The sequence below is a fragment of the Pseudolactococcus laudensis genome (assembly GCF_013449735.1).
In the GTDB taxonomy this organism is placed as follows: Bacteria; Bacillota; Bacilli; order Lactobacillales; family Streptococcaceae; genus Pseudolactococcus; species Pseudolactococcus laudensis.
The window spans coordinates 1-57,671 of the sequence record NZ_JACBNY010000002.1; the positions used below are offsets into that span (position 1 = coordinate 1).

The following is a 57,671-nucleotide window of genomic DNA, read 5'->3' on the forward strand; positions in this document are numbered from 1 at the left end:
CTGTCTAAAATAAGAATAAACAGTCAAGTGGCGTCTGTAACATAAAGAAAAACACAGTAGACTATGCTTAGTTTTCTGTGTTTTTTTCTAATTTCATTTAGAGGTGAATTAATTGGTAGTTATTAGAGGTGCCCTAAAGAGCAGTTACTTATTTTTCCGACTCGTTTAATGTTACTGGTGTGCTCCCAATGTCTATAAAAATTAGCGATTGCTGCACCGTGAGAAACTATTAGTATGTTGTCACCTGAACTATTTTTTGCAATCTCAGATATGGCACTAACAATTCTTTTTGTTAAGTCTTGTTGAGATTCCCCGCCAAATTGAACAAAGAAATCGTTGTAAGGTAGGGGAGGATTCAGGTGTTCCCCTTCTCCTTCATAAGAGCCAAAATGCCATTCTCGTAACTCTTTTAGACGTTTATAAGGAATATCCGTCAATATTTCAAGTGTATCGCTAGCTCTTTCAGAAGTTGAGGCATAAGCATCGTCAAATTGAATCTCTAGTTCTTTTAAGTGGTCACGTGCCGCTATGGCTTGTTGAATGCCAGTAGTGGTAAGTGGAGAATCGCAAAAACCTTGTATTTTATGCTGTACGTTAAATAGCGTTTGTCCGTGTCTAGCTAAATAGATATTTTGCATCTATCTTCCTCCGATATAAGATGAGTAGCATTATAGGTTATTTTCAGCATTGATCATATGTGTGTCGTAATTATCAATTTTCCATTCCAAGTAATCTCTAGCCTTAATCGTTTCATCAATTTTATCATTTAATTTTTCGATTGCCTCGGCAAGAATAGCTTTTCTCGCTAGCACTGTGGATGAATCATTTTCAAATACGAGAGACACATAATCTTTTAACAGTTCAATACCTAATCCTGCCTGTCTCATTGTTTTGGCAAAAATAATCTGATTGATATTTCGTTCGTTAAATTTCCGAATACCATTCAAACGTTTAATTGGCATAATAAGACCGATTTTTTCGTAATATCGAATGGTATCAATTGATACACCAGTCATTTCAGATGCTTTCTTAATATTCAAGTCTATCCCCTCTTCATATCAGGCTTGTCTTTAATAATTCTGCCCATAAACCATTCTACCATTTTGGGGTCTTTATGATCGAAAAATGCGGATGCTTTTTGATCAAGTGAGTGGATAGTCTGCATATCTTCATCACTTAATTCAAAGTCAAAAATATTGAAATTTTCTAACATACGATTTGGATTGGTTGATTTGGCAAGAACGACAACATCGCGTTGGATTAACCAGCGTAAAACAACTTGCCCGACAGATTTACCATATTTAGCACCAATGTTAGATAGGATTGGGTCTGTAAATAAATTGTTTCGGCCTTCTGCAAATGGCGCCCATGCCTCTGGCTGAATATTGTATTTATGGTGCCAGTCTAAATCTTCTACGCGTTGATGCCACGGATTGATTTCAATTTGGTTGATTTGTGGTAGACCGACATCGTTCATTTGGGCAAATTCAATCAGCTTGCCTGAATCAAAATTTGAAACGCCTATAGACTTAATTTTGCCATTATGTTGTGCTTTTCCTAAGGCACGATAAGCACCATAAATATCCCCATATGGTTGATGGAGTAAAAACAAATCAATATAGTCAAGTCCAAGTCTATCAAGAGAGCCTTCAATTGCTTGTGCAGCAGTCTGCTCGTTGAACACATTATTTACGAATAATTTAGTTGTAATAAGCAATTCTTTTCGCGTTACAATACCGTCATCAATAGCGCGCTTAATACCTTGTCCGGTTTCAGTTTCATTATGATATGAAATAGCTGTATCAATCAAACGATAGCCCACTTTTATAGCCTCATATACAGATTTAGCAGTTTCTTCATTTGGAATTTGGTAAACACCAAATCCGAGTTGAGGCATTTTTTCTCCATTGTTTAGCGTTATTTCTTTCATTTTTAGATCCTTCCTTTCTGACTATTTTTAGTTTAACACCTTGAGTGCACTCTAGGTCAAGCAAAAATGTTTCAAAATTATAAGACAAGATGATAAGATGTCTCTAAAGAGTTTGGCATCTCAATTTATGTTATAATTATGTCATAGCATTTTATAAAGTTGCAAGCAATTCAGTGTGTTAGATGGCATTTTTCATACGTTCAAAATTGTTTGGCTTAACAATAAAAGATAAGAAGTTCAATTAAAGGAGAAATATGTCAAAGTATGGTTTTTTAGATGTGTTAGACAAGGCTTTAGCAAAAGATTTTACATACGATTACGAAATTAACTGGGATAAGAAAAACCATGTGGTGGAGATTTTTTATCTATTAGATGTTGAGAATCCAGGCGTTGCTGTTACGGATACAGAAGATGATACACAGGCCTCAAGTGAGAATATTTCATTTGAAGATGCGGTTGTCTTTTATAATCCAGAAAAATCTAAAATTGCAGTTGAAGAGTATCTGGCTAGTTTTCCTTATGAGCCTAAAAAAGGCTTGTCACAAGAATTTGTGACATATTTTGTAGCGTTTTTGCAAGAAACAGCAGACAATGAATTAGATGCATTGACCGACTTTTTAAGTTCTGATGCTGCAGAATTTGCAGGAACATTTGATTTAGAAAGCTTTGAAAAAGGCCGCGCATCTTTAGTAGAGAAAACATTCTTTGCGTATCCGAGATATTAATATTAGGAGAAGATGATTGATGAAAAAAATAACAGGTTTATTGGCTATTTTGTTAGTAGTCATTATCACGATAACAGCTTGTGGTGGTAAAAAGTCGGAATCTAAAAAAACATCAAGTTCTTCAAAAACTAAGGTGAGTAAGACTGTCTCAAAAACGAGCCAATCTTCGGAAACGACTGGCAGTGAGATTACATCATCTGCATCAGAGTCAACATCAACTCCAGAACATTTACATGGAGAAGCTGAAGAAAGTCAGTGGTCTCAGCAGTCTAGTGAGGCTGCCAAAGTGATGACTGTTGCAGAGGCAAGACAAACTTTGCGTGAGCTGAATATCAACGATGGTAATTTTTCAAATGCCGATATCAACAAGTATATCTTGGAAGCGAAAGCAGCAGGTCAAGAATTTGGGCCTTATATGGTCGCACAAGGCTTTGATGCCTTAAACTAAAGAGCGAGTTATCGCTTTTTTGTGTCAATCAATACTGACTAATCAATTAATAAAAAATATCACTTAAACGACTTGAAGAAATGAGTAAAAACAATGAATAACTGGAATGAATTATCAGTCAAGGTTTCACGTGAAACCGAAGATGCTGTCAGCAATATTTTAATCGATGCTGGCGCACAAGGCGTTGCCATTGAAGACACGCAGGATTATCTAGATAATCTGGACAAATTTGGGGAAATTTTACCTGAAATTGAGCAGCTAGAAACGGTTATCATCAAAGCCTACTATCCAGAAAACCTTTCAATTATTGAGATTGCGGAAAGTGTCAAAGCACAGATTTCAGGTCTTCTTGCCTTTGATCTCAATCCTGGGGACTTTACTGTCACCACACAAAGTCTAGCTGAAAATGACTGGTCAGATAGTTGGAAACAGTACTTCTTACCGACTAGGATTTCCCACGGCCTAACCATTGTTCCGTCTTGGACAGATTACGCACCAGCATCTGCCGATGAAAAAATCATCCGCTTGGATCCGGGCATGGCTTTTGGGACAGGGACGCACCCAACGACCAAACTCTCTTTGTTTGCCTTGGAGCAGACCTTGCGGGGTGGTGAGACTTTGCTAGATGTTGGCACTGGTTCAGGCGTTTTGTCTATCGCTGCGCATCTCCTAGGGGCTCAAAACATCCATGCTTTCGATCTGGATGATGTGGCGGTGAAAGTTGCCGAAGAAAATATCCAGCTCAATCCTGATATGACGAACATCATCGTCAAACCAGGAGACTTACTCCAAAACGTGACGATTAAAGCGCATGTCATCGTTGCTAATATCCTAGCTGACATTCTCATGAACGTCATTGACGATGCTTACAACCTCCTATATGACGGTGGATTTCTGATTATGAGCGGTATTATTGATAGTAAATCCCAGATGATTCTGGATAAATGTCATGCGGCTGGTTTCGCCCTTGTGACGCGGATGCAGCAGGGCGAGTGGCACTGTGTTATTTTACAGAAAGCAGACGACGACGCTAGTGTTATCGGAGGATAAGCGCAGATGCAACAGTATTTTTTGAACCAAAACTGCCCAGAGATCGGCGCTACTTTTAGTCTTGAGAAAGCAGATAGCCACCACCTCTTCACCGTCATGCGTGCGCAGGCGGAAGAAAAAGTTCAGGTCGTCTTTTCCGATCAAACCCTCACTTTGGCTGAGGTTAATGGTGATCAGGCGACTTTGACCCTGCTCGAAACTTTAGCAAGAACAGTAGAGCTACCCTTAGGCGTGACGATTGCTGTGGGACTTCCTAAAAGCGATAAATTAGAGTTTATCACGCAGAAAACGACTGAACTCGGGGCGCAAGCCATTCTAGCCTACCCAGCGCAATGGTCAGTGACCAAACTTGATGCTAAGAAGGCCGCAAAAAAACAAGAGCGACTACAAAAAATAGCCAAGAGTGCAGCGGAACAGTCCAAGCGTCTGATGATTCCTAAGACAGAGATTTTGGGCAATCTCAAAGCCTTGACTGACCTGTTTGATCAATATGATCAAGTTCTGATTGCTTATGAAGAATCAGCTAAAGCAGGTGAAACAGCAGCCTTTGTTGACAGATTATCACAGTTGCAGTCAGGTCAAAACCTGCTTGTTATTTTTGGTCCCGAAGGTGGCTTATCACCAGAGGAGATAGAAACTTTCACACAACTCGGAGCTGTTAAAATCGGTCTGGGGCCGCGGATTATGCGTGCGGAGACAGCACCCTTGTATGTCTTATCTGCTATTTCTTTTTATACGGAATTAATGAAATAAACACATTTAGGATAGTATCTGCTATTCTAAATGTGTTTTTAATTTCACAAATATTTGAAAACGCATACATATAATGATATGATTTAAGTTAAGAAAATTAGTTTATTGTTTGGGGGACTGATTAATAGGGAGTTGTAATTATGAATTTTAGGGAACTAGGGACGCTTTATAAGAAAGTACGTCAGTCACGAGGATATAGTATTAACGATGTTACAAGTGATTATTTGAATAAAAGTCAAATATCGAAGTTTGAAAACGGTAATTCGATGCTTTTGTTAGATGGTTTTATGCATGCTGTTGACGGGCTTAATATGACGATGAGCGAATTTTTCTTGTCTGTTGGGAATTTTGAGGCGGGTAGTTCACATATAAGTGGGGAAAAGTTACGAGATTTAATAAATAGTCAAGATGTAGACGGACTAAAAAAGTTGATAGTCCAAAAACCACGAACAAATGATAAAAACATTTTTAATATCAAAGTCAAATGCGCCATTCGAGAATTATCAGGGGAAAATTTTCTGACAGATGAAGATTGCCAGTTTGTTGATAAATATCTGACTGACTGTGAAGAATGGACGATGTTTGAAACCAATGTTTTTAGCATGTGTTTAGAAGCCTTAGATACGGATTTGGCTTATCAATTAGGATTACAATTAATCGAAAAAAATAATTTTTATAAAATATTGCCTTATAATGCTCAAATCGTCAAAAGGACGCTTGTGAATGTCTATGTTTACATGATACTTCGTGGACGTTTCGTGTATGCAGGTAAACTTGAAAAGAAAATTGATCGTCTCATAAACTCAAGTGATACAGATGAAAAAATTGTTATTCAGATTTTTAAGAAGTTTTCAAAATATCGGCAAGAAGAAAATTTAGAACTTTTATCGGAGATTGTTAGAGATATTCAGAATTTAAAGGACTTAGGAGCGCAAGGACTAGCGGAAAGGTTCGAAATTTTCTTGTTTAATGATAAATAAAAAATTGCAACAAAGTCGAAAATAAAACCTTGTTGCAATCTTTTGTTAGCTACCCCAGTTTCCTAAAAGCCCACGAAGAAAATCGAACATAAGTGTACCTCCTAATTTGATAGGTTTATTTTACCAAATTTTAAAGGGGCGAAACAGAGAGTTTCTAACTAGCAACACTCTATTGATAGAAAGTGTTGCTAGTTAGAAACTTTGCGCAGAGGTGTATTTAGTTTGATACAATTGCTTTGTAAGTTTAGTTCGAACGATTTACGAGAAATTGAACAAGAATGACATTTAAATTTTTGTTGGAAAGGAGGGAAGTAATGATTAAAAAAATGAAGAAGAATGGCTTATTGCTTGCGATTGTTATAACTTTGTTTGGTTTAGGTGCAAAAAGTGTTGTATCAGCCTATCAAATAGCCACAGTTGCGAATACTCGGCACGAAGTCTGGTATGTTTACGGTGGTTCAAAAACGACTTATACATATCGGCAATTAACTTTCAGAAGTAATTTTAGTTTCTATGTCTCAGCACCTGTACGTCGTGACGAAGGCATAAATCCAGGTTACCTTTATACGTATCGCTATACAGTTAATTAAAAAACTAACGTAGGGGCTATGCTTGTAGTCTCTATGTTTCATTTGATAGGATAAAACATGACATTATTTTACTTTGAACTCAAACGATTCATAAAAAATCCCAAAAATAAAATTTGTTTAGCACTGCTCGCCCTTATTTTTTTTGGATTGTTTGTCATGGAGCAAACAACTTTTAAGCAAAAGTTTTCAGAAGTAAATTTAGTTATGACTAGAGAAAACTTGCAACAAACAAAACATTGGGTAGAGAATTTGCAAAACCAAGCCAAATTAAATCCAGATGATAAAGAGACAGCTCAAGCTTTATTGGTTGCTCAAGAAAATGTCAAAATTTTCTCAAGTCAACTTTCAGCTCTAGAGAAGAAAGATTTTGATAAGTTTGCTGAGTTAAATAATCAACAGAATAGCGCGCAGCTAAAGCTAATACCTCAAAAAGATTCAGATGAATATAGAAGTCTAGTATCGAATATCAAGTATTACGAAGCCGTGAAAGCAGTCAATGGTAAAATGAGTGCTACTACAAACGATACGAGTGAATCGGCATTTAAAGTTGGTTATTCAGCGGTCGCTTGGTTATCATCAACAGCTATCTTTGTTTTAATCACAGTCTTAATCGCAGATACTGTCAGCAGTGAGATTGAAAGTTCACAAATCAGATTTTACCAATTAATAGGCGGTCGTAAATTTAAACATCTACTGTTAAAATTAGGGGTTCCGATACTCAGTGTCCTCTCAGTAACTTTTATCAGCTTTTTTTGTCAGTACTTGATAAAAGGTGCGATGAATAGTTTTGGCACATGGCGGTACCCCTACTTGATGGCAGATGGGACAATTCAACCAATCTGGCAAGTTAGTCTCAAAGCAGTGTTAGTATTCGTCGTTGCACTCATTTTTATCGGTAGTTTGGGACAACTCCTAGCGCTCATTTTCAAGAAAAGTTTGGTTGTGATTGGTTTGATAGTTGTTTGCTTGACTGGATTTCTGACTTTGGCGCAAGAAGAATGGTTTCAGTTGATTAAAAAATTTCTGCCTTTTGAGTATTTGGGCTATGGTCAGATTATTAACGATGCTAAAATTTTGCCCAACAATGCTTTGATAATCGGTCTCATTTATTTAGTGAGTTTGAGCCTTCTTTTTATCGTTACTTCAGGCTATCTTTATCAACATTACCATTATCGGAAAGTAGGGAGATCATGACAAGACTACGCGTTGAAAAATTGACAACAGACATTTTTGAGAATTTAAGTTTTGACATTTCCGGTCCGGGTTTGTACGGTTTAATTGGACGTAATGGCATTGGGAAGAGTACGTTATTTAGCCTTTTAAATGGTGAAGTTAAGCTATCTAAAGGTAATTTTTCAGTTGGTAAAGTGTGTTATGTGCCTAGCCTAGATATATTTGATAAATATTTAGCTGCTAACGATTATCTAAAGCTATTGTCCCCAAAGGAGCAAACTGAGTTTCATAAAAATTTAGAAATTATGGGTGGCGCAGATTTTTTGACTCAAAAAATAGGGAAATACTCTCTAGGAATGAAAGAGTTGTTTACTTTTGTATATGTTTTGTCTATTCGGAGTGATGTTTTGATTTTAGATGAATTACTTGATGGTCTTGATGAACAAAGACGTTTTACAGCCTATGCTTTGTTAAGGCAATGTCGTAAGGAAAAATTAATTTTGTTGACCTCACATAACCTATCTGAAGTTTTTGACGCGACTGACCGTGTTTATATTTTAGAAAAGACAAGTTTGAAGGTGATTGGTGATTTGGCAACAGCCCAGGCGCAGATTTCACTTTAATTATAGTGGAGGTTTCAAAAGAATAAGCGATTAAAGTCATAAGCCTTTTCTTATCTTCAAAAAGTGTTGCTAGTTAGCAACTTTTCGATGTCATTTTTGAATAATTTGTTAAAAGTAGGGATCGCTAGATGAGACTAGAATTTCAAAAAATAATATTGGGAACAAAAAAGTTAGGATAGCATCGTGTCAAAGAAATTTAAATTTTTTATGCTTTATAAGCTATTTTCATCACTTATATTTACAAGGGGGATATTTTTATTATTTTTGTTGCAAGAAAAAAATATGACATTTTTAGAAGTTGCAACATATCAAGCCATATTTTTTGTTTCAACAACGTTATTTGAAATACCAACTGGTGTAATTGGTGATAAATTTGGTAAGGTTAATAGTTTATTAATTGGCAGTATCTTATTAACTTTGCTAGTTTTGATGATGAATATTTTAATTCCACCAGGAATTGTCTTTTCAGATGAGATAAATGGATCAGATGTACCTGCAGCAAGTTCTGAACTTCCCAAAGATCAAGCAAATGCTTCAGACACAACATCTGATGCTTCAACAAGTTCTGAACTTCCCAAAGATCAATCGAATGCTTCAGACACAACATCTGATGCTTCAACAAATCCTGATCTTTCTAAGAATCAGACTAATGTTTCTGATGCCCCGAGTACTTCTGAAGACGCATCAGATAAGAAAGGTGATGCTATTCAAAATAATACAGATGCTTCAGCAAGTAATGGAGAAGAGACAATCATTTCTAGGGTAACCTATAATGCCAATGCTGGGAGAAATTCTGGGGTTGTAAAAAATGATCAGATTGCACTAAATGGTTCATACACTATTGGAACGATCGGAACTGGTACTGGTGAACTACACTTTACTGCACCTGATCCATCTAAACAAATTTTTAACGGTTGGAATACAGACCCTAATGGTAGTGGAGATAGTTATTCAGCTGGGCAAGTAGTCTCTTCATGGCCATATAGTACTGATACGATTTTATATGCGCAGTGGGCTGATGCAACAAATGTATCCTACAATTTGAATGGCGCAACTGGTCAATCAGCGCCTACTAGTCAATTTGGAGAAGTCGGTTCTCAAGTTACGATTCCTAAGATTCCGGAAAATCTTGTTTTTAAGGGGAATACGACTTCAGCCGGTGTATGGAATAGTAAAGCAGATGGTACAGGAACTGATTATGTTCCTAACACTTCTTATACTTTAACATCTAGCAATATAACACTGTACTTAAAAATAGTTGCCAGTCCTGCGGATGCTAATGCGACACTTACTTTTGATCTTAATGGTGGTGATACTTCTGATACAGATTTAAAAAATGGTGTAAAGACTGATGTGGCTAACGATTATAAGGTAAATTTACCATCTCAAGTGCCGATTAAAAGTGGTTATACTTTTAAAGGATGGACTATTAACAGTAAAACGTACCAGCCTTCAGGAGAGTTTACATTAATTTACTCAACCATAGCTAAAGCTATTTGGATGCCTATCCAAACAATTTCTTTTGAAAACGGTTTGCTGGAAGGCTCTACAGATTTGGTAACAGGTATGCCAGATGGTACGTTTGTAGAGGCTAATGGTAATCTCTATAATATTCCTGATAATGTACCTGAAAGAAAAGTTACTGATGGTAGTAGTGTTCAATATAAGTTCCTGTATTGGCGTTTAAATGATAAAGTAAACGTTTTTCCTGGAGGTCAGTGGAGAACAAATACAGTTGTTTCAACATCACACTTTGTAGCAGTATGGTCGTCGTTTGATCTTAACTCACAATGGACTTTATCTTTCAATACAGATGGTGCAACAGGAGGAAGTGCCCCTTATGAATATACTTATGTCGATAAAGGAAAGCCGTTTATAATTCCTGGACGCGGCTCACTAACTAAATCTGGTGCCTCTTTTGTTGGGTGGTCAGATGGTGAAACGACTTATTCTGAAGGGGATGCCTTTACACCAACAAAAAACACAACATTATCTGCTGTATGGTCTCAAGATGAGACACAAGGGACTGTTAAATTCGTGACACAATCTAAAGCAGGTAGTAACCCAACTTCTCAGACTGGGGAAACTGGTACAGTCATTACCTTACCAGATGCGCCTCAAAATAATACAGCTCCAGAAGATGGCTATATCTTCTGGGGATGGGCAAAAAATAAAAATGCAACAATACCAGATTATTACGCCAATAAATCGTATACCTTATCTAAAGGAGTGACAACACTTTATGGTGTCTGGACGGGTTCTCTTACGAATTATTGGACACAAATTAAAGTCAATGTAAATGGGGCAGATGGAAGTCTTCCTTCATGAATAACTTCAAATAATTTTTATAGTTTAGATAGTGAAACTGCTATTCATGTATTCGAAGTTCCAGAAATAACTAAGACAGGTTATAACTTAATAGGGTGGGATTACTCTAAAGATGATCAAACTTATCAAGTTACTGACAAGTTTGAACTTGGAAATATGGCTACAACGAGAAACCCTGGGACACTAACTGCAAAGTGGGAACCTATTACGTATAAAGTTTCCTACGATAAAGGAGATGCAACTAGTGGTGCCATACCTACTCAAGATACAGCTATCGTTGGGTATAAAAAAGCTTATACGCTCTTAGGAAATTTAGGCTACTTATCTAAAGTTGGTTTTACCTTTGTTGGATGGACTGATGGAACGGAAACGTACACACCAGGACAAAATATGGCACCTACGACGGATATCGTATTAAAACCTGTATGGAAAATAATTCCTACAACTTCTGGTGGTGGAAATACCAATAATGTCAACATCATGTATGTAGCTTTGGAAAGTGGTGTTACAGGAGAAGTACCAGATTCCGTCAGTATTCCTGGAGATTACACGACTAGTTATAGAGTTGCCTATCCCAAATCTGATTTTTCTTATCCAGGATATGAGTTTTTAGGTTGGTATTTATTAGATGCAAAAGGAAATGAAGTGGACTATTCTCCGGGCTCAACCTTTATAGTAGGCAATAACGATTTAATTTTCTACGCAAAATGGAGAAGTAAACAAGATGTTCCTAAAGATTCTTATGCCATTTCATTTAATGGTAATGGTAATACCTCAGGTCTAGTTCCAAATACCCAGTATGTGAAAAGTGGCGGAAGTGCAACCTTACCTGGTAATAATACATTAGAAAATAAACAATTTAAAGATAACAATGCGTCTACTGGCGCAATTAACACAAATGATTATATTTTTGTAGGTTGGAGTAAAAATAAAAATGCGACAGCCGATGATGCAGATGTCCTTCAAAAGGGAGCATCTATATCTCCAACTTCTAATGAAGTCTACTATGCAATTTGGGACTTAGAGAAAAAAGATATAACATTAACTTTTAATGGCAATGGAAATACTGGTGGCACTGTTCCAGCTAAAGTCACTAGGATGCGTTATACAGAAGAGAAAATTGATAGTCTAAACTTAGGTGCGACTCTCACAAAAACTGTCGTTATTTCTGGAGAACTGGTCACATACCATTTTGGTGGTTGGAATACTCAAGAAGACGGCAAAGGGATTGACTATCGTTCTGGCTCTACTTTTAACTTTCCTAAAAATACAACCCTTTATGCCAAATGGATACCAACAAAGTCAAATTCTTTAGCTAGAATTCTTTATCTTGGTAATGGCAATACCTCAGGAGATTCCATTCGTTTTGATGATACAAATAGTGTTGAGTATACGATAAAAGATGCGGGCAATATGCTTAAAGATGGCTATATGTTTACTGGATGGAATACGCGTTCGGATGGAACAGGGACTAGTTATAATATTGGCAGCTCTATTGTGACAGCGGATCATCCGAGCCTAACTTTATATGCCCAATGGGTAAAAGTTGAGAGTGGTATAAATGTTATTTACAATGGAAATGGGAATACCTCAGGTACTTTACCCGATGCTTTTAATGGTCCAAAAGGCTCAAACGTTACACTAGCAAGCACATCAGATGTTTCATCGCGAGGACTTAAAAAGACAGGTTATATGTTTGCTGGATGGTCTAAAACGGTTTCTGGACAAGGCGTACAGTATGTTGCTGGCCAATCCTATACATTTAATGAAAACACTATTCTATATGCAATATGGGCAGAAGATGCCGCTTATGTAGCTACACCATCTAACATTACTTATCACCCTAATTATACGAATGCAGATGGCATCTATAATGTTAAGGGATTTGTAGATAAATCAATGCCTGTTGATGGTACTACTGTTCTTCATGGACATAAAGTTGTTAAAAATGAAGAAAATGGTGGCGCTTATCTAGGTAAAAGTTATGCATTAGTTTCCTATTCTGTTACAGATCTTCCTAGTAGAAAAAATTATGCTTTTTCTGGATGGTCAACTAATCCTCAAGCGACGACACCAATGTATACAGCTCAACAAGTTATTAGTTTAAATACGACCAACTTAGATTTATATGCGGTATGGACGCCAGGAAATTATCAAATTGAATTTGATAAAAATGCTTCTGATGTGACGGGAACAATGGTTAAGCAAACAGTCAACTATGATGAGACCCAAAAATTAAATATAAATAAATATAAACGTGCTGGCTATAGTTTCATGGGTTGGAATACTAAGTCAGACGGGTCGGGAATTTCCTATGCTGATGAGCAGAGTATCTCAAACTTAGCAGATGCGTATGAAACTGAAACATTATATGCGCAATGGGCAAAAACTGAATATTATAGCATATTGTTTGATTTGAATGCAGGGTCTGACCGTACTGCTAAGACTAAACAAAAGACAATCCCTAATTTAGAAATTGGTACTAAGTATAGTCTTTCTAGCGGTATTAAAACGGCTTCTCGTGCTGGTTATAAATTTAACGGTTGGTATACTACAGCTGATGGTACGATTGAAATGCCAGAATCACTAGTCATCCCCAAAAGTAATACGACATATTACGCCAATTGGACAGCTAACAACTATACAGTATCCTATGATAAAAACACTGGATCTGGAACAATGGCTGATCAAAATTTCACTTACGATGTCGCTAAAAACTTATCTCAAAATAATTTTGGAAAAGATGGATACGTCTTCACAGGATGGAACACTTCTGCAGACGGTAGCGGAATAGCTTATAGCAACAGTCAATCTGTATCAAACTTGACAACCGCATCAGGAGGGAAAGTCACTCTGTATGCGCAATGGCAAGCAAAATCAGAGTTTGGAGATTCTAATTCGAAAACAACAGATCCAACTGACATGTTACCAACAACAGGGGAACTTGTTTCTAATTACATCACAATTTTGGGTGTGATAATCTTAGTTTCAATTGCTTATGTAGGATTTAAACGAAATAAAAAGTATAAATAATGATGATTTTAAATTTATCAATTAAAATCTGAAATCAAAAAAATTTCGTTGCATCGTATTTATAAAAAATCATTTGAGCTTTTGCTTAGATGATTTTTTGTATTGTGGCAACAATTTTAAAGCAATACCATGACAAGCCTTTTTCTTATCCTCAAAAAGTGTTAAAATAGTACTAATTATCATCGTTTTAGGAAAGGATTGAGTTTCGGCGGAGGGTTACACTCAATAGTTAAATGAGTATATCTCTAGGTTGACTCAAAAATAAACAATATGGCAAGTGAACCAAATCTCACCGGCGCTGAAGTTGTCGCCCTAACAGAGCGTTATATGGGTGAGCGCGATATTATTCTAGTAAAAAAAGCATTAGTTTATGCGACCAATGCGCATAAAGAACAATATCGTCAATCGGGCGAACCTTATATCATTCATCCGATTCAAGTGGCTGGGATTTTAGCCAAATTGAAACTTGATGCCGTCACCGTCGCTTGTGGCTTTTTACATGATGTCGTTGAAGACACCGAAAGCACACTAGATGATTTAGAGGCGGAATTCGGCCCTGAAGTCCGGATTATCACAGATGGCGTGACCAAACTCGGTAAAGTTGAGTATAAGTCTCATGAGGAACAACTAGCAGAAAACCACCGCAAGATGCTCATGGCCATGTCTAAAGATATGCGCGTGATTTTGGTTAAATTGGCTGACCGGTTGCATAATATGCGGACGCTCAAACATCTTCGCCCTGACAAACAAAAACGCATTTCTAGAGAAACGATGGCAATTTATGCACCATTAGCTCATAGACTTGGGATTTCTAGAATCAAGTGGGAACTGGAAGATTTATCTTTCCGCTACCTTGATGAAATTGAGTTTTACCGCATTAGAGGTTTAATGAAGGAAAAACGTGCGGATAGAGAACGTTTGGTTGAAGAAGTCACATCAAAACTTAAAGACTACACTGAAAAAGCAGGCGTCATCGGCGAAATCTACGGTCGTCCTAAACACATTTACAGCATCTACCGTAAAATGCACGACAAGAAAAAACGTTTTGACGAGCTTTACGACCTGATTGCTGTTCGCTGCATCCTAGAGACCACAAGTGACGTCTACACGACGCTTGGCTACATCCACGACCTCTGGAAACCAATGCCTGGACGCTTTAAAGATTACATCGCAAACCCCAAAGCTAATGGCTACCAATCTGTTCACACAACAGTTTATGGTCCTAAAGGCCCTATGGAGTTCCAAATTCGGACGCGGGAAATGCATGAGATCGCCGAGTATGGTGTGGCCGCCCACTGGGCTTACAAAGCAGGGCGTAAGGACAAAGTCTCTGCTAATGAAATCACGCAAAATCTTAACTGGATTCATGAACTTGTCGAATTACAAGACGAGTCAAATGATGCCCAAGATTTTGTCAAAGCTGTTCAAGAAGATATTTTGTCTGAAAAAATTTATGTCTTCACACCAGCTGGCGCCGTTCAAGAACTACCAGCAGGGTCAGGACCGATTGATTTTGCCTATGCCATTCATACCCAAGTCGGTGATAAAGCAGTTGGTGCCAAAGTCAATGGCCGGATGACACCACTCACACATGTGCTAAAAACAGGTGATGTGGTCGAAATTGTGACTAATAAAACGTCGTTTGGTCCAAGCCGTGACTGGATTAAGCTCGTTAAAACCAACAAAGCACGTAATAAAATCAAGCAATTCTTCAAGAATCAAGATAAAGAATTGTCGATTAACAAAGGTCGTGATATGTTGCAGGAGTATCTGCAAGAACATGGCTTTGTGGCTAACCAATATCTGGATAAAAAACACCTTGAGCCGTTATGTGACCGCCTCAATTTCAGAGACCCAGAGTCACTCTATGCCTCTATCGGATTCGGTGAAACGGGTGTTGTGACCGTTTTTAATAAATTAACTGAAAATGAACGTCGTGAAATCGAGCGCGAAAAAGCCCGTAAAGAGGCAGAAGAGCTGATGAGCGGCGAGGTTAAGACCAAGGCCGATGTCATGAAGATTCGCCATGATGGTGGGGTCAATGTTGCTGGCATCGATAGCCTGCTGATTCGTATGAGCAAGTGCTGTAATCCAGTCCCTGGCGACGATATTGTGGGTTATATTACCAAAGGTCGTGGCGTTTCTATTCACCGTAGCGACTGTCAAAACGTGAAGAGCCAAGAAGATTATGAGAATCGTTTGATTGCAGTTGAGTGGGAAGAGCAAACTGGCAATAAAGACTATGTGGCGAATATTGATATTTTTGGCTTTAACCGCACAGGTATCGCCAATGATGTGATGCAAGTCTTGTCTAATACCACTAAAAAGTTGATTTCAATCAATGCGCAGCCAACTAAAGATTTGAAAATGGCGAATATCCATGTGCAGCTTGGTATTAAAAACTTGTCAGAACTGACGACCGTTGTCGATAAGATAAAAATGGTACCAGATGTTTATAGTGTCAAACGCACAAATGGTTAAGGTAGGCATAACTCTAAAAAAATCAAAAAAAAGTTAATTTATTATTAGCATTTACTTATAAAATAAGATATAATTAACAGTGTGGTAATGAGCTCATTACGAATGGTGAGGATTCTTTCCCCCTTTGAACCTCACCAAATTCCCTTTTTTACCATAAAACACCTTGATGGACGCATCGAGGTGTTTTTATTTTTTCTGATAAGTATTAGGCATCCTGGTTATTTCTTGCTCGACTATCCAATTAGTCGTATTGGCATATCCGATTTTGCCTTAAACATGATAGAATAGAAGGTATGAAAATCGTGATTCAGCGTGTCAAACGCGCAAGCTGCAGTATCAATCAAAACATTGTTTCAGAAATTCAACAAGGGTTGTTACTTCTGGTTGGGATAGAGGATGCGGATACAGAACAAGATGTCGTCTATGCGGTCAGAAAAATTGCCAATATGCGAATTTTCTCGGATGAGCAAGGCAAGATGAACCTGTCTGTTAAAGATATTCCTGATGGTGCTATTTTGTCAATCTCACAGTTTACTTTATTTGCAGAAACAAAAAAAGGCAATCGGCCAAGTTTTATTAAAGCTGGAAAGCCTGAATATGCCAAAGCTTTATATGAAAAATTTAATCAAGCTATGGCTGCTGAGATTCAAACAGCAGTAGGTATTTTTGGTGCGGATATGCAAATTTCTCTTGAAAATGACGGACCTGTTACACTTATATTAGAGACTAAAGATGGGCGCGGTATATAAGATAAGTTATATTTTGCTTTGCTTTTTTCAAGGCTACAAATGACTTTGATTAGCATAATATCGCTTTTTTTGTGATTTAAAAATGAATACAGAAAAATTGTTGACAATTATCAGATAATTTTGTATACTTATGACGTACTGAATTTTCAGAATATTATGATGCTTTATGAATCAGGAATATATAACAAGGAGAAAACAATATGATACTTAAATCTTTAGGAATAATCGCAGCAGCTGGTTTAGCTGCTTTAACACTTACAGCCTGTGGTGCAGCACCTGGAGCTGGCTCAGCAGCATCAAAAGGCACAGAAATTGGCAAGACCTTTAAATTAGGTTATGACCTTGAATTGTCTGGTGGCGTAGCTGCTTACGGTAATGCTGGTAAAAATGGTGCAAATCTAGCAGTTGATGAAATCAACAAAGCAGGTGGTATTGACGGAAAACAAATCACAGTTGTTTCAAAAGATAACAAGTCTGATAATGCTGAAGCTGCAACTGTTGTCTCTAACCTTATTAATAATGATAAAGTCAATGCTGTTATCGGCTCGATGACATCAGGTGCCGTTAAATCAATGACACCTAACATTACTAAGGGTGCAGTACCATTGGTGACACCTGCAGGAACTGACGATACACTGACAGTTACTAATGGTGAGGTCAATGAGTATATCTTCCGTTCAACTTTCCAAGATAGCTACCAAGGTAAAGTGCTTGCTAACTATACAACGAATGAACTCAAGGCTAAAAAAGTGGTACTCTACTATGATAACTCATCTGACTATGCCAAAGGTATTGCTAAATCATTTGAGAAAACCTATGATGGTAAAATCGTCGATAAAGTCTCTTTCCAATCTGGGGATAAAGATTTCCAAGCAACTCTATCTAAGATTAAAGGTGAAGATTTTGATGCGATTGTCATGCCAGGCTATTACAATGAAACTGGTTTGATTACCAAACAAGCGCGTGAACTTGGTATTGAGCAACCAATTCTTGGTGGTGATGGCTTTGCTGACCCAACCTTCATTACACTAGCTGGTGATGCGGCAGCGACTAATGTTTATTACGTGTCAGGTTACTCAGCTAAAGCGCTGGCTACTGATACAACGACGAAATTTATCGCAGCCTACCAAGCTAAATATAAATCTGAGCCTTCAATGTTTGACGCACTTTCTTACGATGCGGTTTACATGGTGAAACAAGCAGCCGAAGATATAAAAGCTAAAACATCAGTGGATGTTAAGGATGGCCTTGCGAAGCTCAAAAACTTTAAAGGTGCGACTGGTGAAATTACAGTCGATAAAGACCACAACCCAGTCAAAGAAGCAGTTGTAATCAAACTTGAAAATGGTAAAGAAGCGTCTGCAACACTTGTTAAACCAGACTAATCACTAAATGTGGCAAAGTCACAAAGTCTTACGGCTTTGTGATTTGTGCGTTACAATGGGAGAAAAAATGAAAAAAATTGCAATATTAGGACTTGCTGCTGCATCGCTCTTGGCGTTAGCGGCTTGTGGAAGTGCCCCTGGTGCCTCAAAAAATGGTTCAGAAAAAGGAAATGCCATTGGAAAAACTTTTAAAATTGGTTTAAATATGGAATTGTCAGGTGCTTATGCAGCGCCAGGGAATGCTGAAAAAAATGCCATTCAATTAGCAGCAGATGAAATCAATGCCGATGGTGGTATCAATGGCAAAAAGGTTCAATTGGTCGTGAAAGATAATAAGACTGATAATGGTGAGGTTGCAACTGTTGCCTCTAATCTGACCAATAATGACAAGGTTGCTGCAATCATTGGGCCTATGTCTTCTGGTGGGACGCTAGCTGCGACACCAAATGTGACCAAAGCACAAGTGCCCTTGATTACACCGACAGGTACCAATGATAGTTTAACGGTTAAAAATGATAAGGTACAGCCTTATATTTTCCGGACGATTTTCCCAGATGCTTTCCAAGGTAAAGTTATCGCAAATTATACTGAAAAAACATTAAAAGCGGAGAAAGTTCTTGTTTATTATGACAATTCGTCAGACTATGCGCGTGGTATTTTAGGGACTTTTAAAGATAACTATAAAGGTGAAATTGTTGATACTTTAAGTTTTCAAGGTGGTGACAAGGATTTCCAAGCTGCTTTAACGAAGGTGAAAAATAAGTCCTTTGATGCGATTGTATTGATTGGCTACTATGCTGAAGGTGGTTTAATTACAAAACAAGCTCGTGAAATGGGCTTGAATCAACCGATTGTTGGTGGAGACGGTATCTCTGACCCAACCTATACAGAGTTAGCAGGCAGTGCTGCAACTGATGTGTATTATGTTGCTGGCTTTTCTACAAAAGCACCCTTTAATGATAAAACAACAGCATTTATCAAGGCCTACAAAGCGGCTTACAATGAGGAACCTTCTGCCTTTGCGGCTTGCGCCTATGATGCGGTTTACATGATTAAGCAAGCGGCAGAAGAGGGGAAAGTTAAGAATTCTGCAGAATTGGCTGAGGCTCTAGCCAAAGTTAAGGGATTAGTTGGTGTGACGGGTACGATTGATATTGATAAAAATCATAATCCTGTTAAGTCAGCTGTCATGGTTAAATTAGAGGATGGCAAAGAAGCGTCAGCTGAGATTGTCAAGTAATATCGACTGAAATCTTATCTTTCATGAGAGATTAGAGGGTTAAACCTTCTAAAACACGAACATTTAAAGCTAAATTTAAACGTTTTTTTGATAAGAACAGAAATTTGCTTGACAACTTTCTGAAAATTGATAAAATGATATATAAAATTAACGCTGAAGGTTTAAAGCTAGGCCAACCCTTTAGTTTATTAGGAGAAGAACATGAAAAAAATGTCAAAAGTTTTCGTCAGTTTAACAGCTGTGGTAGCAGTTTTCATACTGGCGTCTTGTAGTGCAGCACCGGGTGCGGCAACTAATACGACAGGTAACCGAATTGGGAAGACTTTTAAATTGGGGTATGACATTGAAATGACTGGTGCCGTGGCAGCTTATGGGAAGGCTGGCGAGCGTGGCGCAGATATGGCTGTCTCTGAAATTAATGCAACTGGTGGTATTAACGGCAAAAAAGTAGAAGTCATCAAGAAAGACAACAAGTCTGATAATGCAGAGTCTGCGACTGTTGCTGCCAACCTGATGTCCAATGACCTAGTTAATGCCGTTATTGGTACCAATGCTTCATCGCAAACCAAGGCTATGATTCCAAATGCTAACAAATTTGCAGTGCCTATTGTTGCGCCAACTTCAACCAATGATGAGTTGACGCATCAAGGTAACAAAGTCGAAAAATACGTTTTCCGTGCCATTTTTCCAGATTCATTCCAAGGTAAAGTTATTTCCGATTTTGTTACGGATTCATTGAAATCAGATAGTGTTGCAGTATATTATGATAACTCGTCAGACTATGCAAAAGGTCTCTACCAAAACTTCAAAGATAATTACAAGGGTCAGATAGTAGATGTTGCGACTTATCAAGCTGGGGACAAAGATTTTCAAGCGCAGTTATCTAAATTATCGAAGGAAAAATTTGGGACCTTGCTTGTCCTAGGTTACTATCAAGAAGCAGGGATTTTAGTTAAACAGGCGCGTGAGTTGGATATTAACGTACCAGTCATTGGTGGCGATGTCCTTGCAGACCCAACCTTCTCGAAACTCGCAGGACCTGATGCAGCCAACGACATCTATTTTGTTTCTGGTTTCTCAAGCTTGAAACCTGCTAACGACAAGACAGAAGCTTTTATCAAACATTACAAAGCTAAGTATGGTGAAGAACCGTCTGCTTATGCTGCTTGCGCCTATGATGCTGTGATGATGGTAAAGGCCGCAGCGACTGCTGAAAACGCTAAAACATCAGTAGATGTTGTCGATGGCCTTGCTAAACTCAAAAACTTCGAGGGTGTAACAGGCAATATTACGGTCAATAAAAACCATGACCCAGTTAAATCAGCCTACTTGGTTAAACTTGAAAAAGGAAAAGAAGTCTCAGCTGAGATTGTCAATCCTTAAAAAAGCGAATTGCATAATCTAGATAAAATAAGGTTCCAATCTGAAACATCAGATTGGAACCTTATTTTTTATACACAGTATATGATGAGCCTATTTGTAATTTCTTAGCTCAGTCTCTAAGCGTTTGAGAAAGAGATCTAGCTCACCTTTATGCCATTCTGTATAAAACAAAGAGGTCGAAAAAAAGGGAACATCTCGAAATTTTTCTTCAGGTATCCAGTTAGAAATGATACCATCAGGTATTCTTCCGTTCAGTTGTTCAGAAGTATAGATAACAATAGGAAATGACGTGCTATTGATAATTTGAGTAATAAGTGCCTGTCGATGAAGTGAGGAGATGCTACTTTGTACGAGGAGTTTCATTGGTGGATGATGTTTGGCTGCAATAACTCGTAATAATATTGTATAGTAATCATGTAAACTAGGAAATTTTTGAATAAGTTTTTTGATTTCACCATTGTCATTGCAGAGGTCGTTAATAAATTTCTGTATAAGCTTTGAAATATTACCGCCGTTTGTATTATATCTATCAATCATCTCTTCTAAGTTAAAAGTTTTAGCGCGCCCTGTAAAAATGGCAGCTTCCTTATTAAAAAGGGATAAATTGTAGTTTAAGTAAGTGATTTCGTATTGTTCTAATGATAAACGAGATTTTTCTTGAAATTTTGTCACAAAATATTGAACAGTAGGAGAATTACAAGGTGTAACTTGATGTTCATATTTCTTACACTCTTCAAATGTTAGTATGTTTGCACGACAAAATAGAAAATATAAGTAACGACTTTCTTTTCTTTTTGTTTTGTTTGCAGGTCAGGACAGTCGCTTAAAAAATCAAGTGCATCTATTCTTTGGAAAAAATCATCATATGTAATGAAAGGCGAATCCTGTAAAATAAATTGCTTTTCTGAGGTAATAAAGTAACCAGATTTGCAAGCAACTTGGAAAATATAGAACCCTAATTTTATTTTTGATAGCGTAACGTATGTTATATCGGGTATAATTTCCAGTAATAGCGTTGTAATTTGGTCAAGTTTAGGACAGGGTCCGGTAATTTTATCCAGATTTAATCCCCAAAGTAGGTTGTAATACAAAAAACGTATTTGATGCTCTTCACCTTGAAGAGGTCTATTTTGAAGAAAACTAATTTTGCATTGATACGGTTTTAGAAAGTGATTGATTTGTTTGATATGAAGTGAGGCATTAGATTTGCTAAGTGCTAAATCAAGATATAAATCTGTAAAAGTGATTTGTGGATTCTCAAAAATACTCATGATAATCTGATATTTAATTGAGGTTTGCGTAAAGTGATGATATAAGTCGAAAATATTAAAGTTCGTGTCCATTATCATTTTGAGCTTACCTTTATGAAGTGTAAATGTCTCTAAATTTTTCTGGTCACAGTAGTCTAATAAGATATCTAGATAAGTTTTGATTGTTTTTTTAGTGATACTAAGTTTATCTTCAAATTCGCTAAAAGAGATCTCTCTTGTAGGCTGTTTACTAACTTGATTTATAATTTCCAAAATACTCTTGTAATTCTTATCTAATAGAAACGTTTCTAAGTTTTGCATGTAAAATATCCCCTAGTTAATTCGATTAATATTAGTAGTATATAAAAAATATAAGAAATAGAAAATAAAATACAATAGAAACCAAAAAAATTATGTTCGATGCATCTGATAATCCAGTAAGGTAAAGGTTTTTTAACTGTCTTATTTTTTTACCTTATTTTGGAAATAATGAGGACGAATAGTATTGAGAAAGATGATATTCTAATATACATACACAAGAAAGGAGGTAATTTGGGTGAAAAAGACAATTTTGATTGTGCTATCTTTTGTGTTGTTGAGCGGTACTTTGCTTGTTCATGCGGATACAGTCAGTAAAGAATCAACTGAGTCTGGCATAGAGTTTACACAAAAGAAATTAATAGGTACACCACGTGATCCAAGAGACCCGAGTCAACCATTTCAAGGAAAATACGGTATAATACAAACTTTTGAAGATGATAATGAGCAAAATCATTCGCAAGCGACTCAAAAGAATCCTAAACTTCTAAGTTGGAATGAGGAGACAGATTTCGGTTTGGCACATGTACCTGCAGATCTGTCCTTTGGTGTGATTGGTGATGCGCAGGGCGTTTCAGTTTATCGCTCTAAAGGGAATGCCGCGTTTTACGAAGATGACAATTATTTTTTACAAATGATGGATAATCGAGATACACCATCTACTGGTTGGCACATCAGTGTTCAATTGCAAGATAAGATTTCTTCTGTTAGTGGTTCTCACAAAGTAGAAGGTGCAATGCTTTGGTTTCCGAAAGGTGAATCAAGAAATGAGTTGAATCAGGATAGTGCGGCAGTCGATACAACGAATTTTGAGACTTTTTCTGGTTACGTAACAGATATGACGCCGCTAGAAGTTTGGCGTACAAAAGGAAGTGCAGAAAAACGTGGTAAGGCAGTTTCGTCTTATATGTGGGCTGCAAATGAAATGGAATTACATATTCCTGATAATGCAGAACTGTTGAATGAGAGATATTCATTTAGTATGCTTTGGACAGCTGCTGTATCACCGGAAATGTAATGACTAACTTTTAGATAATATGTGAGTTATTTATAGGGATTTAAAAATAGGAAGGTATTTAGAAGATACTTAAACATGAAAAATATTAAATTACTTTCAGCATTATCATTAATGATGCTTATAACATCTGCGACAAGCGGTGTTGTTAGTGCTGACCCGCTTACCGATCGCTCGACGGCAGGTAGTATTGAATTTGACAACGATACGGCGACAATCGTAACACCGACTGATCCAGAAAATCCTGGTTCAGTATTACCAGTGATACCAACTGATCCAAGTTATCCAGGTGAAGTTATCACAGGCCCTAGTGGCGGTCTTTTCTTAGCGATTGTTCCTAAAAACTTTAATTTTGGTAGCCATAAAATCGGAGCTGCTGATATTTTTTCTGGTGGCATTTTGACTTTTGACCAAGAAGCGAGTTTTGACGATAGGGCTTACTCACAAGCAGTAGAAGTTCATGATGGTCGAATTGATAAACACGATTGGACGCTTTCAGCACAGTTATCAGCATTTGATTCCGGTAAATTAGCTGGATCAACGATTACAATAGATAACGCAAAAACAGTTTCTCAATTTCCAAACCAAGACCCTTTATTGATTCAAGGTGCTCAAACTGAAATCACACAAACTAGTTCTGTTGATTTCTTAAAATCAAATCCAAAAGCAAAAGGAGATACTTCCGCGGTGTGGTCAGATGCCTCGGACGTAAAGATCCATGTTCCAGCAGATAAAATTACTAAGGGCGTACATAACGCAACTGTTGACTGGACTTTAATCGCAGGGGCTAACTAATCTTTCACTAGTTAGCTTATCCAAAATAAAACTATTATAGAGAATAAAAAGAGGGATTACAATTTATGAAACACATGAAACTATTTTCAGCATCAGCTTTAGCAGTGACATTATTTTCGGCATCATCAGCCTAAACAGCTGTTTCTGCCAAACAACATGACACATCATCAAGTGTTGTTTTAGCAGCAGATACTGGTGTTGGTGGTACAGTTATCTTACCAACTCTACCCAACAACTTGGGAACTCACTTGCCAGATACCATTTATCCAAGTGGTAAGAAACCAGATGTAACTAATCCAGCACTTGTCCTTAATCAACCAGTTGCGACTAATGCGGACTATCCCAATGAAGTTATTCCAGGTTATGCTGGTGAGTTATATTTTTCTCTAATTCCAAAACAATTTGATTTTGGTACACATAAAGTAAGTGCTGCTGATCAACAATCAGGTGTTGCCTATGTTCAAGAATCAGCTGCACCATTTACTGGTAATCAAGCAGTAGAAGTTCACGATGGTCGCGTCTCTTCCGGTGATGATTGGCACGTAGAAGCGGAGTTAGGTACTTTGCAAAATCTTACAGGTGCAACAATCACTTTTAGTAATACACAGGTAGGCAATCAATACAGTGGTACAATAGCTTTGGGTAATGGTCATACTGGTACAGCTTTCACATTGACTGAAGGTGCAGGGGCTAAAAACTTTTTGAGCGCTGGAACAAAATCTTCTAAAGGCGACACTGCTGCTTACTGGAATAATCTAACAGATTTGAAAATCTCAATCCCAGCGGACTCATTGAAAGTTGGTGCTCATACTGCAGATGTCACATGGACACTAACAAATACACCAGAAGTCTAAGCGATCAAAATTAAAAAAATAAGTTAAACAACAAGACATTAAAAATTGGAGAAAATAAACGTGAAAAATATCAAATTATTGAGTACATTAGCCCTTTCAGCAAGCCTATTATCAGTTGGATCAGTTGCTGTTTCAGCAGCAGTTATTAATGCAACAGGTACAGCGACAGAAACATCTGTTGGATCAGCTAGTTTTGTTACAGATAATACAACTATCGTTACCCCTCAAGTTCCTGGTGGGAAAGGTCCTGATACACTACCGCCTGGTCCAGAAAATCCAGATACAGTAGACCCAAATGTTAAAGCGAGTGATTTAGCCTTATATGCTCATCCAACCGAGTTTAACTTTGGTGTAACAAAAATTTCTGCAGCTGACAAACAAAAAAGTACAGTAGTATTGACGCAAAAAAAATGGGCGACTGTTAACAATAATGCTGATGGAACTGATACAACAGATCCAGCCAAATTGCATCAACGTGATTTTCAAAGTTTACGTCTTCAGGATGGTCGTGTAAATCCAAAAGATTGGACAATTTCTGCAGAGGCGTCAACATTTAAAGATGGTGCAAAAACATTGACTGGCGCTAGTATCAATATTGCCAGTGCAACTGATTATACATCTGATCCCAAAGGTAAAGTATCAGCATTAAAAGATTTTAAAATTGAAGCTGATGGCAAAACTGTAACTTCAGATATTTTAAAAGCTGATCCAGAAGCGCGTTTCACTTCAGACTTGAGTTGGAATACCGACAAAGTAACATTAGAATTTTCGGGTGCTGTCATTGATACAGTTAGTCCTTCTTATTCTGTTACTTCTTGTTCTATTTATATTGTCAAGAAAACGTCGCAAAAAGGAAGAAGAGAAATGATGTATCCTAGTTTTAAAGAAAAATATAAGGAGAATACAGTGAAAAAAACTGTTAAGTATCTGTTGTTGTCACTTCTAACGTTCACTTCTATTGGTTCATTTCATGTTTCTGCTGAAACATATGGCGATTTTAAAGTAGAAAAAGCAGTCTCAGTGCCAGCCCCGACACCCGCTCCCAGTGGTGGAAGCGGTGTTGTTTCGGCAAGCAACCTACCTATGACAGGGGAACAAGTGGCTGCTTGGGGGGTGCTTGTAGGTTTGTTACTGCTTGCAGTTGCCCTTCTCTTATTTGTTATTAAGAAAAGAAGAGAACAAGAAAAGTCACAAACTTGTACCTAATGTTAAGGCATTCAATTTTAAGTCAAACTTAGGCTAGGTCTGTTGATTAGACAATCGAAAATAGTAATGGGGAGGATATGGATATGACGATCTCAAAATATAAAAAAGAAACAGTAGAAAAATGTTATTTGGAACTAGTGATTGTGACATTTTTGTCATTACTACCGATAATTGCAGTTATAGCAAGAGGTTTAATCTTAACTTTTGGATTGAAAAAATAATCAGAATTCTATTGCGGCAAGATAAGTTGCAAAAAGAAATTTTACTATCAGATGCTTTGCTAAGTTGATTGATAACATTTTTACAAATGTTTATGTTTTTTATTTAGTAGCACAGCTTTCAGGTAAAGCAGTTTCATTATACAATGCTTTGTTTTTTTACCATAGTTTGGGGGATAATGAAGGAATTGGCTGTTATAAAAGATGATAGGATATAAACAGACATTATCTTTATATTAGATAAAGGAAAATATTAATGGTGAAAAAATTTAAACATGATACAAAAGAAACAAACTACCGTATATGGAAGTCAGGAAAAATGTGGCTTTATGCCAGTGTTGCTTTAGCTAGTATAGCAGGCGGTGCAGCACTAGAAGCACAAGGAATAACATCTAAAGTCTTATCTTATGTAAAAAAAGATTTAGGAAATGATGTTGTAGAGGCATTGGCAAGTACGCCTAGTCTCTTAAACCGTGGCGATGTCTTGCCGTCAGATTTTTATGCAACGGTAGCAGATTTCTCGGTTCCTTCGACAGTTGGGACAGACTTTGCTAATAATGCGACAAAATCAGTCAGTGGTTCGATTAATCCAAGGTTTGAAGGCTCAACTTATGTGATTCCCTCTGCTGATAATTCAAATGCGATTGCGGGCTTTAACCAGCCACTTGATCCAACAAAAGATTTTTCTATATCAGCTGAAATTACGGTGCCGGATGCACGAGTTGCAGCAGCAGGTATCTATATTTCGGATGTACCCTCAGAAGATATTGTGAAAAAATTAGGGACAGATTCTGGTAATTACCCAGGTTATTCTGGCTCACTTATAGACAAAAAAGAAGCTTACGATGGTCATTATATGCTCTTTTCTGGTTTTCATAATTCAGGTGGGTATGTGGCTATTTTGGCTAGTGGTACTGCCTATACACCAATGACAAAGGGAGATAGTCCATATGGTAATTCAAAATATATAGATGATGACTATGTTCTTCTAGGTGGTGGTACAGAAGGAAAAAATGTCAAGGTTTGGGCAACCATTAATTACAGCGCTACGACAGGGATTGCAACTGTCATCTACCGACACAATTCGACTACTGGCTATACAGCGACGAATAGTGCAAATAATGGTTATACTAAGACTAATAAAACAGCAACCGTACAATTTAAGATTAGTCAGTCTTCGCCAGTTTATCTAGGTATTGTTGGTAACGGAGATAAAAATGATTCAAAGGGTGATTATACAAGTCGCTCGACTGTGACTTCTGTGACAGGGACTTATTTGACAAAAGAGCGTTATGTCGAATTTAAAGATGATGCCAGTAATCCTTTACTTGCGCCATCTAAAGTTTTAATGCCACGAGGTGGACGTCTAGGGATTGGGAATAACGATCTCAAAACACCTTATTACTTCGATAAACCAGATGTGCCACAAGGTTATACTTATCTCGAAACGCTAAACCCAAGTGTTGGTGATGATAAAAATGTTGTTGTTAAATATCAGCGTGATGTTCAAACTGGTTTAGTTGAACGCGTAAACAATTTAACTGGTCAGAAGATGGATCCAAGTAAAAATATTGTGATTAAGGGTGCGACAAATCAAGATTTATCTGTTAATGTGCCCAAGATATCTGGGTATTACTATGTTAATCAGATCTTAGGAGATGCGACAAGCCCGATCTACGCAGCCGATGGGGCAACAGTTGACTTTAAACTGAAGATGGATGATACACCAAACGGGACAGCCACAACTGATAGTCAGGAACAGATAATTGAAACGTATATGATGCCTTCTGTACAGGAGCGTATTTTAACAGTCAATAAGCCTGACGGGACAGTCCTGACTGAGAAACAAATGTCAACAACTGATACAGATTTCAGTCCTATTGGAGGTCAGTATGTTATCCCTGGTTACCGTGCAGTTGTTGATAGTAAGCCTGTTACAGATATAGAGATGTCACAAGGTATCCCTGGAGAAGTAACAGATCATACGGATAACTTAAAAGCTGCGACTGATAAAACACCTCAAACACACACGATTACCTATCAAGCAGAACCACAAAAAGCAACGATTGCCTATCAAGATATGACAACCGGTAAGACGATTAAAACAGATACAATTAACGGTATTTCTGATACAATGATGACTTATGATACAGCTTCTAATATTGCATCGTACGTTAAACAAGGATATGTTGTTAAATATAATAACTTCACCGATGGTGCTGAAAAATTTGATAACGTACCAGGTATTGACCAAAGTTATATCGTCGAACTTGTTCATGATTCAAAAGATCCAGTAGAGACAAAAACACTTAAACATGAAGTTGCCTATACTGTAAAAGATGGCCTTGTCTCAGCCCCTCAAGATTATGCGACAGAGACAAAGATTACTTATACTTATTTTGTCGATAAGGTGACAGGAACTATTATTACTAAAGACTTTACAGGTTATGCAGTCAATGGTGATCTTAATCTTATCCCTAAGGCACCAAAGTATGACTCGGATCATCCGGATGCTAATGTTGCACAGGATGGCCAAGTAACATTTATTTCGCCTATTGTGCCTAACATCCAAGGTTATTCGCCTACTGTTTCAGAAAATACAACTATTAAGTATAGTCAAGCCAAGGATGGTGACGTATTAAAGAGTACAGTTTTGTACGTCAATCAAGGGAGCATCAGACTTTCTACTGTCCCAGATCTTGATTTTGGTAGTCAAATCATTTCACCTAAAAATCGAGGGAAAGTTTATTCAGCAAACTTCTCAGATGATTTAATCGTGGATGATGATCGTAAAGTGATTAAGGATGGTTGGCATTTATCGGTGCAACAAACAACACCTCTTACATCAACGGATGGTAAAACGAAATTAAGACACTTACTTTTCTTTCGTGAAACTGACGGGGGAACATTATCTGACTTAGATGGTGGTAGTGATTTAGTTATTTATGACTACACATCCAAATCTGCCTTAGGCGTTCTTGAAACGGTTAAGCCGACAAGTGATTGGAACAAAAAAATGATGGTGTTGGATTTTATCTGAAAGATAATGGTAATTTTAAAGCAGGAGACTATTCGACTGTTTTAACCTGGACATTAGGAGCAGGCCCAAGCTTTTAAACATTGACAAGAAAATGAATAATGGTTTGTTACGACTACTCGATAGAATAAAAAAATAGCATTTTCAACCGGTAGATTTTGGTTGGAAGTGCTATTTGTTTAGTTTTTAACTCATGTTTTTATGTCAACAAAAAAAGCCTATCTTGGTTAAAATAGGCTTTCCTAATTAATAATTCATATGGATATATGATGCAGCGCTTTTAGGAATAGTACGTGTACTTGTTTTTCCAAGGCCTGCTGCGCCATTCATTTCTTTGACAGTAACACTATCGCCAGATACACCGATGACAACTGCAACGTGACCATAATTAGCATCGGCACCTGCACTACCAGGGGCAAAGACAGCAATCGTCGAATTGGCAACAGGCTGATCATCAACTTGGAGCCCTTCACGGCTAGCATTCGCTGCCCAGTCTTTTGCATTGCCCCACCAATCGCCCATATGAGCTTTGAAAACGTCTTTGACGTACCAAGTACAGTTTTCAGCAGCGTAAGTATTCCCAGTGCTGTAAGGTCCTTGGTTGACATCAATAGGTACTGCAACATTGCCGTCAAAATCAACGTAATCTTTGAGCAAATCATACCATTTTTGAGCATTTGCTTCGATCGTATCTACTTTAGTTTGAGGATCTGCTAGCGCCACACCCTCATAATAGAGTGACCAGTCTAGACTTGCCTGAACTGGATCAGTTGCGTTACCAACAATATCTTTGACGTTAGTAAATGCACCGTTTAATTCTGTAGAAACTAAGTTCATTTGAACATCAAGTGATAGCGTTCTAGATTCAGCATTTGCCCAACGGTTACCATTGACCATATTAGACCAACCAGACCATTGGAAAACTCCAGCAACACCACCAGAATCATTGACTGTTTCTGGATTGAAACCTGATTCACGTTCAGCAACAGCTAAGGCACCAGATGCACCTTCAAGTGTAAAGCCTTCTTGCGCCATTAAATGGTTAGCAATATCGATGGCATTTTGTGCATTATCTACAGATAGATTAGTTTCGCTAGCTAATGTTTCTGCTGAAATACTTAAAATACCACCGTTGATTGTTTTGGCAGGTTTAATAATTAACTCTTGACCTGCAAAAATGTAATCAGTACTAGAAAGTTTTGAATGTTTAACAATATCCTCGACTGAGACATTTTGTGCTTGGGCAATATCCCATAACGTGTCACCAGATTTAACAGTATAAGTAACTGCAGGTATGACAATAGGTTCAGGACGTTTAGCGGCAACAGCAGGTTTAATTACTAGTTCTTGCCCAATATAGATGAAATCTGTATTGTTCAGCTTAGAATATTTAATAATGTCCTCAACTGAGACACCATGTGTTTGGGCGATTCGTGATAAGGTATCACCAGCTTGAACGGTATAAGTTACCGCAGGCTGAGCTTTAGCTGGTGCAGTTGATGTTTTAGCAACAGTTGGTGTCGGTATGATTTGCGCAGGTTGGCTAGTTTCGATGGTTTGACCAGTTGAAATTTGAGCAGGATCTGAAATCCCATTAAGCGCAGTTAGCGCCTCAACACTAGTATTAAATTTTTGGACGATATTCCAAAGGTTATCGCCAGATTCAACGGTATATGTATCTGCTGAGGCTGCATTTGAAAATGCAAAAACGCCTGCGACTGTACTGGCACTAAGTGCTAACTTTACTGCAGTTTTATTATATTGATCGATGATTGGTTGGTCGTGCTTACCCATAACTTCTGTCCCTTCTCTGTGTACAATAATTTACTATGTATCTCACATTATACCATAGATTGTCTAAAACATGAAACGATATATAAAAAAATGATTAAGAATCAATTAAATCAAAGGAATCAACTTGAATTTTCTGAAAATTGTGGTAAAATGAGTAAGATAATTGTCTAGTACAACGATATATAACGATATATGATGAAGTAATCATTGAGTAGTAACGTTGGAAATGTGACATAAATTAAATATAAAATATAAAAATGGAGAAAAGCAATGCAAATTATTGTAAATGGCTTGATTCTCGGAAGTGTCTATGCGTTGATTGCGCTTGGTTACACAATGGTTTACGGGATTATCAAGCTGATTAACTTTGCGCACGGAGATGTTTATATGATGGGCGCTTTTATGGGCTATTATTTTATCAACAGCTTACATTTGAACTTTTTCGTCGCTTTAATTTTATCGATGGCTGGTTGTGCCCTTTTGGGGATGGCAATCGAATTTCTGGCGTACCGTCCTTTACGTAAATCGACCAAAGTAGCGGCTCTGATTACGGCGATAGGTGTATCATTTTTACTTGAAAATGTCATGATTTACTTCGTTGGTTCGGCCTCTCGTCAATTTCCTAATGCCATTAAAGTCACGAAATACGCCTTTGCGGGGGTTACAATCACTAACGTTCAGTTGATGATCTTGGTGACGGCTGTGATTTTGATGGTGCTCTTACAGCTCATCGTCAAGAAAACGAAGATGGGGAAAGCTATGCGTGCAGTCTCTGTTGAGGCTGATGCCGCTCGTTTGATGGGGATTAATGTCGACCGAACAATCAGCTTTACTTTTGCCCTAGGTTCAGCACTTGCTGGTGCGGCAGGTGTCTTGATTGGTCTTTACTATGGCTCTATCGACCCACTCATGGGTATGGCGCCGGGTCTTAAAGCCTTTGTAGCGGCTGTTCTCGGTGGGATTGGGATTATTCCTGGTGCCGCGCTTGGTGGGATTGTTATTGGCCTACTCGAAACAGTAGCACAGTCCTTACCTGGTAAACTCTCGTGGGTCGCGGGTTACAAGGATGCCGTTGTTTACGCTGTCTTAATTATCATTCTTTTAATTCGTCCTGCCGGCATTCTTGGCAAAAACGTGAAAGAGAAGGTGTAAGCTGATGAAAAAAAATCTAAAAACAAATCTCATCTGGCTAGCGATTATTGCCGTTGTCTATGCGATTCTTTTAGCCTTAATCGTCGCGGGCATCATTAACGCCTTTGTCGCACAAATCATCACGCAAATCGGGATCAACCTAATCGTTGCTGTCGGCCTCAACCTCGTCATCGGTTTCACAGGACAATTTTCATTTGGCTCGGCCGGGTTCATGGCGATTGGCGCTTATACATCGGCCATTGTCACAGCGCGTATGGCGCCAACTTGGGGCTCAATTTTCTTGTCAATGCTGATTGGTGCAATTGTTGCCGGTGTTGTTGCGGTCATCGTTGGCTACCCAACTCTGCGTTTGAAGGGTGATTACTTGGCCATTGCGACGCTTGGTGTCTCTGAAATCATTCGGATTCTGATCATGAATGGTGGCGATTTAACCAATGGTGCGGCCGGTTTGTCAGGAATTATCCTCTTTACAGACTGGGGTATGACCTTCATCTTTGCTGTTGTGATTATCATTTTGATTCTGAATTTTATCAATTCACCTTCAGGTCGTGCGACACTTTCAGTACGTGAAGATGAAATCGCCTCTGAATCCATGGGTGTCAATGTCACTCGCGTCAAAGTGATTGCTTTCACCCTTGGTGCTATGGTGACAGCCGTTGCAGGGAGTCTGTACGCTGGCTTTATCGGAACAGTCACACCTAAAGATTTCACATGGATGAAATCAGTTGATGCCTTGATTATCGTTGTACTCGGTGGTTTAGGATCTATCACAGGGACTGTTATCGCAGCCATTATTTTAGGCTTACTTAATATGTTCCTTCAAGATTTCGGCGCTATCCGAATGATTATCTACTCACTTGTCTTGATCTTAGTGATGATTTTCCGTCCAGGTGGCTTACTTGGCACATGGGAATTCAAAATCTCACGGTTTTTCAATAAAAAAGAAAAAAAGGAGGCTAAATAATGGCACTTCTTGAAGTTAAAAATCTAACTAAAAATTTCGGTGGTTTGACGGCCGTCGGTGATGTGAATATCGAACTTGGTGATTCTGAGCTTGTTGGCTTGATTGGCCCAAATGGCGCTGGGAAAACAACGCTGTTTAACCTTTTGACTGGTGTGTATGAGCCTTCTGAAGGAACGGTGAGTTTAGATGGAAAAATTCTAAACGGTATGCCGACTTATAAAATCGCTGCTGCTGGTTTATCACGGACCTTCCAAAACATCCGCTTGTTTAAAGATTTGAGCGTTTTGGATAATGTGTTGATTGCCATGGGCACACGTAAAAAATCTAAATTGATTGAATCATTCTTGCGCTTGCCAGGCTATTATAAGCAAGAAGAAGAAATGAAAAAAGAAGCACTAGAACTGTTGGCCATCTTTGATTTAGATGTCAAATATGATAGCCTAGCGAAAAACTTGCCTTATGGTGAACAACGTCGTTTGGAAATCGTTCGGGCGCTTGCAACACAACCTAAAATTCTATTTTTAGATGAGCCTGCAGCTGGCATGAACCCGCAAGAAACAGCGGAATTGACAGCCTTGATCAAACAAATTCAACAACAGTTTAATATCACGATTCTTTTAATCGAACATGATATGAGCTTGGTTATGAATGTAACAGAGCGGATCTACGTGCTAGAATATGGTCGTCTCATTGCTCATGGGACACCAGATGAAATCAAGCATAACAAGCGTGTAATCGAGGCATACTTAGGAGGAGAAGCATAATGGCTATGTTAGAAGTTAAAAACCTTGACGTCCATTATGGTGTCATCCAAGGTGTTCGAGATGTCTCTTTTGAGGTCAATCAAGGCGAAGTTGTTTCCTTAATCGGTGCCAATGGTGCTGGGAAAACCTCTATTCTTCGAACAATTTCAGGTCTTGTTAGACCCTCAAATGGGACAATTACCTTTGAAGGACAAGAGATTCAAAAAACACCCGCCCAAAAAATCGTGGCAAGTGGTCTATCTCAAGTCCCAGAAGGACGTCATGTTTTCCCAGGTCTCTCTGTCTTAGAAAACTTGGAAATGGGTGCTTTCTTGCGTAAAAATCGTGAAGAAAATGCGCAAAATCTCAAACACGTTTTCCAACGTTTTCCACGTCTGGAAGAACGTAAAACACAGGATGCGGCGACCCTTTCAGGTGGTGAACAACAAATGCTTGCCATGGGTCGTGCCTTGATGAGCCAACCTAAACTTTTGTTGTTAGATGAGCCATCAATGGGATTGGCACCGATTTTCATTCAAGAAATATTTGAGATTATCAAAGATATCCAAAAACAAGGCACAACCGTTTTATTGATTGAGCAAAATGCCAATATGGCACTCTCAATCGCTGATCGTGGCTATGTTTTGGAAACAGGTAAAGTCATCTTGTCTGGTACAGGTAAAGAATTGCTTGCATCAGATGAAGTTCGTAAGGCTTATCTGGGTGGTTAATACAGACAAAAGCCAAGGTTTTAAACTTTGGTCTTTTGTGTGTTTCTAGTGAAGGATTAAAATAAACGGGTTCCCTCACCCCGAAAATCAAAAAGGAGTAACATGTTTAATCAAATTACCTCAAAAGCAGGACTCTACGGTGTCTTTTTTACTGCAACGTTCTTTTTGGCTGCTTGGGCAAATATCAATGTTGGTATTGTCTTTCAGCCAGTGCATATCTTTAATTTTGAACTGACCCTAACGGGTGGTGATATTTTCTTTCCTTTAGTCTATATCATTAACGATTTGGCAGCAGAATTTTTCGGTAAGAAAAAAGCAATCAAATTATCAGTTATTGCATCACTTTTGTTTACGATATTGGCAGTGATTTCTTACATGACGACTTTTGTGCCAAACATTAGTCCTGAGTACGCATCAGCAGCAAGAGTTCTCTTTGCCTTTAGTCCAAGAGCTGCTATTTCAGGTGTCATTGCCTTGTTAGTTGGCACCACCTTAAATGCTTATGTCTTCGAAGCGATGAAAAATCGAGGTGCAGGCTTTAAGCGTCGTGCCTGGGTATCAACGATGATTGGTGAATTGGGCGATTCTGTCTTAGTTACCTTTCTGATGTTTGCTGGCTTGATGCCAATGTCAATCTTGATTTCAATGATTGTAACCCAATATATCTTGAAACTATGTGTTGAGGGGATCCTTGTGGCACATACTGAAAAAATTGCTAAGCAATTACACCAACAAATTGATGACTAGACAAAAAATAATAATTGATTGTGACCCTGGGATTGATGATATGCTCGCCATTCGTTATGCACTACGCTCACCTAAACTTGAGGTCGTAGGCTTTAGCGTGGTTAGTGGTAACGTTGCTGATTATAAGGGTGTTAACAATTTAAAGGAAATTCTATATCAGGAAAATCGCCTAGTTTTGCCAATCCATATTGGCCGAGGCAGACCGTTAAATAAATTTTTTAGAGATGCTGAAGATACACATGGGCAATATGGGCTAGGTTATTTTAGTGACTATCACCAGCTTGATAAGGCGGTTGCACCTGAAAGTGCGAGCGAATTTTTACTGGCACATGCGGATTGCACTATTTTAGCGCTAGGACCATTGACGAATATCGCAGATAGTTATTTACTTAATCCAACACTTGCTCAATCTTTTAAGATTATTAGCATGGGTGGTAATCTCTATGAGCAAGGAAACATGAGTGAGTTTTCCGAGTACAATTATTGGGTAGATCCAGAAAGTGCTAAGCTTGCTTTAAATCATCTCGATGTGACCATGGTAGGCCTTGACGTGACGAGAAAACTTAAATTCTATCCCGAGGATGTTGTTGATGAAACAGATTTAGAGATCTTACGTTTTTATTTTGAATTTCACCAAAAATATGAAAACTTCTATGGCGCAGTTATTAATGATCCATTGGTTGTTGATTATCTTCTATACCCTCAGGATTATACGAGTCAAAAAGTAAAACTTGATGTGCTGACTGAAGAAGGTGAGTATCGTGGTCAGACGATTGTATCACAAGATAATGATTACCGTTTGAATCAGGCTTTAGTAACAGTGTCGGATATTAATAAGATAAAAGCACGGATAAAAAAACAAGTCTTGAATTAATCAGTCAATAGTATGGTTAAAGCATAAAGTACGAAGTTATGATGCGCTTGATATGAATAATCGTGGTAAAATAAAGCTAAAGATAGGTTATATTCAATTAAGCAAATAAGAAAGGGAGTAACAATTATGGCAGTAAAAGATTTTATGACAAAAAAAGTCATCTACGTCTCTCCAACGACTAAGGTAGCAAAAGCTGCTGACATTATGAAAGAACAAGGGATTCACCGCCTTCCTGTTATTGAAAATGATAAATTAGTGGGGTTGGTGACAGCTGGTACGATTGAAAAGGCCAGTCCGTCTGTTGCAACATCTCTGTCAGTCTACGAGATGAATTATTTGCTGAATAAAACGACAGTTGGCGAAGTGATGATTCGTGAAGTCTTGACGATTTCAAAATATGCCTCATTAGAAGATGCCGTCTATCTCATGCGTCAAAATAATGTTGGTGTCTTGCCGGTTGTTGATCATGACCAAATCAGCGGTGTGATTACAGATAAAGACGTCTTTGGTGCCTTCCTGAAAATTGCAGGGTATGGTGAATCAGGCGTTCGTGTTCGTTTGCTTATGCCTGATGTAATGGGGTCATTGGCAAAAGTCGCAGATCTTTTAGCTGAAAAGTCATTGGACGTTAGAAGTATCGTCCAAATCAACAACGACAACAAAAAGACAGTCGTTGAAATCCAATTGACAGGCGGACTCAGCCCAGAAGAAATCGAACAAGCTTTGGTTGCCGCAGGATTTGAAGTCGACGAAATTCACGAAACTGAGAGCAAGCTAGTTAGATAAAGCACTGCGCAATTTCAGATAAATATGATAAAATAGACGAATAAGTCTATTTTTTATAGCCTAAAACCACTTCATAAATACATAAAAGGAAGAATTATGTTTTACATTTACCTTAGAAATTTCGTCGCATTCCTCTTGTGGATGCTCAATGGCAATGCGCATTACCATAATAAAGATAAAATTTTAGACCCTTCTGAAAATTATATCCTCGTCGCCCCACATAGAACCTGGTGGGACCCAGTTTATATGGCATTTGCGACAAAACCCAAAGAATTCATCTTCATGGCAAAAAAAGAACTCTTTAAAAATGCCTTTTTCGGCTATTGGATTGAGAAGTGTGGCGCTTTCCCTATTGACCGGGATCATCCAGGCCCTAGTACAATCAAATACCCCACAAAAGTACTCAAAATCTCTAACCGTTCATTGATTATGTTTCCTTCCGGCTCTCGTCATTCAACAGACGTCAAAGGTGGCGTTGCCGTCATTGCCAAAATGGCGAAAGTACGCATTTTACCAGCTGTTTATCAAGGACCGAGAACATTCAAGGCTCTGGCTAAGCGCGAGCAAGTAGATATGAATTTCGGAAATGCCATTGATATCTCGGATATTAAGAAAATGGATGAGGCGGGTATCGCTGAAGTTGCACGTCGTATTGAATCAGAGTTTGACCGTTTGGATGCTGAATTAGAGGCGACAAAAGGGACGCATCGTCGCATGATTTTTGGCTACATCCCACGCTTGATTTTGCTGATTCCAGCCATTATCATTACACTGCTAACTGTACTTTTTACTATGGTGGCAGCACCTATTCATAAAAAGTTGAAAAAATCATGAGCTATCATGGTTTTTTTTGTTTTACTGAAATATAGGCTTGACAAAACCAACTGTACTATCTATAATAGTACATATAATACAAAAAGAAAGGATTACCATGAATAAATTAGCGATATATGAACAACTGGCCTACCAAATTAAGCATGAGATTGCGGCTGGCATTATTCAACCCGGTGATAAGCTACCAAGTGTGCGAAAGTTTGCGCTGGAAAAGCAAATTAATCCGAATACAGCGGTCAAAGTGTATAAGACTTTGGAAAATGAAGGTGTGATTATCTCGATTCCTAGTAAGGGTAATTTTGTGAGTGATGATGCTGACCAATTACAAAGTCTACGTGTGGCAGAGCTAACAGAGAATTTTCGGGATTTACTACAAGAGATGCGAGATAACCACATCAAAGAATCAGCTATTTTAAAATTAGTAGAAGGAGTTTACCATGACTTTGAGCGTTAACAATGTGAGCAAAACAATTGAAGGCAATCCGATATTAGAAAATGTGACCTTTGACATGGTGGGTGGCAGTATCGTTGGTCTTGTCGGACGTAACGGTGTTGGGAAAACGACTTTAATGCGACTGATTGCAGGTGAAATGCAGCCAGAAAGTGGTCAAATTCAATTTGATGAAACAGGTCGAGCCTCTGTTTTCTATCTGGATACTTTGTCGAATTGGATGACGAGTTACACAGCGATATTGGCAGCAGATGTTTTAGCAGTTTTTTATCCCCAATTTAATCGTGAGCATTTTGAAGAGATACTCTGCTCACAAAAGTTACCTTTGAATAAAACTATCTCAAGTTTTTCAAAAGGACAAAAGGCTTTAGTTTATATCGCAGCAGGCATTGCCAGTCAAGCTAATTATTTGCTATTTGATGAACCCTTAGATGGTTTGGATGTTTTTGTCAAAGATCACTTTAAAGCGTTACTACTTGAAGCGGTGGATGAGGGACGCGGTGTCATCATTGCCACGCATAATCTAGCTGAATTAGATAGTTTGGCGGATAGGACATTACTGATTAATGATCGGTATGTCATTGAGCAAGAAAATGATACGGATATTGTCAAAATTCAATTTGTTTATGAGGGAGATGAACTCGCGTCCAACTTGACAGATGTTGCGACAATCCTTGAAAAAAGAGGCCGTGTCTATATTGCTTTGATTTCAGAGTCGTTGATCCCTGCGATTTTTACAGATACAACGACCTATAAATTTGTCGAGATTTTATCTGTGACGACTGAGGATATTTTCAGAAAGGAACTGGGGTAAGGTTAATGAAAAATGTAATGACAGCATATTATAGATTGCGTAAGGGATGGCTAATTGCTTTTTACAGCCTTATTATTCTAGCTGGTATGGTCGGCATGGTCGTGGATAGTGGCAACTGGCATACTTGGGAAAAACAATTTGACAAGTATTTCTCTGCTAAAGCATACCATGAAATCCGTGATTACTTAGGGACTGAACAGGTGAGTCATGCTGATGTTTATGAAAAATATGAAAATGCCAACGATTATTTGAATCTGATTGGTTTTCGAGGAGATATTGAAGGTCCTGAGAAACCTGGTGAGCCTAGAGCAAGCATTTATTATAAACTGATGCCGGCTAAGTTTGAAACATTTAGAGAGCATCAACTGGCTTATTATGCACCGACGGATAAGCATGCTTATAAATATGACTTTCTCAGTATCAACCAAATCTGGGTGAGTCGACCAGGTGAATCTATTGAAGTTTCCTTAAATGCCGTTGCTTTAATTGGCGCACCACTTTTAGTGATTGTGGCAGTATTTAGTTTGATGTTGATGTTTGACCAATGGAAGAAATTACCAAGTTTCATACGCTCACGAACTGGTCATGCTGGGTTATTACTTGGGGCACAAGCTATTTATTGGGCAATCATACCTTTTGTCTTAGCTGGTGTGATGTCTGTGGTGACACAATTGACCCGCTCACTTTTTATTCCTGAAAAGTTTGTCACTGTTCCTTGGGCAGCTATCCTGAACTATTCCGCAGATTTTCTAGCTCAGATGATTTTATTTGCGATTTTGGCTGGTTTTGTGCATGCTTTGGTTGGTAACCCAATCTATAAGGTCATTACCTTTATATGTGCCCTATGTGCTTTGGGGCTATCCATTAGTGTCTTTCATGATTTGACAGGTATCGGAATTTTGAATAATTTTAACCAGTTTAGTTATTTTGTCTATTTTATGATTGGAGGCGTCTTAATTCTTGCGACAGTATGGTTGCAGTCTAAATATTCGTTAAAGCAAGATAGTAGTTATATCCGGCTACCAAAGCTGAGGCTTGCTTTCTATCTGGTAATTGTTTTCTTCGCGATATTCGATTTTCTGGTACCATTGCTCGCTTTGCGAGGGAATAACTGGAATGCAATGGATTCAGTGATTCATGTGGTTGTTCCGGTCGTGTTTGTCGTTTTATTTGCTAAATTAGTTCTGAATAAAGACATTCGCCATTTGGTTTTAAAATAAAAATTAGCACTCTGAAAAAAGAGTGCTAATTTTTTTGTCAAAATTGGTCAAACATGGTAAAATGGATGTACACTAAAAAATACTAAATAAAATAAAAGAGGTTTTGCCTAAATGAATAACACAGAATACTACGAACGTCTGGGCGTCAGCAAGTCTGCTAGCCAAGACGAAATCAAAAAAGCTTATCGTAAATTGTCGAAACAGTATCACCCGGATATTAATAAAGAAGCCGGCGCTGAGGACAAGTATAAGGAAATTCAAGAAGCCTATGAAACACTAGGTGATGAACAAAAACGTGCAGCCTATGACCAATATGGCGCAGCTGGTGCCAATGGTGGTTTCGGTGGTGGCGGCGGATTTGGTGGATTTGATGGATTCTCAAGTGGCGGTTTCGGCGGCTTTGATGACATCTTTTCATCATTCTTTGGCGGTGGCGGTGCGCAAAGTAATCCGACTGCCCCACGTCAAGGTCAAGATTTACAATATCGCATGAAGTTGAAATTCGAAGAGGCGATTTTTGGCGTTGATAAAGAAATTAGCTACCCACGCGAACAAGCTTGTCATACCTGTCATGGCAATGGTGCTAAACCGGGTACGCAGCCTGTTACTTGTAGCAAGTGTGGTGGTCGAGGCCAAGTACAAGTGGCGCGTGATACACCACTTGGTCGTGTGATGACAACAGCGACTTGTGATGTTTGTCATGGTACTGGTAAAGAAATCAAAGAAAAATGTCCAACTTGTCATGGTTCAGGTCATGAAAAACAAGAACATAAAGTTAAAGTTTCAGTACCAGCAGGTGTAGAAACGGGCCAACAAATGCGCATGCAAGGTGGCGGAGATGCTGGTGTTAACCAGGGCCCTTATGGCGATCTTTATGTTGTCTTTGATGTAGCAGCATCTGACAAATTCGAACGTGATGGTTCTGATATTTTCTATGATATGCCTCTTGAGTTTGTTCAAGCAGCACTCGGTGATGAAGTTGAAGTACCAACAGTTCATGGAAATGTTAAGCTAAAAATTCCAGCAGGTACACAAACCGGTCAAAATTTCCGTTTACGTGGTAAAGGTGCGCCTAAATTACGTGGCACAGGTAATGGCGACCAACACGTCATCGTCAATATTGTGACACCTAAGAAACTTAATGACGCCCAAAAAGAAGCCTTGACAGCCTTTGCCAAAGCAAGCGGTCAAAGCGTCTCAGCACAAAAACCAGAAGGATTCTTTGATAAATTAAAAAAAGAATTTAAGTAAAAACATGATACGAAAAAGCGTTGTGGCATCGCCACAAACTTCTGTAGAAAATTAGGGATTTGCCGTAAGCAAACGAAGTTTGTGCGGATAAATCATCTATTTTCCTAAGAAGTTAGCTTGAAGTTCAAAAAACATGATACGAAAAGCGATGTGGCATCGCCACAAACTTCTGTAGAAAATTGTCTAAAGAGACTGGGGGAAAAAGCCTCAGTCACCAAAAGAGAAAAGTAAGCCTACCAGTTTACTTTTCTCTTTTTTGTATGATTTGCTGAATGAATTCAAGTTTTTCACGAAAAAACTTATTTTTACCGATAACGTATTGTTTTGCCAAAAGAACACCAATTTCGCACAAAAATGGCACTTTTCTTACCGATTTGGTATTGTTTTGCCAAAAGAATGCCAATTTCGTATTATGCTCAATGAATCATAGTGTTGTTTTACATTTTTGGGGAAAATGACATAAAAATAGGTTATGATCGATTTTGGGAGGTGCTTTTGTCGCAATCTCTTTATGTTGCACTGGAAACAAATATGCTATAATGTAATCATGGAAAAATCAGAACAAATTATGTCAGGCATTACAGATTTGAACAATAAGCTGTTGCTGTTACGTAAACCGATAATGGAAAAAGCAATGACAGGTTTTAGCTTATCAGAAATTGCTTATATGGAATATATTGCTTTGCATCCAGATGCTAATGTCACACGACTTGCTACGGCACTTTACATGACGCGAGGGGCGATTAGTAAAATCACTAAAAAATTGGAAAAAAAAGGCATGATTACCAGTTATCAGAAGCCTGATAATAAAAAAGAGCTCTACTTTGCGTTAACAGCAGAAGGTCAAAAGATTGATGCCATTCATCGTCAACTACACCAAGACTTCCTTGCAGCAGACCAAAAGGTATTTTCAGCTTTTTCAGATAGTGAATTAACAACGGTTTTACGTTTTGTTGACGCTTATAATCAGCATTTAAATCAAGAGTTAAATTGAGACCTTTCGGAGGTCTTATTTTTTTATAGATATTTTTGTTGACAAGGAAACTAAAAAGAGGTAAACTAAATATGTTGACAAGGAAACAAAAACAAGACGTAAACTATCTACTACACGAAAGGTTTTTATAAATGTCTTTTATAATACAAAAACAAGTAAAACTACCACGCCAGACAATGGTGACAGCCTGGACGATTATGTTAGCAGCGATAGCCCCGATGTTGGACGCAACCATGATAAATATTGCGGTTAAGCAACTAACGCAGGATTTTTCGACGACAATCGGTATGATTCAGTGGGCTATGACAGGTTATATCTTAGCACTTGCGCTAGCAGTACCAATTTCAGGATGGCTGATGCTGCGTTTTGATGGCAAAAAAGTACTGATTCTTTCAGTTCTAGCTTTTGGTCTGACATCTGTTCTTGTTGGGTTCAGTTGGAAAATCAGTCTATTCATTTTTTTCCGTCTTTTGCAAGGTTTCAGCGCAGGCATCATAACACCCTTGATGTCCACTTTGCTCGTCAAAACGGCTGGTCCAGAAAATATCGGTAAAGTCATTGCTATCGTGACTACCCCAATGATTTTTGGACCTATATTTGGCCCAGTTTTGGTTGGTTTACTCATTGAATTCAGTTCATGGCAGTGGCTTTTTTTCATTAATGTCGGTGTAGTCGCCCTAGCAATCCCTTTACTCATCCGAAATTTGCCAGATTTTCCAGCGGTTGATGCCTCACGTAAATTGGATATTATCGGGATACTGTTGTTATCAGGTATGAGCATCGCCATGATTATGGGCATCTCAAAAGCCGCAGATTCAGCCAGTTTTCTGACACCCTCAACCTTGTTATGGCTAGCGATAGGAGGGGGATTGCTACTCGCCTACATCCTCTATGACAGACACAGTCCATATCCGACCGTTCTGCCGCTGCGCCTCTTTCACCATTGTACCTTCAAAGCGACAAGTATCGGTCTCTTTCTTGCCAACATTGCCATTATGGGGCCAATGTTCCTACTTCCTTTAATCTTTCAAAACATGCTAGAGTTGACGACGATTGGGGCAGCGCTTGCGCTGATACCACAAGGTTTGGGGATGTTAGTTATGCGACCTTATATTGGTCGGATGATTGATAAAGTCGGCGCTAAAAGAGTGGTCTTGGTCAGTGTTGCTCTGTCAATGCTCGGCTCTGTTCCATTAGTTTTCATCACACAACAGACATCTTTCATCTGGTTATCTCTTATCCTTTTCACTCGTGGGATGGGTGTTGGTGGTATTACCATTGCTTTATCAAGTGATGCCTATACGGGGCTTGATGAGCAAGACCTGCCGCCTGCTGGTGTTGGCATTAATGTCATTGAGAATTTGGGTTCTAGTTTTGGTACAGCGCTTTTAGCGACGGTCTTTGCTGCAACGACTTTGACAGCTGGTCAAGTCGCAGGATTTCATGCGGGATTTCTTGTGTCAATCATTGCGCTTATACTTGTCGCTTTACCGGCTTTATTTTTGACCCAAAAATAAAATATGCCGAGTAGATAAGGTTCAGTTAAGCTAGCAAGTATATAATAAAGTCATTCCTAAAATATTTTTCATAAACTTCCCCTTTTCTCAGTAGCTCGCCAAGTTTGGCGAGCTTTTGTGTTTTTGTGTTATAATGAAAACATGAGTATTGAAAATTACAAACCGGATTTTCTGTTATCGGCTGCCTATCAGCTAGATGCAGAAAGTTTGAGACGGCACGGGATTCGTGCGGTATTGGTAGATTTAGATAATACCTTGACTGCTTGGAATAATCCTGACGGGACGCCTGAGATGCGTGCTTGGTTGGCAGAGATGAAAGCAACGCATATCAAAGTCATCGTTGTGTCGAATAACAAACATGACCGGGTCAAGAGAGCTGTTGAGCGATTCGATGTGCCGTTTGTCAGTCGTGCTATGAAGCCTTTCGACATGGGCATTAAAAAAGCGCTTGCGGTCTTGGGTGAAAAACCTGAGGATGCGGTGATGGTCGGAGACCAGCTGATGACGGACATTCGTGCTGCTAAGCGGGCGGGCGTTCGAAGTGTGTTGGTTAAGCCGTTGGTTGAATCAGATGCCTGGAATACGAAATTTAATCGTGCGCGTGAACGACGCGTGTGGCGCAAGTTAATAGAAAAATATGGAGAACCTGAGTGGCAGAACGCGATTTAGTAGTAGAAGAAGTAGAAGCCTTACGTTGTATTGGTTGTGGGGCTGAAATACAGACAGTAGATAAAGATGCAATGGGCTATACGCCAAAATCAGCACTAGAAAAAGGGCTAGAAACAGGCGAGTTATATTGTCAGCGCTGTTTCCGTCTGCGTCACTATAATGAGATTGCGGCTGTTAATATCAGTGATGATGAGTTTTTACGTCTCTTGACAGAAGTAGGTAATACTAATGCCTTGGTCGTCAATGTCGTTGATATCTTTGACTTTAATGGGTCGGTTATTCCTGGTTTGCATCGCTTTGTAGCGGGAAATGACGTGCTTTTAGTTGGGAATAAGCGGGATATCTTACCGAAATCGGTTAAGGAAAGCAAAGTAAGAAATTGGTTGCGCGAACGTGCGCATGAGGAAGGCCTGCGTCCTGTTGATGTCGTTTTGACTAGCGCCTATAATCGCGATGATACGCTAGACCTCGTAGATGAGATTGAAAATTACCGTGAAGGTCGAGATGTCTATGTGGTTGGTGTGACCAATGTGGGCAAGTCAACCTTGATTAATGCGATTATTAAGAATGCGACAGGTGACAGTGATGTCATTACGACCAGTCGTTTCCCAGGGACAACCCTTGATAAAATCGAGATTCCATTGGATGATGGTAGTTTTATCATCGACACACCAGGGATTATCCATCGCCATCAAATGGCGCACTTTATCGGGCCTGAAGACTTGAAATTAGTGAGTCCGAAAAAAGAAATCAAACCAAAAACTTATCAGTTGAATGAAGGTCAGACTTTATTCATGGGTGGTTTGGCGCGTTTTGATTACCTAAAAGGTGACAAGCAAGGCTTTACAGGTTTCTTTGATAATCATCTCATGATTCACAGAACCAAACTTGAAAAGGCAGACGAGTTCTATGTCAAGCATAAAGGTAGCCTTTTAGTGCCACCTCGTGAGGCAGACATGGCTACTTTCCCTAAACTTGTTCGAAAAGAGTTTGCAATCAAAGGTAAATCAGACATTGTCTTTTCTGGTCTAGGATGGATTCGAGTTGCTAAACCAGCGATTATTGCTGCTTGGGTGCCTGAGGGTGTCGATGTTGTGATTAGAAAAAGCTTGATTTAATATCTTAGCCTTGATTGGCTCTTAAAGTTAGACATATTGAAACCATCATCTTTTTATGATATGATGGTTTTTTAATAGAAAAAAAGAGAATATTGAGGGAAAATGATGAATAAGATGAAATTGTTATTTCAGGAAAATCCACTAGCCTATATTGGTCTTGGGGTTGCAGCAGTTGGCGTGGTTGTCATGTTTGTTTTTTTAGTTCAATTAGTTGCGGGCAAAAATAAGAAACATGAGTTAATTAAATTTCTGGTTGCGCTCTTAGTTGTGGTCGCAAGTCTAGGTGCTTTTATGTATGCAGCATTGACCGTCAAGACGCCTAAAACTGACACGATAATAGCTGTCATGGATGAGATCAACGGCAATCAAAATTATCAAAATTATAGTCTTGAAGCCAATCAATTGACGACGTCAATGATTAATGAATGGGGTGCATCAGGTGATTTAACACCTGAAAAAGGCCAAGAAATTATCAATAGCAAAAAAGTAAAAATCGACGCTTTGCTCGCTAATGGTGCAGGCTATTTGAAAGCAATTGATGCGGCAGCACCAAAAGCCAAACTGGACACTTTACCTAAAGCATATGGTGATTATGTCGCAGCGATTAAAGAAAATATCAAGATAAGCTTGAACATGTTAACAGATGTACAGACAATTAAGTTAAACCAGAATGAAACCGTGGATAAGTTTAACAAAGAATATACACAGTCGTTGATGGCAGCACAAACGACAATCAATTCAGCAGCTGATGCCTTGAATAAATTACGTGGCACTGAGAAATAAGTAAATGGGTAAAAAACGGCTAGGCATTTTAGTTATTTGACAAGAAGTCTAAAGAAAAAGCCGTCAACTCTGATAAATAACAAGGAAGGTGCGATTCCTTCCTTTTTGTTTCCTCTAAATTATGGTAAAATTAAACTTAGAGATTTAAAATTTTGAATCGACAGCACACAAGCGGTTAGACTGATTATTTACAGTGTCTAACGCTAAATATAGAAAGATAATTATGGCATTAACAGGAAAACAAAAACGATATCTACGCGCTGAAGCGCACCATTTGACACCGATTGTCCAAATTGGTAAAGGTGGTTTAACTAATGAAATCAAGACGAGTATTCGTAAGGCATTAGATGCCCGTGAATTAATCAAAGTGGCGATTCTACAAAACTCTGATGCTGACATTCAGGATGTAGCAGAAGAAATTGAAGAAATGTCATTTGATGTGGTCCAAACTATTGGTCGCATTTTAGTCGTCTTTAAAGTAGCTGAAAAACGCGAAAATCGCAAGCTCTCCCTCAAAGTCAAAGAGTTGTAAGCCTAACTTTTTAGGTGGCCGTAAGGCTCACATATCAACAACACGTCTCACGCATGTTCCGTCGCAAGCAAAAAAGGAGTTATCGATGGGAATTGAACTTCTCACACCTTATACGAAAGTTGAACTTGAACCGCAAAAAACGGGTAGTCGTCGCCAAATTGGCCTTTTTGTCGGGAAATTTGCCCCGATTCATCTGGCGCATTTGGTGATTGCGGACCAGGTGTGGCGAGAGCTCAATCTCGAGCGCGTTTTATTCATGCCTGAATATGACGATGAAAATGGGACGATTATCAGCCTTTTAGCGCGCGGTTTGCAAGGACATCCGGGCTTTGGTATCGACATGGCGCGGCTTAATCGCACGAGGCAGCCCCTTATTGAAACGCTGAAAACCCTCATCGCTAATAACCCAGATACAGACTTTTACTTGATTGCAGGCAGTGATGAGATTGGTAGATTGTCTCAGTTGGAAAATGCGTCAGAATTGGCGCAACTGGTACAACTTGTGGGTGTGCAGCGCCCGAAATTCAGAACGGGGACGTCGTTACCTATTTTATGGGTGGATGTGCCACAGATGGATATTTCGTCTAAACATCTGCGAGACATGATGCGTCAAGGTATTGAGCCTAAGTTTTTGATGCCAGATGCGGTGCTTGATGTGATTAAGGAGAGAGGATTGTATGGCCTTTGAGTTTTATCCAGAAGTTGGGCTGACACGAGTTGAATTATTTGATAAAATTTCAGCTAACATGTCTGAGAAACGCTTTCGGCATGTGCAAAATGTTGCTAAGTCCGCGCTTAAATTAGCTGAACGCTGGGGATATTCTGAACCTAGAAAAGCAGAATTAGCGGGACTTCTACATGATTATGCGAAAGAAGAAACGGATGCAACCTTTATCCAGCTGATTGAAAAATATCAGCTAGACCCAGACCTTCTCAACTGGAATAATAATGTTTGGCACGGTCTCGTTGGTATTTATAAAATTCAGGAAGACTTGGGATTGACTGACCCTGAGATTATCCGTGCGATTGAGATTCATACAGTTGGTAGTGCGGCTATGACTTTGCTAGATAAGATTTTGTATGTGGCAGATTATGTTGAAGAAGGCCGCGCTTTCGAGGGTGTTGATGCCGCACGTCATCTTGCATACGAGCAGGATCTGGATGCTGCGGTTGCCTATGAAACAGTGCACACGGTCGCATTTCTAACTAGCAAGCACGTCAGAATCTATCCGCAAACGATTTTAACCTATAATGCCTATGTTGACCAACTCAAATAGAACCAAAAAACGTCTACTTGTGGGCTTTACTGCTGGTTTTCTAGCAATCAATGGCGCTCAAGGTATCTATCAAGCGCTTTTGATGGACAGACGCAAGCGACAGTTCCTAGCTTATCTAAAAAATGATGCAAGGGTTACTTTTGGCAATTTTCATCGTGGCTCAGTCTATGGCTACAAGCATATCAGAAGTTCCCAGGACGTTTATTTTGCGGTGAGACAACTCTCTGATGAACGATTTATCGTTCGTAGACATGCCCAGATTTGGGGGATGCCAGAAAGTTATTTAGTCACTGATTTCGACTATAACTTTCTCAGTGATTTTGCTTACTATGTCGATGATCAGATGGCTACGCAAGACCATTTTGAGCCGATTCGTGCTGGGGATTGTTTAGATGACAGATTTCAAGTCGTTCAAACAATTGATGATGAGGCAACGGGTTTGCAAGCCATGGCTGTACAAGTCAGTCAAACGCAACTCGTCATAGCTTATGCTGGCACGAATCCCCTTGATGCTAGGGATTTGAAGATGGATATGACGACGATTGTCGCCAAGCAAAATCTGCCTAGTTCAGAAAATAGCCAGCAACATCAAAAAGCTGAAAAATTTTTATCAGGCAGTCCAAGCTGAATATCCTGATAGAATTATCACGCTGACAGGTCATTCACTTGGTGGATTTCTGGCTTTATACGTCGCTTGTAGACAGAGGCCTGGTGCCACGGTATATAATGCGCCCGATCCATGTCAGCTGTTAGCCGACATGCCCCAAGAACGAGAACTTAAACTGATAAATTACCGCCATGTTTATGATGCTATGGGCAACTTTGCGGGTAATGGCACGGGTGCTGAAGTGTTCAGTAATCGGCGCTTTTTCCTCGCACGCACGCCTTTTGTTTACCATGGTATCGCCTCATGGCGCTTTGATTCAAACGGAAAAATAGAAAGATAAGAAAATATGACAATTCAAAATGTACTACAAACCGCAGTGAAAGCTGCAGATGATAAAAAAGCCCTCAATATTGTTGCTTTAGATATGCGCGAAGTGAGCGGTGTGATGGATACGCTTGTCGTGATGGAAGCGATGAATGCGCGTCAAATTGATGCGATTGTTGACAATATCACAGAAGCTATTAAGAAAAATGGTGGTGAAATTCACGGTGTTGAAGGCGTTGGCGCAGACGGTTGGGTCTTAATTGACTTGATCGACGTGGTTATCAATGTCATGACCCACGATTCACGCCTGACGTATAGCCTTGAAAAACTTTGGCACGACGCTCCAGATATTGACGTAGACGAGTGGTTGACAGCATAATGATACTGAAAGCGGTGCGACGTAGTCGCATCTAATGAAGTGAGAAAATATGGATAATTATCAAGAATTTGCACGCGTTTATGACACGATTATGGACGATACCTTATACGATGCTTGGCATGATTTTTCGCGTCGGCATTTACCGTCAGAAACGACAGATATACTAGAGCTTGCTTGTGGCACAGGCAAGCTTTCTGTGCAGTTTGCGCGAGATGGCTACGCAGTGACTGGACTCGATTTGTCAGAAGAAATGCTGACTATCGCTTACAACCGAGCGCTTGACGAGCTAGACGAATCCACAGGCATCGGCTTTATTGAAGGCGACATGCGCGATCTGAGTGACGTCGGCACCTATGATGCCGTAACTTGTTATAGCGATAGCATCTGCTACATGCCTGATCGTGAGGCCGTGCAAGAAGTCTTTGACGGCGTCTTCAACGCCTTGAATGCGGGTGGCACCTTTATCTTCGATGTGCACTCCGTGCATCAGATCGATCATGTCTTTCCAGGCTATGCCTATCATGAAAACGAAGAGGACTTTGCCTTTATTTGGGACTCATTTCCAGGTGAAAAAGCCCACAGCATCACTCATGAACTAACCTTCTTTGTCAAGGATAGCGAAGGGAAATTTGAGCGCCGTGATGAAGTCCATGACGAGCGGACTTACACGATTGACAATTACCTGACCATGCTAGATAATGCAGGTTTTGTTTCGGTCCAAGTCTTTGCTGATTTTGAAGATACTGCACCACAAGAAAAAGATGACAGTGCGCGTTGGTTCTTTGTTGCCAGAAAAGATTAAGCAAGAGCATGACGCCGATAGACTTCTATATCATGAAGTATCATGCAAAAAAAAGATAACGACGGTCGAAAACAACTAGGCGGCAGTCTAGGGTGCTTGCAATAATTTGCTATGCTACTTGTCATCGTGTTTATGGTCGTTTTGATTAGGCTAATAGCTGGTACACTTTTTTAAATGAAAGGAAATACTATGTTCTATTTAGGTATCGTCGTGGTCGTAGGCTTGGTAGTCTACCTGACAGAAGATAAACGACAAAGAAAAATGCCAACGTGGTTAAAAGTACTTTTGGTCATCGTAGGCTTAGTCGTTCTAGCCGATATTTCTGAAGAATTAATGGGGGTTGTTTTTCTAGCCCTCATCGTCAGTTGGTTTGTCAGACGGCCAAGTCGTCAAAATAGACGTCAGGCAGCAGCAGCCAATGCAATGCGAGAACAAGCTAAATCTTCTTCCGCGCAGCCAATTGATCCGATTAAACACTATGTCTCAACACCCAAGCGCCGTGAAGCTCTAGCAGAGTTAGACAGCACACCCGAAGAATTAGCAGCCTACATTCATCAAGAAATCGATACCTTCTTCCTGAATGAGTGGACTAAGATGTCAGTCATTTATACAGACCAGTCTCATCAGTTTGACGATGATGTTCAAGAGAATGCTGGGTATCAAATGCGAGAAATTTTGGATGCTATTTCTGCCAAATTTGCCAAGAAAAAACGGGCTGAAATGGTTGAAAAACAATCAATTAACGAAGAACTGAAAGCCCAACATAAACAAGAAATTGACATCGCCATGCAAGTTTATGAAAAGTGGCAGGATAAGTCATGAGCTTACCTAAAGTTTCAGGTATCATTGCAGAGTTTAACCCCTTTCATCATGGGCATCAGTACTTGTTGTCACAAGCACCAGGTCTGAAAATCGTTATCATGAGTGGCAATTGGATGCAACGAGGTGAGCCTGCGATTGTGGACAAGTGGACACGTGCCCAAATGGCCTTAAAAAATGGTGCGGACATTATCGTCGAGCTACCATTTTTTGCTAGTGTTCAGGGGGCTGACTATTTCGCCCAATATGCGGTGCAAATGCTAGCTGACTTAGGTGTTAATCAGTTGGTCTTTGGGACAGATTCTGATGATGTCGACTATGACATACTATGTCAGCTTTATCACGAGAAAAGTATAGAGATTCAGAGGTTTTTAGAAACTCTGCCTGAAAACTTGTCTTATCCACAAAAGATGCAGCAGATGTGGCAGACTTTTGCTGGTATTCAATTTGATGGCAATACACCCAATCATATCCTAGGCTTAGCCTATACCAAGGCCGTGGCAACTGTCGCGGCAAACATCCAGTTACACCCAGTCAAGCGGATAGGAGCAGGCTTTCACGATGACACCTTGTCACAATTTGCCTCAGCGACTGCGATTCGTGAGCATGCAGATGAAGATTTAACAAGCTTTATGCCAGACTATGCTAGCTTTCAAGTAGCGCCTAAAGTTCAGTGGTTGAATTATTTTCCCTTGCTTAAATATCAGCTCCTTTCCGCACGTCTTACCGACATTTTCCAGGTTAATGATGAGCTGGCTGTCAGATTGAAAAGTGCCATTAAAACAGCGACAGATTTTGAAGCCTTAGTGGATGCCGTGGTGACGAAGCGCTATACCAAAGCACGAGTTAGGCGTTTGTTGACTTACATCTTGGTCAATGTGCCTAAATCACAAGTCTTTGAGCAGTTCAAACCACATGTGCTAGGCTTTTCAGCAGCGGGTCAGCGCTATCTGAAAAATTTTGATGTCGTGACCAAGGTAGGTAAAACCTATCAAGACAGACTCACACTTCAGGCAGACGCTATCTATCGTCTGGGCAATCAAGCCATTCTTGAGCAAAATTATGGTCGGCCACCGCTTAGGCAGACGCATGGCGCAGCCCAAGGGAAAGAAATAGGTTAATGGGCTAAAAAAGTGTCGAAAATGACACAATAGCTGACAAATGTCGAAATTATGATAAAATAGTATAGAATAATAATAATGCTAAAAGGATACGAAAGAAGGAGTAATAATGGGACGCAAATGGGCGAATATCGTTGCAAAGAAAACTGCTAAAGATGGTGCAAACTCAAAAGTTTATGCGAAATTTGGTGTGGAGATCTACGCTGCAGCGAAACAAGGGGATCCAGATCCTGAGTCAAACTCAAAACTGAAATTTACGATTGAACGTGCGAAACAAGCACAAGTGCCGCGTCATATTATTGATAAGGCGATTGATAAGGCGAAAGGTAGCAGTGATGAAACCTTTACCGAAGGTCGTTATGAAGGATTTGGTCCTAACGGCTCAATGGTTATCGTGGATACTTTGACAACGAACGTTAACCGGACGGCTGCTAATGTCCGTGCGGCTTATAACAAAAATGGTGGGAACTTTGGTGCCTCAGGCTCAGTGTCTTACTTGTTTGATAATACTGGGGTCATCGGGTTTGTCGGTGATAATGCAGACGAGATTTTCGAGTATCTTTTGGAAAAAGAAATCGATGTTCGCGATGTTGAGCAACAAGAAGATCAAGTGATTGTCTACACGGAGCCAGAAGCTTTGCATAAAGCCTTAGAAGCTCTTCGTGAAAATGGTGTAGCTGAATTTACAGTGTCAGAGCTTGAATTGATCCCGCAAAGTGAAGTTGAATTATCTGGCGACGATTTAGAAACCTTTGAAAAATTAATCGATGCACTTGAAGACGACGAAGATGTTCAAAAAGTTTATCATAATGTGGCTGATTTCTAAAGTTATCTCATGTTATTGATCATGATAATATTGTAAACAATCATGTAGGAAAATACTACATGGTTTTTTTATTTAGTTTTTTCTAAAAAAATGACAAATAAAAGGGGAAGTCGTGCTGTCTATCGGTTTTAGTCTATTATTTGTTGTTTGAAAAGTGATTTTTTAGTGGATTTTTGGGAAAAATGTCCTAAAAATACATGGTAATTTAATTAAATAACGGTATAATCTATTATGTTGATTGTTTTTTTATCATATTTTGTTAATTACATAGGATATGTGACTGTTTAAATGAAAATAACATGAGTAGACTTGTTGTCAGGTGCGATGGTAATGATTGTTAACCTAAAGGTACTTTGGGAGTTTGCGTCAATTTAAATAAAAATATCGTGTCTGAAATAAGTTAATCATATGATGAAAAATGAAGGATAACTTACATAGTTAGTAGTACTCAGATTGGGGAGAAAAAATGAAATTAGTTAGTGTCTTAAACGAGCTGCCAATTGTTGGCATTCAAGAAGGTAAGGTGATTGGTATCACATCAAAAGTCTTTGTTTCAACGGAAACAAGACGGGTTAAATATTTGATATTTAATATGATTCAGAACATGAATGTACCAACAGCAATTGATTTTGAAGCAGTTAGAGGCTTAGGTAATGATTATATCGTCGTCTTGACAGCTAATGAAATCAAACCTTTTTCGGATAAGTCAATTCATTTAGAGAGTACGGTTGATATGATTGGAACACCTGTCTTGATGGACCTTGGCAATAAAGTTGGTAAGGTCGTTGATTTCGAAATTAACGAAAAAACTGGTGAGATTTCGAAAATTATTTTAGACTCAGATGATAGTTTTACAGGTCAACAAATTATTTCGCTTTCTGAGCATTTTATCATTGTGACTGATATGCCAGAATGCTACCAAGTGACTGGTGATAAAAAAGATATGATATTCTCATCACCTCAAGAATGCGTTGTTGATCCTAAAGAAGTAGCATCTGATGAAGTTGATAAAACAGACAACACACTCGTGCTTGATCAAAAGATATTAGATCTATTGACAGGTCAGGTGACTGTTAATCAAACAACCTCAGAAGATGGTAAGTTTTCAATTGATTCAGGTGTGACATTGACGCAACAAATGATTGAAGAAGCAAATCAACAAGGTGTTCTTGGTGATTTGGTTATGAATGTTGAGTAGATTAAAATCTCGCAATCAGGATAGTGCTAACGAATTTTATCAAATCTCTTGACTTTTATCTGAAACATGGTAAACTAAAATGGTATGCTTTTGGCATAACTATGAAACGGAAAAGAGGTGAAATCCTATGTCACAAACAATCGTACGTAAAAACGAATCGCTTGACGACGCGCTTCGCCGCTTTAAACGTTCAGTAACAAAAGCTGGAACACTTCAAGAAGCTCGTAAACGCGAGCACTACGAAAAACCTTCTGTGAAACGCAAACGTAAATCAGAAGCAGCTCGTAAACGTAAAAAATTCTAATCATTAAAGTTTAGAGATAAAAAAGCAGCCTTGGGGTTGCTTTTTTTGTCTTCACGCGGATAAAACCAATTTCTTTACGAATTCATCTTTTAAATGTTACAATGAAGGCAAATCAAAGTATTAATAAGGAAAGAGGAACAAGCATGAAAATCGCAGTTATTGGTGCAACAGGTCAAGCAGGCAGCTTGATCACCGAAAAATTAGTTGCTGCGGGTGCAGATGTCACAGCGTTAGTTAGAAATGCCAGTCGACTAAAAGTTGACGTGCCAGTCATCGAAAAGGATATTTTTGCCCTAACACAGGCAGATCTTGCGCCATTTGATATCATCATTGAAGCTTTTCGAGCGCCTGACGGTCAGGAAAGTCAACACTTGCAAGCCATGAGACATCTGATGAGCTTACTAGAAGGTAGCCAAACACGTCTCATTGCGGTGGGCGGGACGAGCTCACTCTATATCGATGCGACGCGCACCAAACGTCAGATTGACCTTGTTGATGTGACAGCGCCTTTCTACCCTGTCGCTAAATATATGAGTGACGGAGCCCTTGAACTCAAAGCAAGTGATCTCAACTATACTTACTTTTCACCTGCAGCCTACTTTGACCCGGCTGGCCCTGAAACGGGGGCTTACAGCTTAGCCACCGACATTTTCACGGCAAATGCGTCTGGGGAAAGCTATATTTCGATGGCAGATTTCGCAAGTGCTGTTCGTGATATCGCGCTTAATGGGACGCACCAAAGGGAACATATCAGCATTTATCAAAATTAGGGGCGGATGAGGTGAGTGAAAAAGTGATTTAATGTGTCACCTGTCTGCTTTTTGTGATATAATGTACTATGTAGATTTATAGAATACAATTTAATGGAGGCAACAACCAAATGGCTAAACTTACTGTAAAAGACGTTGAGTTAACAGGTAAAAAAGTTCTCGTACGTGTGGACTTCAATGTACCTTTGAAAGACGGCGTGATTACAAACGATAACCGTATCACAGCAGCGTTACCAACAATCAATTACATCCTTGAACAAGGTGGACGTGCAATTCTTTTTTCTCACCTTGGTCGTGTAAAAGAAGAAGCTGATAAAGCAGGTAAATCTCTTGCACCAGTTGCAAAAGCTTTGTCTGAAAAATTGGGTAAAGAAGTTGTCTTTACTGGTACAACTCGTGGTGCTGAACTCGAAGCTGCAATTGATGCGCTTAAAGACGGCGAAATCTTGCTTGTTGAAAACACACGTTTTGAAGATATCGACGGTAAAAAAGAATCTAAAAATGATCCTGAGCTTGGTAAATACTGGGCAGGTCTTGGCGATGGTATCTTCGTCAACGACGCTTTCGGTACAGCTCACCGCGCACACGCTTCAAACGTAGGTATCTCAGCTAACGTTGATAAAGCAGTTGCTGGTTTCTTGCTTGAAAACGAAATTGCTTACATTCAAGAAGCAGTTGAAGCACCAGTTCGTCCATTTGTTGCCATTCTTGGTGGTTCAAAAGTATCAGATAAAATCGGTGTCATCGAAAACCTTTTGTCAAAAGCTGACAAAGTAATTATCGGTGGTGGTATGACTTATACTTTCCTTAAAGCTCAAGGCATCGAAATTGGTGATTCACTTGTTGAAGCTGACAAATTGGATATCGCTAAAGAATTGCTTGCTAAAGCTGACGGTAAATTGATCTTGCCAGTTGACTCAAAAGAAGCGAATGCTTTTGCTGGTTACACTGAAATCAAAGATACTGAAGGCGATGCGATCGATCCTGGCTTCCTTGGTCTTGACATCGGTCCTAAATCAATCGCGAAATTTGACGCTGAATTGACAGGCGCTAAAACAGTTGTCTGGAACGGACCAATGGGTGTATTTGAAAACCCTGACTTCCAAGCTGGTACAATCGGCGTTATGGATTCAATCGTTAAACAACCAGGCGTTAAATCAATCATCGGTGGTGGTGACTCAGCAGCAGCAGCTATCAACCTTGGTTACGCTGAGAAATTCTCATGGATTTCAACTGGTGGCGGCGCTTCAATGGAACTCCTTGAAGGTAAAGTCTTGCCAGGTTTGGCTTCATTGACTGATAAATAAGCCAATCATTTGACTGGCGATGATGATAATAAGCTTATCATCACTATAAAAACGGGATTAGTTTAAGCTAATTCCGTTTTTTTAATGTTTTTTGTAGCACTAGTGAGATGATGTTGGTCTTGTTGGTGCTTTTTCTTGTGTTGTGCTCCAGTTCAGTAAAATCTATCAATATATAATATAAATTTTGGTAGCTTATTACCACATTAATTGTAATAAAACCATAAATATGTTATAACTAATATAAGGTATTTTGTAATTTATTATTAATAAAATTAAAGATATAACATAGTGGAATTTAGTGTATTAATTGTAAATATAAACTGATTGAAAGGAGTAAAAGCTTAACATATACGGTATAAAACACTTGATTCATAGGATGCGTGTGCTTTTTGAAAAATA

Annotated in this window: 58 protein-coding genes; 52 read left to right on the forward strand and 6 right to left on the reverse strand. The window is 39.0% G+C overall.

The genetic code is table 11. The features are described 5' to 3' along the window. Positions 1-122: 122 nt before the first annotated feature. Genes HZR21_RS01700 through HZR21_RS01710 form a run of 3 tightly spaced genes read right to left on the reverse strand, consistent with a single transcriptional unit; the run spans position 123 to position 1,930 of the window. Positions 123-638: a histidine phosphatase family protein gene (locus HZR21_RS01700; RefSeq protein WP_180745883.1), complete on the reverse strand. Its 516-nt coding sequence runs from the start codon at positions 636-638 to the stop codon at positions 123-125. 30 nt (positions 639-668) lie between these two features. Further along, positions 669-1,040: a MerR family transcriptional regulator gene (locus HZR21_RS01705; RefSeq protein ID WP_180745885.1), complete on the reverse strand. Its 372-nt coding sequence runs from the start codon at positions 1,038-1,040 to the stop codon at positions 669-671. A 2-nt stretch (positions 1,041-1,042) separates the two neighbouring features. Then, positions 1,043-1,930 carry an aldo/keto reductase gene (locus HZR21_RS01710; protein ID WP_180745887.1) on the reverse strand — a complete coding sequence of 296 codons (888 nt, stop codon included), beginning with the start codon at positions 1,928-1,930 and terminating at the stop codon, positions 1,043-1,045. A gap of 254 nt (positions 1,931-2,184) precedes the next feature. Between HZR21_RS01710 and HZR21_RS01715 the strand changes: the two genes are divergently transcribed. From HZR21_RS01715 to HZR21_RS01785, 15 genes are all read left to right on the forward strand, one after another. Further along, positions 2,185-2,655, forward strand: coding sequence for a DUF3013 family protein (locus tag HZR21_RS01715; RefSeq protein WP_180745889.1), 471 nt, complete (start codon positions 2,185-2,187; stop codon positions 2,653-2,655). A gap of 19 nt (positions 2,656-2,674) precedes the next feature. Beyond that, the gene (locus HZR21_RS01720; protein WP_003137017.1) at positions 2,675-3,103 is read left to right on the forward strand and encodes a hypothetical protein; all 429 of its coding nucleotides are present in this window, start codon (positions 2,675-2,677) and stop codon (positions 3,101-3,103) included. A gap of 93 nt (positions 3,104-3,196) precedes the next feature. Then, positions 3,197-4,153, forward strand: a complete 957-nt coding sequence (gene prmA / locus HZR21_RS01725) for a 50S ribosomal protein L11 methyltransferase (RefSeq protein ID WP_180745891.1) — start codon at positions 3,197-3,199, stop codon at positions 4,151-4,153. Positions 4,154-4,159: 6 nt separating this feature from the next. Beyond that, positions 4,160-4,906 carry a 16S rRNA (uracil(1498)-N(3))-methyltransferase gene (locus tag HZR21_RS01730; protein ID WP_180745893.1) on the forward strand — a complete coding sequence of 249 codons (747 nt, stop codon included), beginning with the start codon at positions 4,160-4,162 and terminating at the stop codon, positions 4,904-4,906. A gap of 140 nt (positions 4,907-5,046) precedes the next feature. Next, positions 5,047-5,886: an Rgg family transcriptional regulator gene (locus HZR21_RS01735; protein ID WP_180745895.1), complete on the forward strand. Its 840-nt coding sequence runs from the start codon at positions 5,047-5,049 to the stop codon at positions 5,884-5,886. A gap of 314 nt (positions 5,887-6,200) precedes the next feature. Then, the gene (locus HZR21_RS01740; protein WP_003137010.1) at positions 6,201-6,476 is read left to right on the forward strand and encodes a hypothetical protein; all 276 of its coding nucleotides are present in this window, start codon (positions 6,201-6,203) and stop codon (positions 6,474-6,476) included. 57 nt (positions 6,477-6,533) lie between these two features. After that, positions 6,534-7,670 (forward strand): ABC transporter permease, encoded by a 1,137-nt coding sequence (locus HZR21_RS01745; RefSeq protein ID WP_180745897.1) that lies wholly within the window; start codon positions 6,534-6,536, stop codon positions 7,668-7,670. After that, positions 7,667-8,272, forward strand: a complete 606-nt coding sequence (locus tag HZR21_RS01750) for an ATP-binding cassette domain-containing protein (protein ID WP_180745899.1) — start codon at positions 7,667-7,669, stop codon at positions 8,270-8,272. The genes HZR21_RS01745 and HZR21_RS01750 overlap by 4 nt, the downstream gene beginning before the upstream one ends. Positions 8,273-8,554: 282 nt before the next feature. Beyond that, positions 8,555-10,600, forward strand: a complete 2,046-nt coding sequence (locus HZR21_RS01755) for an InlB B-repeat-containing protein (protein WP_180745901.1) — start codon at positions 8,555-8,557, stop codon at positions 10,598-10,600. A gap of 156 nt (positions 10,601-10,756) precedes the next feature. Next, entirely contained in the window at positions 10,757-13,633 is a 2,877-nt protein-coding gene (locus HZR21_RS01760) for an InlB B-repeat-containing protein (protein WP_180745903.1), read from the forward strand. A 270-nt stretch (positions 13,634-13,903) separates the two neighbouring features. Next, positions 13,904-16,114 carry a RelA/SpoT family protein gene (locus HZR21_RS01765; RefSeq protein ID WP_180745905.1) on the forward strand — a complete coding sequence of 737 codons (2,211 nt, stop codon included), beginning with the start codon at positions 13,904-13,906 and terminating at the stop codon, positions 16,112-16,114. A 293-nt stretch (positions 16,115-16,407) separates the two neighbouring features. Continuing rightward, complete coding sequence (gene dtd / locus HZR21_RS01770; protein WP_003138525.1) at positions 16,408-16,863, forward strand: D-aminoacyl-tRNA deacylase; 456 nt, start codon at positions 16,408-16,410, stop codon at positions 16,861-16,863. A gap of 203 nt (positions 16,864-17,066) precedes the next feature. Beyond that, positions 17,067-18,248, forward strand: a complete 1,182-nt coding sequence (locus HZR21_RS01775; RefSeq protein WP_180746141.1) for an ABC transporter substrate-binding protein — start codon at positions 17,067-17,069, stop codon at positions 18,246-18,248. Between the two features lie 67 nt (positions 18,249-18,315). Next, positions 18,316-19,488, forward strand: coding sequence for an ABC transporter substrate-binding protein (locus HZR21_RS01780; protein ID WP_180745907.1), 1,173 nt, complete (start codon positions 18,316-18,318; stop codon positions 19,486-19,488). Between the two features lie 201 nt (positions 19,489-19,689). Further along, on the forward strand, positions 19,690-20,871 hold the full coding sequence (locus HZR21_RS01785; protein ID WP_180745909.1) for an ABC transporter substrate-binding protein: 1,182 nt from the start codon (positions 19,690-19,692) through the stop codon (positions 20,869-20,871). 90 nt (positions 20,872-20,961) lie between these two features. Here the strand turns inward: HZR21_RS01785 and HZR21_RS01790 are convergent, their stop codons facing one another. Both HZR21_RS01790 and HZR21_RS01795 read right to left on the reverse strand, forming a co-directional pair. Continuing rightward, complete coding sequence (locus HZR21_RS01790) at positions 20,962-21,543, reverse strand: hypothetical protein (protein ID WP_180745911.1); 582 nt, start codon at positions 21,541-21,543, stop codon at positions 20,962-20,964. A 68-nt stretch (positions 21,544-21,611) separates the two neighbouring features. Next, entirely contained in the window at positions 21,612-22,442 is an 831-nt protein-coding gene (locus tag HZR21_RS01795) for a helix-turn-helix domain-containing protein (protein ID WP_180745913.1), read from the reverse strand. Between the two features lie 235 nt (positions 22,443-22,677). Here HZR21_RS01795 and HZR21_RS01800 point away from each other — a divergent pair, with 235 nt between their 5' ends. The 6 genes from HZR21_RS01800 to HZR21_RS01825 all read left to right on the forward strand — a co-directional run bounded on the left by HZR21_RS01800 (position 22,678) and on the right by HZR21_RS01825 (position 29,567). Next, positions 22,678-23,457 (forward strand): WxL domain-containing protein, encoded by a 780-nt coding sequence (locus HZR21_RS01800; protein WP_180745915.1) that lies wholly within the window; start codon positions 22,678-22,680, stop codon positions 23,455-23,457. Positions 23,458-23,532: 75 nt separating this feature from the next. Further along, a complete protein-coding gene (locus tag HZR21_RS01805; protein WP_180745917.1) occupies positions 23,533-24,249 on the forward strand; it encodes a WxL domain-containing protein in 717 nt (238 codons plus the stop codon). A gap of 248 nt (positions 24,250-24,497) precedes the next feature. Further along, complete coding sequence (locus HZR21_RS01810) at positions 24,498-25,103, forward strand: WxL domain-containing protein (protein ID WP_180745918.1); 606 nt, start codon at positions 24,498-24,500, stop codon at positions 25,101-25,103. Between the two features lie 60 nt (positions 25,104-25,163). Next, positions 25,164-26,309, forward strand: coding sequence for an LPXTG cell wall anchor domain-containing protein (locus HZR21_RS12000; RefSeq protein ID WP_180745920.1), 1,146 nt, complete (start codon positions 25,164-25,166; stop codon positions 26,307-26,309). An 83-nt stretch (positions 26,310-26,392) separates the two neighbouring features. Next, positions 26,393-26,530: a hypothetical protein gene (locus tag HZR21_RS01820; RefSeq protein ID WP_180745922.1), complete on the forward strand. Its 138-nt coding sequence runs from the start codon at positions 26,393-26,395 to the stop codon at positions 26,528-26,530. Between the two features lie 253 nt (positions 26,531-26,783). Then, positions 26,784-29,567, forward strand: a complete 2,784-nt coding sequence (locus HZR21_RS01825; protein WP_180745924.1) for a mucin-binding protein — start codon at positions 26,784-26,786, stop codon at positions 29,565-29,567. Between the two features lie 243 nt (positions 29,568-29,810). Here HZR21_RS01825 and HZR21_RS01830 read toward each other — a convergent pair whose 3' ends face one another. Then, positions 29,811-31,358, reverse strand: coding sequence for a phage tail tip lysozyme (locus tag HZR21_RS01830; RefSeq protein ID WP_180745926.1), 1,548 nt, complete (start codon positions 31,356-31,358; stop codon positions 29,811-29,813). A gap of 270 nt (positions 31,359-31,628) precedes the next feature. On the opposite strand from HZR21_RS01830, the gene HZR21_RS01835 reads away from it, so the two are divergent. The 31 genes from HZR21_RS01835 (at position 31,629) to HZR21_RS01985 (ending at position 57,272) form a co-directional block, all read left to right on the forward strand. Further along, positions 31,629-32,510, forward strand: a complete 882-nt coding sequence (locus tag HZR21_RS01835; protein ID WP_180745928.1) for a branched-chain amino acid ABC transporter permease — start codon at positions 31,629-31,631, stop codon at positions 32,508-32,510. 4 nt (positions 32,511-32,514) lie between these two features. Next, positions 32,515-33,474 carry a branched-chain amino acid ABC transporter permease gene (locus tag HZR21_RS01840; protein ID WP_180745930.1) on the forward strand — a complete coding sequence of 320 codons (960 nt, stop codon included), beginning with the start codon at positions 32,515-32,517 and terminating at the stop codon, positions 33,472-33,474. Next, the gene (locus tag HZR21_RS01845; protein WP_180745932.1) at positions 33,474-34,238 is read left to right on the forward strand and encodes an ABC transporter ATP-binding protein; all 765 of its coding nucleotides are present in this window, start codon (positions 33,474-33,476) and stop codon (positions 34,236-34,238) included. The genes HZR21_RS01840 and HZR21_RS01845 overlap by 1 nt, the downstream gene beginning before the upstream one ends. After that, entirely contained in the window at positions 34,238-34,948 is a 711-nt protein-coding gene (locus tag HZR21_RS01850; protein WP_031366878.1) for an ABC transporter ATP-binding protein, read from the forward strand. Before HZR21_RS01845 ends, HZR21_RS01850 begins: the two co-directional genes overlap by 1 nt. Before the next feature lie 102 nt (positions 34,949-35,050). Continuing rightward, positions 35,051-35,695, forward strand: coding sequence for a queuosine precursor transporter (locus HZR21_RS01855; protein WP_180745934.1), 645 nt, complete (start codon positions 35,051-35,053; stop codon positions 35,693-35,695). Next, positions 35,688-36,569 carry a nucleoside hydrolase gene (locus HZR21_RS01860; protein ID WP_180745936.1) on the forward strand — a complete coding sequence of 294 codons (882 nt, stop codon included), beginning with the start codon at positions 35,688-35,690 and terminating at the stop codon, positions 36,567-36,569. Before HZR21_RS01855 ends, HZR21_RS01860 begins: the two co-directional genes overlap by 8 nt. A 126-nt stretch (positions 36,570-36,695) precedes the next feature. Beyond that, the gene (locus HZR21_RS01865; RefSeq protein WP_180745938.1) at positions 36,696-37,355 is read left to right on the forward strand and encodes a CBS and ACT domain-containing protein; all 660 of its coding nucleotides are present in this window, start codon (positions 36,696-36,698) and stop codon (positions 37,353-37,355) included. Positions 37,356-37,451: 96 nt separating this feature from the next. After that, the gene (locus HZR21_RS01870; protein WP_180745940.1) at positions 37,452-38,189 is read left to right on the forward strand and encodes a lysophospholipid acyltransferase family protein; all 738 of its coding nucleotides are present in this window, start codon (positions 37,452-37,454) and stop codon (positions 38,187-38,189) included. Between the two features lie 97 nt (positions 38,190-38,286). After that, entirely contained in the window at positions 38,287-38,643 is a 357-nt protein-coding gene (locus HZR21_RS01875) for a GntR family transcriptional regulator (RefSeq protein WP_003140000.1), read from the forward strand. Then, positions 38,627-39,454, forward strand: coding sequence for an ATP-binding cassette domain-containing protein (locus HZR21_RS01880; RefSeq protein ID WP_180745942.1), 828 nt, complete (start codon positions 38,627-38,629; stop codon positions 39,452-39,454). Before HZR21_RS01875 ends, HZR21_RS01880 begins: the two co-directional genes overlap by 17 nt. A 5-nt stretch (positions 39,455-39,459) precedes the next feature. After that, the gene (locus tag HZR21_RS01885; protein WP_180745944.1) at positions 39,460-40,674 is read left to right on the forward strand and encodes a hypothetical protein; all 1,215 of its coding nucleotides are present in this window, start codon (positions 39,460-39,462) and stop codon (positions 40,672-40,674) included. A 111-nt stretch (positions 40,675-40,785) separates the two neighbouring features. Beyond that, positions 40,786-41,925: a molecular chaperone DnaJ gene (gene dnaJ / locus HZR21_RS01890; protein ID WP_180745946.1), complete on the forward strand. Its 1,140-nt coding sequence runs from the start codon at positions 40,786-40,788 to the stop codon at positions 41,923-41,925. 547 nt (positions 41,926-42,472) lie between these two features. Continuing rightward, positions 42,473-42,919, forward strand: a complete 447-nt coding sequence (locus tag HZR21_RS01895) for a MarR family transcriptional regulator (protein ID WP_003139993.1) — start codon at positions 42,473-42,475, stop codon at positions 42,917-42,919. Positions 42,920-43,050: 131 nt separating this feature from the next. Continuing rightward, positions 43,051-44,436, forward strand: a complete 1,386-nt coding sequence (locus HZR21_RS01900; protein WP_180745948.1) for a DHA2 family efflux MFS transporter permease subunit — start codon at positions 43,051-43,053, stop codon at positions 44,434-44,436. Positions 44,437-44,577: 141 nt separating this feature from the next. Further along, the gene (locus tag HZR21_RS01905; RefSeq protein WP_003139989.1) at positions 44,578-45,105 is read left to right on the forward strand and encodes a YqeG family HAD IIIA-type phosphatase; all 528 of its coding nucleotides are present in this window, start codon (positions 44,578-44,580) and stop codon (positions 45,103-45,105) included. Beyond that, positions 45,087-46,223 carry a ribosome biogenesis GTPase YqeH gene (yqeH, locus tag HZR21_RS01910; RefSeq protein ID WP_180745950.1) on the forward strand — a complete coding sequence of 379 codons (1,137 nt, stop codon included), beginning with the start codon at positions 45,087-45,089 and terminating at the stop codon, positions 46,221-46,223. The genes HZR21_RS01905 and yqeH overlap by 19 nt, the downstream gene beginning before the upstream one ends. 105 nt (positions 46,224-46,328) lie before the next feature. Then, positions 46,329-47,006 carry a hypothetical protein gene (locus HZR21_RS01915; RefSeq protein ID WP_180745952.1) on the forward strand — a complete coding sequence of 226 codons (678 nt, stop codon included), beginning with the start codon at positions 46,329-46,331 and terminating at the stop codon, positions 47,004-47,006. 223 nt (positions 47,007-47,229) lie between these two features. Next, entirely contained in the window at positions 47,230-47,538 is a 309-nt protein-coding gene (yhbY, locus tag HZR21_RS01920; protein WP_003139983.1) for a ribosome assembly RNA-binding protein YhbY, read from the forward strand. Positions 47,539-47,623: 85 nt separating this feature from the next. Then, positions 47,624-48,226 (forward strand): nicotinate-nicotinamide nucleotide adenylyltransferase, encoded by a 603-nt coding sequence (locus HZR21_RS01925; RefSeq protein WP_003139981.1) that lies wholly within the window; start codon positions 47,624-47,626, stop codon positions 48,224-48,226. Further along, the gene (yqeK, locus tag HZR21_RS01930) at positions 48,216-48,815 is read left to right on the forward strand and encodes a bis(5'-nucleosyl)-tetraphosphatase (symmetrical) YqeK (protein WP_180745954.1); all 600 of its coding nucleotides are present in this window, start codon (positions 48,216-48,218) and stop codon (positions 48,813-48,815) included. The genes HZR21_RS01925 and yqeK overlap by 11 nt, the downstream gene beginning before the upstream one ends. Then, positions 48,790-49,443 (forward strand): hypothetical protein, encoded by a 654-nt coding sequence (locus HZR21_RS01935; protein WP_180745956.1) that lies wholly within the window; start codon positions 48,790-48,792, stop codon positions 49,441-49,443. The genes yqeK and HZR21_RS01935 overlap by 26 nt, the downstream gene beginning before the upstream one ends. A gap of 130 nt (positions 49,444-49,573) precedes the next feature. Beyond that, positions 49,574-49,762, forward strand: coding sequence for a hypothetical protein (locus tag HZR21_RS11690; protein ID WP_246307774.1), 189 nt, complete (start codon positions 49,574-49,576; stop codon positions 49,760-49,762). A 6-nt stretch (positions 49,763-49,768) separates the two neighbouring features. After that, the gene (gene rsfS / locus HZR21_RS01945) at positions 49,769-50,125 is read left to right on the forward strand and encodes a ribosome silencing factor (protein WP_003139976.1); all 357 of its coding nucleotides are present in this window, start codon (positions 49,769-49,771) and stop codon (positions 50,123-50,125) included. Between the two features lie 49 nt (positions 50,126-50,174). After that, positions 50,175-50,927, forward strand: a complete 753-nt coding sequence (locus HZR21_RS01950; protein ID WP_180745960.1) for a class I SAM-dependent DNA methyltransferase — start codon at positions 50,175-50,177, stop codon at positions 50,925-50,927. 174 nt (positions 50,928-51,101) lie between these two features. Beyond that, on the forward strand, positions 51,102-51,749 hold the full coding sequence (locus HZR21_RS01955) for a hypothetical protein (protein ID WP_180745962.1): 648 nt from the start codon (positions 51,102-51,104) through the stop codon (positions 51,747-51,749). Next, the gene (locus HZR21_RS01960; protein WP_180745964.1) at positions 51,746-52,867 is read left to right on the forward strand and encodes a nucleotidyltransferase; all 1,122 of its coding nucleotides are present in this window, start codon (positions 51,746-51,748) and stop codon (positions 52,865-52,867) included. Before HZR21_RS01955 ends, HZR21_RS01960 begins: the two co-directional genes overlap by 4 nt. Before the next feature lie 109 nt (positions 52,868-52,976). Next, positions 52,977-53,693 carry a YebC/PmpR family DNA-binding transcriptional regulator gene (locus tag HZR21_RS01965; RefSeq protein ID WP_180745966.1) on the forward strand — a complete coding sequence of 239 codons (717 nt, stop codon included), beginning with the start codon at positions 52,977-52,979 and terminating at the stop codon, positions 53,691-53,693. A 466-nt stretch (positions 53,694-54,159) separates the two neighbouring features. Then, entirely contained in the window at positions 54,160-54,891 is a 732-nt protein-coding gene (locus HZR21_RS01970) for a PRC-barrel domain-containing protein (protein WP_180745968.1), read from the forward strand. Between the two features lie 127 nt (positions 54,892-55,018). Further along, positions 55,019-55,195, forward strand: a complete 177-nt coding sequence (gene rpsU / locus HZR21_RS01975; RefSeq protein WP_003137442.1) for a 30S ribosomal protein S21 — start codon at positions 55,019-55,021, stop codon at positions 55,193-55,195. Positions 55,196-55,338: 143 nt separating this feature from the next. Continuing rightward, a complete protein-coding gene (locus HZR21_RS01980) occupies positions 55,339-55,965 on the forward strand; it encodes an NAD(P)-dependent oxidoreductase (RefSeq protein ID WP_180745970.1) in 627 nt (208 codons plus the stop codon). 110 nt (positions 55,966-56,075) lie between these two features. Further along, on the forward strand, positions 56,076-57,272 hold the full coding sequence (locus HZR21_RS01985; RefSeq protein ID WP_180745972.1) for a phosphoglycerate kinase: 1,197 nt from the start codon (positions 56,076-56,078) through the stop codon (positions 57,270-57,272). The last annotated feature ends 399 nt before the right edge of the window (positions 57,273-57,671 follow it).

Coding starts and splice junctions, on each gene's coding strand:
- HZR21_RS01825 (WP_180745924.1), top strand. CDS start 26,784: ATGGTGAAAAAATTTAAACATGATACAAAAGAAACAAACTACCGTATA.
- yqeK (WP_180745954.1), top strand. CDS start 48,216: ATGGCCTTTGAGTTTTATCCAGAAGTTGGGCTGACACGAGTTGAATTA.
- HZR21_RS01820 (WP_180745922.1), top strand. CDS start 26,393: ATGACGATCTCAAAATATAAAAAAGAAACAGTAGAAAAATGTTATTTG.
- HZR21_RS01925 (WP_003139981.1), top strand. CDS start 47,624: ATGGGAATTGAACTTCTCACACCTTATACGAAAGTTGAACTTGAACCG.
- HZR21_RS11690 (WP_246307774.1), top strand. CDS start 49,574: ATGCCCCAAGAACGAGAACTTAAACTGATAAATTACCGCCATGTTTAT.
- HZR21_RS01865 (WP_180745938.1), top strand. CDS start 36,696: ATGGCAGTAAAAGATTTTATGACAAAAAAAGTCATCTACGTCTCTCCA.
- HZR21_RS01850 (WP_031366878.1), top strand. CDS start 34,238: ATGGCTATGTTAGAAGTTAAAAACCTTGACGTCCATTATGGTGTCATC.
- HZR21_RS01875 (WP_003140000.1), top strand. CDS start 38,287: ATGAATAAATTAGCGATATATGAACAACTGGCCTACCAAATTAAGCAT.
- HZR21_RS01740 (WP_003137010.1), top strand. CDS start 6,201: ATGATTAAAAAAATGAAGAAGAATGGCTTATTGCTTGCGATTGTTATA.
- HZR21_RS01950 (WP_180745960.1), top strand. CDS start 50,175: ATGGATAATTATCAAGAATTTGCACGCGTTTATGACACGATTATGGAC.
- HZR21_RS01860 (WP_180745936.1), top strand. CDS start 35,688: ATGACTAGACAAAAAATAATAATTGATTGTGACCCTGGGATTGATGAT.
- HZR21_RS01915 (WP_180745952.1), top strand. CDS start 46,329: ATGAATAAGATGAAATTGTTATTTCAGGAAAATCCACTAGCCTATATT.
- HZR21_RS01870 (WP_180745940.1), top strand. CDS start 37,452: ATGTTTTACATTTACCTTAGAAATTTCGTCGCATTCCTCTTGTGGATG.
- HZR21_RS01750 (WP_180745899.1), top strand. CDS start 7,667: ATGACAAGACTACGCGTTGAAAAATTGACAACAGACATTTTTGAGAAT.
- HZR21_RS01955 (WP_180745962.1), top strand. CDS start 51,102: ATGAAAGGAAATACTATGTTCTATTTAGGTATCGTCGTGGTCGTAGGC.
- HZR21_RS01730 (WP_180745893.1), top strand. CDS start 4,160: ATGCAACAGTATTTTTTGAACCAAAACTGCCCAGAGATCGGCGCTACT.
- HZR21_RS01780 (WP_180745907.1), top strand. CDS start 18,316: ATGAAAAAAATTGCAATATTAGGACTTGCTGCTGCATCGCTCTTGGCG.
- rpsU (WP_003137442.1), top strand. CDS start 55,019: ATGTCACAAACAATCGTACGTAAAAACGAATCGCTTGACGACGCGCTT.
- HZR21_RS01785 (WP_180745909.1), top strand. CDS start 19,690: ATGAAAAAAATGTCAAAAGTTTTCGTCAGTTTAACAGCTGTGGTAGCA.
- rsfS (WP_003139976.1), top strand. CDS start 49,769: ATGACAATTCAAAATGTACTACAAACCGCAGTGAAAGCTGCAGATGAT.
- HZR21_RS01700 (WP_180745883.1), bottom strand. CDS start 638: ATGCAAAATATCTATTTAGCTAGACACGGACAAACGCTATTTAACGTA.
- HZR21_RS01745 (WP_180745897.1), top strand. CDS start 6,534: ATGACATTATTTTACTTTGAACTCAAACGATTCATAAAAAATCCCAAA.
- HZR21_RS01805 (WP_180745917.1), top strand. CDS start 23,533: ATGAAAAATATTAAATTACTTTCAGCATTATCATTAATGATGCTTATA.
- HZR21_RS01765 (WP_180745905.1), top strand. CDS start 13,904: ATGGCAAGTGAACCAAATCTCACCGGCGCTGAAGTTGTCGCCCTAACA.
- HZR21_RS01985 (WP_180745972.1), top strand. CDS start 56,076: ATGGCTAAACTTACTGTAAAAGACGTTGAGTTAACAGGTAAAAAAGTT.
- HZR21_RS01760 (WP_180745903.1), top strand. CDS start 10,757: ATGGCTACAACGAGAAACCCTGGGACACTAACTGCAAAGTGGGAACCT.
- HZR21_RS01960 (WP_180745964.1), top strand. CDS start 51,746: ATGAGCTTACCTAAAGTTTCAGGTATCATTGCAGAGTTTAACCCCTTT.
- yhbY (WP_003139983.1), top strand. CDS start 47,230: ATGGCATTAACAGGAAAACAAAAACGATATCTACGCGCTGAAGCGCAC.
- HZR21_RS01980 (WP_180745970.1), top strand. CDS start 55,339: ATGAAAATCGCAGTTATTGGTGCAACAGGTCAAGCAGGCAGCTTGATC.
- HZR21_RS01905 (WP_003139989.1), top strand. CDS start 44,578: ATGAGTATTGAAAATTACAAACCGGATTTTCTGTTATCGGCTGCCTAT.
- HZR21_RS01880 (WP_180745942.1), top strand. CDS start 38,627: ATGACTTTGAGCGTTAACAATGTGAGCAAAACAATTGAAGGCAATCCG.
- HZR21_RS01845 (WP_180745932.1), top strand. CDS start 33,474: ATGGCACTTCTTGAAGTTAAAAATCTAACTAAAAATTTCGGTGGTTTG.
- HZR21_RS01900 (WP_180745948.1), top strand. CDS start 43,051: ATGTCTTTTATAATACAAAAACAAGTAAAACTACCACGCCAGACAATG.
- HZR21_RS01710 (WP_180745887.1), bottom strand. CDS start 1,930: ATGAAAGAAATAACGCTAAACAATGGAGAAAAAATGCCTCAACTCGGA.
- HZR21_RS01735 (WP_180745895.1), top strand. CDS start 5,047: ATGAATTTTAGGGAACTAGGGACGCTTTATAAGAAAGTACGTCAGTCA.
- HZR21_RS01895 (WP_003139993.1), top strand. CDS start 42,473: ATGGAAAAATCAGAACAAATTATGTCAGGCATTACAGATTTGAACAAT.
- HZR21_RS01935 (WP_180745956.1), top strand. CDS start 48,790: ATGCCTATGTTGACCAACTCAAATAGAACCAAAAAACGTCTACTTGTG.
- HZR21_RS01835 (WP_180745928.1), top strand. CDS start 31,629: ATGCAAATTATTGTAAATGGCTTGATTCTCGGAAGTGTCTATGCGTTG.
- HZR21_RS01885 (WP_180745944.1), top strand. CDS start 39,460: ATGAAAAATGTAATGACAGCATATTATAGATTGCGTAAGGGATGGCTA.
- HZR21_RS01830 (WP_180745926.1), bottom strand. CDS start 31,358: ATGGGTAAGCACGACCAACCAATCATCGATCAATATAATAAAACTGCA.
- dnaJ (WP_180745946.1), top strand. CDS start 40,786: ATGAATAACACAGAATACTACGAACGTCTGGGCGTCAGCAAGTCTGCT.
- prmA (WP_180745891.1), top strand. CDS start 3,197: ATGAATAACTGGAATGAATTATCAGTCAAGGTTTCACGTGAAACCGAA.
- HZR21_RS01715 (WP_180745889.1), top strand. CDS start 2,185: ATGTCAAAGTATGGTTTTTTAGATGTGTTAGACAAGGCTTTAGCAAAA.
- HZR21_RS01970 (WP_180745968.1), top strand. CDS start 54,160: ATGAAATTAGTTAGTGTCTTAAACGAGCTGCCAATTGTTGGCATTCAA.
- HZR21_RS01965 (WP_180745966.1), top strand. CDS start 52,977: ATGGGACGCAAATGGGCGAATATCGTTGCAAAGAAAACTGCTAAAGAT.
- HZR21_RS01840 (WP_180745930.1), top strand. CDS start 32,515: ATGAAAAAAAATCTAAAAACAAATCTCATCTGGCTAGCGATTATTGCC.
- HZR21_RS01720 (WP_003137017.1), top strand. CDS start 2,675: ATGAAAAAAATAACAGGTTTATTGGCTATTTTGTTAGTAGTCATTATC.
- HZR21_RS01855 (WP_180745934.1), top strand. CDS start 35,051: ATGTTTAATCAAATTACCTCAAAAGCAGGACTCTACGGTGTCTTTTTT.
- HZR21_RS01795 (WP_180745913.1), bottom strand. CDS start 22,442: ATGCAAAACTTAGAAACGTTTCTATTAGATAAGAATTACAAGAGTATT.
- HZR21_RS01755 (WP_180745901.1), top strand. CDS start 8,555: ATGACATTTTTAGAAGTTGCAACATATCAAGCCATATTTTTTGTTTCA.
- dtd (WP_003138525.1), top strand. CDS start 16,408: ATGAAAATCGTGATTCAGCGTGTCAAACGCGCAAGCTGCAGTATCAAT.